Below are 57,671 nucleotides of genomic sequence, written 5' to 3' on the forward strand. Positions count from 1 at the left end.
CTGGAATGTCCTGCCGGAGAAGGTGGAGCTGGAAGGTACAGTACGTACCTATAACGAAGAGATCCGCAGCAGCATCCCGGGCCAAATGACGCGGATCATAGAAGGGATTGCAGCCGCAGCCGGAGCAGAGGCGAAGCTGCACTGGTATCCCGGCCCGCCCGCTACGGTCAATCACGGAGCATGGACAGACTTCACCAAAGAGGTCGCGGCACAATCAGGCTATGAGGTACATGATATTCCGCCGCAGATGGGTGGAGAGGATTTCGCCTATTATTTGCAGCAAATCCCGGGTGCCTTTGTGAACATTGGTACCGGCCCGAACCATGCATTGCATCATCCCCGCTTCGATGTCGATGAGGCGGCCATCCTGCCGGCGGCTAAGTATTTCGCCCTGCTGGCAGAAGAGGCGCTTGCGAAGCTGAAGCAGCAGGCTTGAATCCTGAATCCTAAATTTACCAGATGATTGAGGGGAACAACTATGATTGAACTACGGAATGTGTACAAGACGTTCACCCGCAAAGAGGTGAAGATAGAAGCGCTGAAGGGGATTAGCCTGAAGGTGGAGAAGGGCGATATCTTCGGGGTCATCGGCTACAGCGGAGCCGGAAAAAGCACGTTAATCCGCCTGGTCAATTACCTGGAACGGCCGTCTGAGGGCCAGGTGCTGGTAGACGGGTACGATCTGGGCGCGTACAGCGACAAAGAGCTGCGGGCAGCCAAGAAAAACATCGGCATGATTTTTCAGCATTTTAATCTGCTGGAGTCCAAAAAGGTGTTCGATAATGTGGCCATTCCACTCGTTCTGCTGAAAAAGAGCAAGGCGGAAATCCGCAAGCGGGTGGAGGAGCTGCTCGAATTCGTCGGACTAAGCGACAAGGCCGGAAGCTATCCGAGCGAGCTGTCAGGCGGACAGAAGCAGCGGGTCGGGATTGCCCGGGCGCTTGCCTCGAACCCTTCGATACTATTGTGCGATGAAGCTACTTCCGCTCTGGACCCGCAGACGACACAGTCCATCCTGCAGCTGCTCAAGCGGATCAACGCGGAATACAACATCACAGTGATGATCATCACGCATGAGATGTCGGTGATTCAGGAGATCTGCAACAAGGTAGCGGTGATGGAAGAGGGACGGATTATCGAGCAGGGCAGCGTGCTGGATGTGTTCGGAGAACCGAAGCATCAGACGACGCAGAATTTCGTCAAGACTGTCATTCAGAACAGTATGACCACAAGCGTCCGCAGAACTCTGAAGACAGAGCAGGGGAGCCGGGTGTATAAGCTGAATTTTGCCGGGGAGAGCGCTTCTGAGCCTGTGCTGTATGAGATCATCCGGTCTTATAATGTTAAGGTTAACATTCTGTTTGCGAATACGACAGAGATTCAAGAGACGACGCTCGGTACGATTATCGTTCAACTGCAAGGTGATCCGGCACAGCTGGAAGCGGCCTTGAATTACATGAAGCAGCATGAGGTCCGGGTAGAGGAGGTGAAGTCCTATGTTCTCGACATCGATCACAAGTGAACAATTCCTGAAGGCGATTATTGAAACGATTCAGATGGTGGGCGTGTCGCTATTCATCGGCTCGCTGCTGGGTATTCCGCTGGGCATCCTGCTAGTCATTACCCGCCCAGGCGGGGTACTGGAGAATAAGGCGCTCTATACGGTGCTCAATCCGCTGATCAACATTATCCGTTCGCTTCCGTTCATTATCTTACTTGTCGCTATCATTCCGGTAACACGGGCAATTGTTCATACTTCGATTGGGACCAGTGCCGCGATTGTTCCGCTGATTATCTACATCGCACCTTATATCGCACGGCTGGTGGAGAATTCTCTGCTGGAGGTCAATCCGGGTATTCTAGAGGCAGCGGAAGCAATGGGAGCTACGCCGTTACAAGTCATATGGTACTTCCTGCTGCCGGAAGCGATTGGCTCGCTGATCCTCTCCCTGACCACAGCGACCATCGGGCTTATCGGGGCAACCGCAATGGCCGGAACCGTAGGCGGCGGTGGGGTGGGTGATTTGGCTATCGTGTACGGATATCAGCGTTTTGACAAGGTGGTCATGGTTGCTACCGTTATTATTCTGATCATTCTGGTGCAGGGTATTCAGTCCCTGGGCAACACCTTGGCACGCAAGATTCGCCGTTACTAGAGATTACGAGACAAAGGGGATAGGCAGATGAGTCTATGGAGCAAGCAGGAGCGTTTTCAGGCGATCTTATCCGGGGAACTTGCGGACCGGCCGATTATTAGCGGATGGCGCCACTTTATTGACAAGGAGCAGAACGCTGAGGACTTGGCGTCGTCTACGATTTCTTTTACGGAGAAATATGATTGGGACTGGGTGAAAATCAACCCGAGAGCGACCTATCTGGCGGAAGCCTGGGGAAATGAGTATAACTTCGCAGATTACCGGACGGTATTTCCGAGACAGCTGACTACGGCAGTTCCGGCAGCCGCGAATCTCTGGGATCTTGAGGTGAAAAAAGCCGCACAAACCCCTTCGCTGCTGGAGCATCTGGAGGCGGTAAGGAAGATCCGCCAGGGCTTGCCGGATACACCGCTGATTCAGACGGTATTCTCACCGCTCACGGTATTGCTGTTCATAGTAGGACGTTCTGCTTATGTTACGGAGACCGTATTCGGGATTGAGCAGCCGGTGACGCTGGAATCGCTCTTCAAGGAACACCGTGCCGCTGCGCATCATGCCCTGCATGCGATTGCCTTAACCTTGGCCGATTATGTACAGGAGCTGCGGCAGGCGGGATCAGATGGACTGTTCTATGCGGTGACAGGCACAGCCCACCCCGGCTTATTTGATGAAGCGATGTTCGATGAGCTGTCGAGACCGTATGATTCCATCGTGCTGGAGGCGGCGAGCTATGGCAAGAATATTTTACATACCTGCGGCGCTCATGCCCAGCCTGAGAAATTCAATGATTACCGGATTGACGGGATCAGCTGGGATACGGTAGCCGAAGGCAATCCCGGGCTGGACGCCGATCTCAAGGCTACGAAGGTGGGCGGAGTGGATCATGGGCTATTTGCCGGAAATCATCTGGAGCAGATTGAACAGCAGGCTAAGGAAGCCTTGGCCAAGATGAAGGGGCAGCCGTTTATTCTGTCGCCTAACTGCGCCATTCCGCTGACGGTTACAGACGAGGCATTAGTGCATTTTAAAAACACAGTATTAGGATAGGGGATGAGAGTGATGAGAAAATTACTGGCGGTTCTACTAATTAGTTCGATGGCGGTGCTGGCGGCTTGCGGTAACAATAAGGAAGCGGCAAGCTCCGGGGATAAAAAGGAAATCACAGTCGGATTCGGCGTAGGTACGTATGAGGAGCAGTTCCGGCAATCCATTCTCCCGATCCTGGAAGGAAAAGGGTATACTGTAGATATCAAAACCTTCTCGCAAAATATGCAGGTCAACCCGGCCATGAAGGAAGGCTCGATTGACGCGAGTATCTTCCAGAGTACGGCCTATATGGATGCGATCAATAAGGAAATTGGCGCCGATATGGTAGGCATTGCTTATGTTCCAGGTGCACCGCAGGGGCTGTACTCGGTTAACCACACGACGCTTGACGATGTGAAGGACGGCACTACCGTCGCGATTCCGAACGACCCGGTTAATCAGGAGCGCGCGCTGCGGATTCTAGAGGAGCTGGGTTGGGTCAAGATCAAAGAGGGCGCCGGGGTAGCGGACTTCAATGTGAACAGCGTGGAGCCGGACAAGTTCAAGATTGACCTGAAGGTGCTGGATCCGGCACAGATTCTGGTCTCGCTGCAGGACGTTGATTATGGTGTAGTGAACGGGAATTATATCGCTAACGCTCCCGACCGCAAGATTACAGATGCGCTGAAGATTGAGAATACGCCTATGCAGCACAGAATCATCGTATCGGTGAACAAGAAGGACCAGGATACCCAGTGGGCCAAGGATCTAAAGGCTGCGTATGAATCCAAAGAGTTCGAGGAATATATCCTCGGACAAGAGAAATATGCCGGGTTCATTCTGCCGGAAGCCTGGGCTAACAACTAATCTAATCAGGGAGTGAATGGAAGTGTCAAAAGGCAAGATTCATTTCATTGGCGGCGGGCAGATGGCGGAAGCGATCATCCGGGCCTGCCTGGCAGGCGGCACGCTGGCTGCCGGACAGATCAGTGTGTCAGATATTAATGAGGGCCGGCTTGGGCTTCTAAAAACCAAATATAATGTAGACACGGAGAGCACGCAGCAAGAGGGCCTCTCCGCCGCCGAACTGATCGTCATCGCTGTTCGCCCGCAGGATAATCTGGTTGCACTTGGAACTCTGATCCAGCAATCTGCCTCACCGTCTGCGGTCATTGTATCGATTGTAGCGGGGGTAACGATTGCCCAGCTTGGAGATTATTTCGGAGCAGAACGTCCGATTGTCCGGGTGATCCCGAATACCTTGACCGATACCGGTTATGGATACAGCGGTGTAGCTCTGAATGCTGCCGCTTCTCTGGAGCAGGTAGAAGCATTTCTGCTGGGCTTCGGCAAGGTGCAGGTTCTGGAGGAATCCTATATTGATATCTTCACAGGCTTCGGGGTAGCCGGACCGAACTACATCTATTATTTCATTGAGTCTTTCACAGATGCTGGAGTTCTCGCCGGATTGCCGCGGGAGCAAGCCTGGAAGGTGGCGCTGGAGAATATGCTGGGAGCGGTGGCTATGCTGCAACAGACCGGACTGCATCCAAGACAACTGCTGGATATCAACAACTCGCCTGGCGGCGTCGGTATGCACGGCTTGTATGAGCTGAACAACAGTGATTTCGCTGCCGGATTGCAGCGGAGTGTACTGGCCGCGGTGAAGCGGACCACGGAGCTGGGAGTGAAGAAGTAATGGCCGTACTGAAATGGGATCACCTTGTACATTATGTGAATGATCTGGACCAGCCGGTTCAGCTCTTCGCGGAGCATGGACTAACAGCCTTCCGGGGCGGATCGCATAAGGATTGGGGAACGTATAACGCCCTCAGTTATTTCGGGCTCACCTACCTGGAGTTTCTCGGGATCGAGAACCTAGAGCTGGCACGGGCGACCAAGCATAATGTGGTGGTGCGGGATGCCGTAACGCTTTTGCCGGAGCATGAAGTGCTTAGCCGGGTGGTGCTGCGCACGGATGATATTGAAGCTGTTGAGGCAACACTGAGGCAAGCGGGTATGTTATTGTCGCCGGTCATTGACGGCCGCCGTCTGGATGATCAGGGCCGGTTGATCGAGTGGCGGATGATGACCATTGACGGTGACTTCCAGGGACTGCCCTATCCGTTCATTATTCAGTGGAACGAGAGGGATGAGCAGCGGCTGGCTAGTCTGAACAGTGCGGGAATCAACCGTCCTCACCCTGCAGGCCAGGTGGAGGTCGTCAGTGCAGGCTTCCGGGTCAGCGATCCGGCCGCTGCCGCCAGCCACTGGAGTGAACTGTTTGGTCTTCCGGTGAGCGCACCTGCGGATGGTTCGGATGGCAGCTACAGCCTTAAGGCCGGAGACCAGACATTTGAATTCACGCCAGGGGAGGAGAACCGGCTCAGCCGGATCGTGTTCCGCACGGACTCCCCTCAGCTGAAGGGACAGACGCTGACTGTTGGCGAAGGCAAGTACGTGTTTGAATAAATGCAGGACAAGCTTAGGGGACAGGCTGTTGCCGCAATTAGCGGTAGCGGGCCTGTCCTGTTTTATGTTAAAGTGTGACACAAGAATGGAGTAAGGGAATATATGGAGAATGGAGGCAGCGGATGCAGAAGCTATTTGAGTATAACTGGCAAGTGCGCCAGGATTGGTTCAACTGGTGCAGCGGGGTGGACAGGGACGAATTGATGAAGCCGCGCACCGGGGGCTTAGGCTATATCCTGCCCACGTTGTATCACATTGTAGCGGTTGAATACGGCTGGATCTGCGGCGGCATTCAGGAGAGAGTCATTGAAATTCCAGCATTCGGGGAAATCGCCAGCCTGGAGCTTGTGCAGGATTTCTCCGCCCGCTGCCATGCGGAGCTGGCTCCGTTTGTCTATGGCTGGTCGGATGAGCTGGAAGACCGGATTATGGTTGATATTACGGATGAAGGGGAACGCGAGCCCCATCCCTACGGGGAAGTGATGCGGCATGTGATCGCCCATGAGATCCATCATATCGGCCAGCTCTCGGTATGGGCGCGGGAGATCGGCAAGCCGCCGGTGACAGCTAATTTGATTGGCAGAGGGTTGTTCGACAAATAGAAGCGTAAGGAGGCCACAGAGATATGGAATTTGAGACCAGACGTCTGATCATCAGAGAGTTCACTCCAGAGGATATAGGGCAGGTACATGAGTATGCATCTGATCCGGCAGTAGTAACGCATTCGATCTGGGGGCCCAATTCTCTGGAGGATACCGGCGAATATATCCGCCATACGCTGACATTGCAACAGGAGGAGCCGCGCCAGGGCTTCGAGTATGCGGTAGTTCTGAAGGAGAACGGGCTGCTGATCGGAGGCTGCGGCCTGCATATTACCGGAACAGGCCAGGGAGAGATTGGCTATTGCTACAACAGGCTGTACTGGGGACAGGGCTATGCTACTGAGGCTGCCGCTGCACTGCTGGACTTGGGCTTTCATAAGCTGGAGCTTCACCGGATCTATGCCACCTGCCGTCCCGGGAATATCGGTTCCGCGCGTGTGATGCAGAAGCTTGGCATGACATACGAAGGGCATCTTAGAGGACATATGTATCATAAAGAGAAGTGGATGGACTCCTACCAATATTCGATTCTGGAGGATGAGTATAGGGGGCTGCACCCGCGTGCCGGGCTGTAGGGTTGAAGGGTGCAGCTGCAGGCTTAATTGCAATTCGTACAACTAAATCGTCCGATGTGCCGCCAAATCTCAGTTTAGATGTAGTTCGTGCAATTAAAATGCCCCTATACCTGGATTTTCGCCCATCCGGGCAAATTTAGTTGTACAGACTACAATTAGAAGAGGAAGTTCACTCGTTTCACTGTTTTTAGTTGCGCAGAATACACTTATCCCAGTTTTTTCGCTACGAACACGGCTTCATTCCTTACCACATTTATGGAATGAAATCACTTGTTTAATTCTGATGGACTACTAGCAAAATTAAGGAGGCACATGGGAGCGCAGTTGTCAGTTGCCAATGGGCATAACATAGCGGTTCAGCCCCCGTACACAGCAAAAAGCGCACTGCCGCAGGCAGGCGCTCTTTGCTGTTCTTGAAGTCACAAGTGATACTGTATGGTTACAGCGGCATTCCCGCCACTTCATTAATCCTCGCCGCTTCCTCAGGATCAGCAGCGATCAGCTTCTGATAGACCGCCTGATCCTGGGCGCTTTGCAGTCTCTGTTGAACGGCCATCAGCCACCGGGCAAGCTCACGGTTGACAGGGTTGCTGTAGTCCTCACTGAGACCTTGCTTCAGTGTGGCTTCTGCGGCCTGCATGTCCTGCGACATGTACTGGATCTTCGCGGTATTCAGCAGCAGTTCCGGTGTGACGGTGACATCCTGCTGCTTCGCATCCCGGTCTGCAATGGCGTAAGTATACGCATCCAGTCCGGTTTTGAAATACCGCTGCTTGTTAAGTGTCTCTTGGTCCTTGATCTCCAGCTTGCCCTCGGCCGCCGCTTCCTGCGACCGCTTCAGGGCTGCGGCTCCCAGCTCCTGCGACCGGGCAATCACTCCGCTGTACCAGGCGGTCGTCCACAGGCTTTCGCTGTCGGTCAGATCCTCGTATCCGCCCGTGAAGCCCTGCTTCACAGCTGCGGCAGCCGCGTCCTTGTCCCCGGACAGGAATTGTACTCTCCCTGCGCTTAGGCCAATTGTAGGTGTGACGAAGAATTCACGGCCCTGAAGCTGCTCAGGAGGGAGGCTTTTCAAATGCGCAATGCCGTCCGTTACATGTCTGTACGCGGAGAGCGCGGAAGCGAAATACGTCTGTTGCCCGGCTTCATCCTGTTTGGAGTAAGCTTGCTGTCCAAGGAGTGAAGCCCGGCTGATGAACTGGGCATACCAGTTGATATCCCACATGAACTTGTCCGCGTTGTCCAGATAGACATGATAGGCCGCATCGCTCTCGCCCTTCTGGTCATAGTAGCTGGCGAGCTGGGTCAGCAGCTCTTTGTTGGACGGCTCATCCTTCAGCGCACGGGTCAATACCGCATAGGCCTCGTCCAGGAACTGCTCGTTCTTGGTCTGCTCATACACCTTCTGATCCAGCAAGGACAAGTACATAGCGGATTCGGGGTGGTAGGGGCGGATGTTGAGTGCTTTTACCAAAGGAGCCTTGATCTCCTCATAGGACTGGCTCACTTGGATCAGCTTCTTGGCGGCATAAGCCTCAGAGCTTGACCGGATGTACCCCAGAGACAGGAAGAGCAGGTAGCCTGTGCCGACTCCGAGTACTGTGAAATATCCAGCTCTGATCCACAGCTTGTTCCACGTAAAGCGGAGCGGCTTGCTCTCCATGGCCACAGCCATTCCCCCCAGAGAGAGGAAGACGAGCATCCCCATGAACGCATAACTGAGGTTGAAATCCAGCAGGCTGTGAACGAGAATGGACAAGGCGATAATGAGATAGAAGAATCCGTTGTTATAGTCATCGGTCTCCCGTCTCAGGTACTGTCTGCTGAATTTGTAGAAGATAAACAGGATGAAGCCCATGAACACCAGAAAGCCGACAATGCCGACTTCAATCAGATATTGCAGGAAAAAGTTATGCGCCTGGCGGCTCAGATAAGGGTTGTTCTGATAATGCTCATAGAGTGTAGCCCAGCCGCCGCCGCCCGCGCCCAGTACCGGGTAATCCTTGACGACCTTCATGGCATCCTCGTAAAAGGTAAAACGCTCCAGGACACTGTGCTGCCTGAAGTTGATATTCTCCAGCCGTGTTCCGATATTCGCCGGGAGAATATTACGCGCGCTGGTGCCGATGAACAGGAAGGCGATGATCGCGACGCCAGCCACAGAGACGGCTGGAATCCACAATCCGCTCATGCGGCGTGATTCTAGTCTGTCAAGCTTGCGGCTCAGATAAGGTGCCAGGTAACGCTGAACTACCAGACAGAGCACGCCTGCACAGGCAGATGCTCCCAGCAGATAGCCCCAGCCTTTAAGGGCAGAGGACGAGGTGAACTCCGTATTCAGCTCCAGGCCCAGCCGTGTGACCGGGCTGGTAATCAGCAGAGAGAATAGGCCGGCAATGGCGAGATGGACAATCCACAGAATCTGCTGCACAGGCTTCAAGAAGAGCAGCAGGAGGATGAACACCACTGGCAGCAGCACCAGTCCGCCCCGGGATAAGGTAAGCAGCAGCGAGACGATGATTGGCACCAGCATGAAGCCGTGCAGCAGCTGTCCGGCCCATTTGCGGGAGCGGATCAGCGCGAAGACGGCCACGAACAGAAACGCCATCAGGAAGGCTGCATATGTATTGGCATACTGAAAAATGGAAGTCAGGCGCAGGCCGTTCGAATCGGTCATAACTGCATCGTTATACCTGCCGTTAATTACGGTCTCTGAGAACCAGCCCACCAGGCTGCCAGCCAGCTTCCAGCTTCCGAGCCAGTTGAGCAGTCCGAAGCCTACGATCAGGTAAGCGAGGGTAAGCACGCTATGCTGGACGGCGGAATTGAGCCGCTTGTGCCGGAGCAGAAGGATGCTGATGATGAAGACTGCGGCATAGGTGAACTGGGTGAACAGCATGTTCATCGCCGAGTACCGGGAAGCTGCGCCGAATAGCGACAGGGCATAGGTTACGGGAAGCAGAATGGCCGCTGCAGTGAGCAGGTCACGCTGACTCTCCAGCTTGAAGGTTCTGAGATACAGGATCGTAGAGGCCAGCATCAGAAGCCCGCTCACCAATGCAGCTACATAGATAGGCTTCTCGAACTCCGCCCTCATTCCGTTGAACAATCCGATCTGAAAAGCGGCCCAGCCAAAAAACAGCAGGAACGCAGCGCAAATCATCCAAGCAGCCCCTGAAAGCTTGTCCGTAGCTTTGACAGAAGCCGCCTGGTTTCCGTACACAGGTTTCGACACGATAGAATCTCCTTTTTCAAAATAGTAGGTCTTCCAATTTATTGCACATACATATTACGGATATAAAGTGAAAAAGTTGTTGTCTGAACGGAAATTTCAAAGATTGGAGTGTCTTGCAGGAGAGGAGGGAACGGAAAAGTGGGGAATAGGCCGGAACCTGCTCAGCGAATGAAGCAGTCTGTCCGCACAGGCCAGCCTGACGCAGTTTTCATAGAATAAGGTAACGGAGCGAATCTATGATTCATGTAAGAATGGACGCTTAAGAGTTCCGCCCGAAGGCAGCAATGACGGCAGGTGAACGCGCAATCCGCATCCTGGGCCACTGCTGCCGGGAACAAGCTTCAGGCGGGGATAATAAATTTCAGGTTAATCATGAACACGATCAGGGCGGAGGCCCCCAGGGAAAAGGCGATGCAGCCGGCACCGAGCACTCTGCGCCGGTCCTTGATGAATTTGAAGCCAAGCGCACAGACGAGTATTGTCGTTCCTGCCAGTACAACAGACATGCCGATCATCGCAAACCAATACAGGATTTCAAAAAACTCAGCCATTAGGAAACCCTCCCTTTCAGGCAATAATACAACGAATTTTAATGATTTTCCAGTCAAATGAATCAGGGACATAAGGCCCCGCAGCCATATGCCCTTTTTTGCTGTGGCCTGCTATACCACGGACAATCATACAGGAGGGCACGGCCTTTCGTGAGTAATCTATAGGGTAGGCTGGGAATGCGAAAGGAGAGGGCAAATAATGGCGGGGAGAGAACTGGCAAGCAAGCTGCTGAAGACGGCGGCGCTGCTTAGCGATTCACGGGTTGCCGGTTACATTCCGAGAACGCGGGAATATAGTGCTGCCGGATTGTCCGCGATGCTTGGAAGATACGGCAATGTTGTCATCAAGCCGGTTGTTGGCGGAGGAGGATATGGTGTCATCAAGGTGTTCCGGGATCAGAGGGGGTACGGCTTCACGTATATGAAGAGCACACGTATCTATGGAGACTTCACTTCCATGCGCCAGGCACTGGACAGATTCAAGGTGAAACGGAAATATTTGATCCAGCAGGGGATTTCTCTTGCACGGATCTCCGGCCGTCCGATTGATTACCGGGTCAAGGTGGTGAAGAACGGCGAGCACTGGGAGTTCCGCTCTATGGTAGGGAGAGTCGCCCGGCCGGGATTGTTCGTTACGAATCTCTGCAAAGGAGGTACGATGCTCAGCTGCCGCCAGGGACTGCGAAGATCATTGCCAAGAGTGGGGACCTCATCCAAAAAGGCGGAGATGCGCAGGCTGACCCTAATCTGTACCGAGCTGCTGGAGCGGCATTTTCCGGGGATCGGTGAACTGGGCTTCGACTATGCTGTAGATCATCGGGGGAAGATTTGGATTCTGGAAGTAAATACAAGACCTAAATGATTAATAAAATTTTTATATTTGACGATAAATACAGTAATAGGATAATATTGCGTTTAGTTGTTTAGATTCAGAGGTAATAAAACAAGAAATATCCCAGCCAATTATGAACATTCTAAAAAAGTTTTTGTGTGGAGATGTCAGGTTTCAGCCCTGTGCATAACTGTTATCCCCATAGTCCACTGCGCAATTGCTGACATTATAACCCTTACTCACATATTATACACAGGATTTCCACAGCAGCTTGTGGATAATGAGAACGCTTGTTCGAAAAATGATAGTTTGCTATGATAGATTCAGATCCAAATAAAGGAAAGGTAGGTGAACGTTATGGTTGAATTGTCGGATGAGATGCTGCTTGACTCTTATCACAGAGCGATAGAGCTGCATTTGGAGCATGATTTCATCGCCCTGCTTCTCGCTGAAATTCGCAAACGGAACTTACACTCTCCAGACCATGCGGTTCTGCATTAAAGATCAGAGCACATCCTGCAGCATTGGACTTCTTTAAACCGCAAGCATCAAGGAATAGGGTATCTTTTCAAGTTGAGGTGGAATCAACCTGAAAGGATACCCTTTTATTATGGCTATAAGGTTATAGACAACCTAGAGCTTAAGATTACTGCTGTGTCCCGGAGACAGCTTCGCATCCGGATCAATATACACCTTGGCGTTATTGACTGCTGTTGGCGCTTCTCCGAATCCTACAGCGATCAGCTTCAGCTTACCCGGATAAGTCGTGATATCGCCAGCGGCGAAGATTCCCGGAATGCTGGTCTCCATGCGGGAGTCAACTACAATGGAGTTGCCCTCAATGTCGATTCCCCACTCGGCAATCGGGCCCAGAGAGGAGACAAAGCCGAAATTGACAATAACGCTGTCTACTTCGATTTCTTGAGTTTCCTTGGTCTTGATATGGGACAAGGTGACCTTGGTAATGAATTCTTCACCGTGAAGCTCAGTGATCTCGGACGGCGTAATCACATTTACCTTAGAGGCCATCAGATTCTCTACACTATGCTCATGCGCACGGAATTTATCGCGGCGGTGAATCAGGGTTACCTGTTCAGCGATCGGCTCCAGCATCAGCGCCCAGTCCACAGCGGAATCGCCGCCGCCGCTGATCAGCACCTTTTTATCCTTATAAGCATTCAGATCATTTACGAAATAATGCAGGTTGGCTTTCTCGAAGCGCTGTGCATCCGGTACCTCCAGACGCCGCGGCTCAAATGCGCCTACGCCTGCCGTGATGATAATGGCTTTGCTGTGATATTCAGCCTTGTCGGTGGTGACGGTGAAATGGCGCTCACCCTGCTTCACAACCGATACGACCTTCTCCTCCAGACGGATATCGGACTGGAACAGCTCCATCTGCCGGGACAGGTTGTCCACCAGCTCCTGTGCGGTAATTTTGGGGAAGCCGGCGACATCGTAAATATATTTCTCAGGATACAGAGCAGCAAGCTGCCCTCCGAGTTGGGGCATACTCTCAATAAGGGTTACTGAAGCCTGGCGCATACCGCCGTAAAATGCGGCAAACATACCGGCTGGTCCTCCGCCTATAATCAGCAGATCGCTCATAGGAACGGTTTGCTCTAATGTCACGTAATATTACACCTCCGAGTTGATAGTTTCAATTTGCCATACAAGCGTACCTACTCATTATAAACATAGTCTCACCTGCCTGCAAAGGCCTTGATTTCAAAGAAAAAGTGTGACATTTTGTTGTATGATTATATTTGATTAAAACGATACTAAGGTTTACAATGGATATGGTTATTTTAGAAATCCTTTAAGTTTTATTGGAAATTCTTCTGAATTTAAGTGTATAAATTCACAAAAGAAACCTGATTTTTTTACAAAAAATAACACATAGACAGATTCACCTGTTGGAAGGAGCCGGAACATGAGCAGTATTCCCAAAATCGTTATTCTAGGCGCGGGGTATGGAGGGATTTTGACCGCCCAGCGGCTGCAGAAAGCTTTGAATTATAATGAAGCCGATGTAACCCTGGTTAACCGCCATGAATATCACTATTTCACGACCCATCTGCATATGCCTGCAGCGGGCACGGACAGCATCGAGCATACACGCGTATCTATCTCCAAATTAATCGATGAGTTCAAGATCGATCTTGTCAAATCCTCGGTGCAGGAGATCCGCACCCAGCAGAAGAAGGTTATTCTGGAGGACGGAACGCTCTCGTATGATTACCTAGTGATTGCCCTTGGCGGTGAGCCTGAAACGTTCGGGATTCCGGGACTCGACAAATATGCGCTAACCATCCGCAGCATCAACTCTGTGCGGCTGATCCGGGAGCATATCCAGTACCAGTTCGCCAAATATAAGAATGAGAATAATGCACAGGAGCATATCAACTTCGTCATTGGCGGCGCGGGCTTCAGCGGGATTGAATTTGTTGCGGAGCTGGCTGACCGGATTCCTGCACTATGCAAAGAATTTGATGTCGATCCAAGCATGGTCAACATCTATAATATAGAAGCTGCGCCTACGGCTCTGCCGGGGTTCGCGCCTGAGCTGGTTGAGCATGCCATGACCGTACTCACCAAGAAGGGGGTAACCTTCAAGATGGGCGTAGCGATCAAGGAATGCCTGCCTGGCGGCGTGATTCTGGCCACGGGTGAAGAGATCAAGGCTTCCACCATTGTATGGACCGGCGGTATCCGCGGGAACCGTCTGATCGAGGCTGCCGGCTTCGAAGCGATGCGCGGACGGGTGAAGGTAGACGAATATCTGCGGGCTCCGGGACATGAGAACATCTTCATCATTGGTGACGGCTCCCTCATGATTAATCCTGAAGGGCGTCCTTACCCGCCGACGGCACAGATTGCAATGCAGCAGGGAGAATGCTGTGCGCATAATCTAGTAGCGGCCATCCGCAGCCAGCAGCCGAAGAAATTCGCCTTCAGCAACAAGGGGACCGTAGCTTCACTTGGTAAGGGCCAGGGAATTGCCGTAGTCGGCGAGAAGACCTACAAAGGCTGGAAGGCAGCGCAACTGAAGAAGGTTGTCGATATGCGCTACCTGCTCATCATCGGCGGCATCCCGCTCGTGCTCAAAAAAGGAAGATTCCTCTAAGATGCGCCACTGCAGCGTGCAAGTACGCGGACTGCTGACGCGCGAGGAGCTGGACCGCTATAATGCTCTGATTGAGGTAGGCTCTTATCTGGAGGATCAGACGCGGTATGATCTAGCCTACAATATCCAGAAGGAAATCGACATTCTCATTCTCCCGGCCATCGAACGCCTGAAGGATAAGGGCCGCGCGCGTGACCGGGCGACGGCTGAATATCTGGAGAGTCTGCGTGACGGGGACGAAGACGAAGACGAAGAGGACGATAAGGAACCTTCGGCATAAGTGGAGGTAGAAAAGACGTACAATGCAAAGAGAGCCGTGCTTGCAACGCGGCTCTCGGGTGCAATAGCCGCTTTTAAGGGCGGTAGGCCTCGGACAAACAGGATACGACAAATAGACCGCATACCTTTGCTAGAGGGGGCGGTCTATTTGCGTTTATGCTGTTACAGCTTCAGCATCTCCTCAAACGATTCTTCGTTCAGCAGGTTGCCGACATAGAAGGGGCCGAACTCTCCGTAGCGGGCGCTGACTTCATCGAAGCGCATCTCGTAGACGAGCTTCTTGAACTGCAGGGCATCCTCGGCGAACAGAGTCACGCCCCACTCCCAGTCATCGAAGCCGACGGAGCCGGTGATGATCTGCTTCACCTTGCCGGCATAGCTGCGTCCGATCAGGCCGTGCGAATACATCAGCTCCCGGCGTTTCTCCATATCCAGCATGTACCAGTTGTCGGCAAGCTCACGCTTCTTGTTCATCGGGTAGAAGCAGATATGCTTCATTTGCGGCAGTACAGGCTTCAGCCTGGCAGCGACATGCGGGTTCAACATCGGATCGCTGCCGTCACCGGCACTTCCTCCTGCGGCGTAGTTGCTGAGCTCAACGATGCTTACATAGGAATAAGCCTTCGTAGTATATTGGGCAAAGGCGATTTTGTTAAAAGCGGTCTCCAGCGCATTCAGCGCCTCCAGACTCTCTCTCAGAAACATCATCACGAAATCAGCCTTCTGGCCCACGATGGAATAGACAGCAGTGCTACCCTCCTTCGCTTCCTCGACAGGTCCCCACTCCTGCATGAAGGCATGCAGCTCCTCCAGGGCCACTGCCCGTTCCTCGTCATCGGCTGCCGTCCAGGCTGTCCAGTTCAGTGAGCGGAAGTCATGCAGCGCATACCAGCCTTCCAGTGTTAAAGCGGCTTCGTTCAAGTTGTTCACTCCTTATAGGTTATCGGTGGAATATCCTCGCGTAAAATCTTCTTGGTCCGCATACCTTAAATATGTATGAACATAGGTCGGGTGCTATTTGCATTGTAGCGCAGCGGGCGGCAGAGAGCAAACGCCAAGGCCGCCATTCATGCGAATTCCGGTATTGAGCGCGATAATGTTCATTGCTTCGCTACATTTTTTCTAGTAAACTTACTATTATATAAGCTTGGGTGTGCGGTTCTTTATAGAGAGAGGGGATGGCGGTACGATGGGCTTTATTCCGGTGTTTGTTCTGGCCGTTTTATTCTTTGTGATGATGTTCGGCATTGGCTTCATTCTTAACATGCTGATGAAGACTACCTGGTTCCCTGCCTATCTGTTCGTCATTGTCATTCTTCCGGTGGTGGTCTACTCCATCTGGGACCGGAGCGCGATGTCCTTATGGGAGCACCTCTCTACCTTCCACATTGTGGATTATCTTACCGGGGTAGCCGGTCTTGCCGGAGCGGTGCTGAGCGGCTGGACCATTCAGAAGCTGCGGCTGGGCGGATACAAGATGTTCTAAGCGCTGCCTGAAGGGCGGTACAACAAGAAACGGCTAATCTCCTGTAATGGGGTGAGCCGTTTTTTTCTTTTCCGCCAGAAGAGCCAAGGATTCATCTTTATTTTACATTTTCGGCCGGGTGTTTTGTGATAGAATAGAAATCTATATGAATTCGTATAGAAGAGGGGGAGGTATCCGCAGATGCGTATGAGCAACCTGCATCATTTCACTGAACATCACCGGTACTGCGTGTCCCGCGAATTCGGTCTAAGCCAGCTGGATGGACGTATGCTGGGCTCAGTCTATCAGCCAATGGTAGGCGCGTTCGCCATCAGCCTGTACAGATTGCTGTTCGAGCATATTCCGGCTGAATCTATCGGTTACTCCGGTGTGGAGCAGCAGCGCAGGCTCTTTATGACCCTGGGCGTTGAACCCAACGAGAAGGGCCGTAAATATATGGTAGACCAGGCTTCCCGGCTGGAGGCGGTGGGACTGCTGCAGACCTGCCGGCTGTATGCCGCGGAGAATGATGATTATATGTACGAATACGAGTTAATGCCGCCGCTGTCGCCGGCTGATTTCTTTGCAACCCAGCATCTGACGCTGCTGCTCCGGGATAAGATCGGCAAGTTCGCTGTGCTGTCGCTGCGTGAGCAGTTCTGGCACCGGGAACCGGAGGAATGGAGCGGGCGGTCGCTCGGGAAAGAGAATATTTCACTGCCCTTTTATGATATTTTTGAGCTGAATACCCATGTGATCGACTATGAGCTGGAGCAGGCGCTGGCCGAGGTAGCCTCCGTGCGTCAGCCCGGCACCACTCAGGCGGTTGAGCCGAATATAGCCTACAGCGATATTATCCTGCGCTTCCCGCGTGAATCGGTGAACCGTGCGCATGTTGAGAAGCTGCGTTTTGACCATAACCAGATGGGTGTCATTAATTATGTGGCCCGCAAATACGAGCTTGGCCCGCAGGATGTATGCCGTCTGCTGGATGAGGATGATGTCTTCACGCCGGACGGAGAGGTGATTCTGGATACGCTGCAGTACAAGGCAAGCCAGCATTTCCGTCAGGATAGGAAGCGTCAGGAGAAAAGAGAGATTGCTGCCGCCAAGGTAGTGTCGCTGCGCTCCGCCGCTGAGGAAGAGAGTGATCCCTCCGCAGTGCCGGTGGAGCAGGCTGTCGAAATGGAGTTCTATGTAGAAGTGCCTCCGCAATTTCTGTCCAAATGCGACATTCACCAATATAATATGATGCTGCGCAACGAGCCTTATACACGGCTGTTACAGACGTTCTTCCCGGGGGCAGTTCCGGGCCAGTTGATGGATATCTTCGAGAAGATTGATCTGAACTATAAGCTCAGCGGCGAAGTGATCAATGTCCTGATCCATTATCTGATGACGATGGTGGCTTCCGGCGGCGATCAGCGGATGAACCGCAACTTCGTGGAGGCGATTGCCTCCAATATGCTGGTGAAGCAGGTGAATACTTACGAGAAGGCCGTGCGCTATATCCGTGACCAGTCGAAGGTGAAGGGCAAGGGGGCGGCTTCCGCCTCCTCCGGCACAGGCACTGCGGGAGCCCGCCAGCGTTCGTATACGAAGAGCGGCGGGCGGTCCGGCAAGCAGGAGATTCCGATTGCAGTAAATAACAGAAGTACCGGAACTGTATCTGACGAGGAATTTGAGGCTATGCTAAAAATGGCTGCGGAATTTGAAGCGAATAAAAAAAAGGATACTTCAGATGCTAATTAAAAGAAGGTGAGAATATGGAATCAATGGGTGATGTCCTTCGTTCAATGAATAATTCTGAATTGCGCCAACGTTCTCGTGCTCTGGAAGATAGCTTGTTTAATAATCCTTTGATAAAAAAGCTTCAGGCAGATCATCCAGAGTTAGAAGAATCTCGATGGAAGCTCAATATAAGCAGACTTTATCAATATGTTGAAGATAATAATCACTGTTCCAACTGTCCTGGTCTTGAAAAATGTCCCAATGATTTCCCAGGTCATTTTAGTAAACTTACTGTAGAGGCTGTGAATGGTTCCCCTGATTTATATGAACGTAAAACTCCGTGTTCTTTAAAAATAGCTAAAGATAAAGAAAATAGTATTCGAAAACGTATTCGTAGTTTTTATGTTGACGAACGTGTACTTAATGAGGGGTATAACCTTGTTGATATAATTGGAAAAGACAAAGAGCGTGCTAAAGATGTAAAACTTATTTTTCAATATATCAATGAAACTAAAGCTAGGGGCCTTGTTCCTCAAGGCTTATATCTTTACGGAGGTTTTGGAGTAGGCAAAACATTTTTGATGTGTTACCTTCTTCATGAATTAGCCGTTGCTGGGTATAGCGGTGTCATTGTGTATATGCCTGATTTTATAGAGGATTTGAAATCGATTATGTTAGAGGGTCAGAAGCTTAAGGAAACAGTAGAGACTTTAAAAAATTGCGATGTATTAATCTTTGACGATATTGGTGCTGAGAATCTCAACCCTTGGGCTCGTGATCACGTACTAGGTGCGATTTTAAACTATAGGATGAATCGTAAACCAACTTTTTATACCTCGAATTATCCACTAGAGGGGCTCGAGAAGCATCTTAGCTTCACCAGCAAGGACGGTGAAGAGGTCTACAAGGGCCAGCGGCTGATGGACCGGATTGCCCCGTTCGTAGAGGTGATTCCGCTGCATGGGGAGAACCAGCGTGGCAGGGCCAGAGGGTAATAAATAGAATAAGGGGTCCCAGTCCATGTGATGGCTGGGGCCCCTTTTGTGCAAATATAAGAGTGTAGAGGTTTCACGCTATACATTATCCTTCTATTAGCTATATGGATTGAACTTGAAAATATGCTGAAAGGGAAAAGTGGCGGAGGGGAATTTTGGAACTGTAGGAGCGATAGCGTCCGCCTTTGTCACCGGATTTCTACCGCTAATAGCGGTACTAAGCATGAAATCTGGGGACAACAGCGGCCGGAAGTCCAAACATTCTCTGGAGTCACGGCCATCCCATTACAGAAAAAATAAAAGTACAATCTATATAGTTAGAGTTAGCCGGATTTAGCTGGCGCTGAATTTCCACCAGTTGATATTGAACAAGTATCCGCTGCCGCCTGTGAATTTCAGGTAAAGGTCATGAGTCCCGCTTGCTCCGCTGACTGTGCAGTTCTTAGTCACCCAGCTCTGCCAGCCCCCGGTATTCTGCACTGCACAGGTGCCGACCAGCGTTCCTGTCGGACTGTCCAGCCGCAGCTCAATATTACCGCCGCTGCCTGCTGACGCTACCCGGGCCTCGAAGGCTGCGGCTCCGGCGCCGAAGTTCACATTTTTGATTTTGAGATAATCGCCGTGATCTATGAAGCCGACATTCATTCCCCCGTCCGTATCTGAGGTGGTCTCGGTCTCTACCCCAGCCGCCCATGCACTGGTCTCGGCTTGTGTTCTGACATAGGGGTTAAGGGTGGCGATGGGCTGCGGCCCGGCGGTTGTCATGTTGATGACCGGGAAGCTTCCGTCCGCGTTGTAGGTGAATTGCTCTACCCCCACTGACCGGGTGAAGCCACCCCCTCCAGGCAAGGCACCATTATGGTAAAAGAAATAGGAGCGGCCTTTGAAGTCGATGATGCCCGGGTGATTCGTGAAACTCCCGCCCTGGGTGGGCATAATGACCCCTCTGTACTTCCACGGGCCGGTAGGCGAAGAACTGGTGGAATAAGCGATATTCTCAGGAATGCCGCTTGCGGCGTAGACCATGTAGTATAAGCTGCCGCGCTTGTAGAACCAGGGTCCTTCTTCGTAGAGGGTTGGTCTGTCAGCATTGCCGTTTCGCACACCGAAGCTGTCTGTGGTCATAGGCACCTGGACAATACCCGTACTCTGGTTGTAGGAGATCATATCCGGGTTCAGCTTCACATATTTCAGTGTCGGATTCCCCCAGTAGAGATAGGCCTGGCCGTCACTGTCTACATATACCGTAGGATCGATGTCGCCCCAGCTGCTGGAGACGAGCGGCCCTCCGATAGCGTCCACGAACGGGCCGGTCGGGCTGCTGGAGACGGCGACGCCGATGGCGGGCCGTCCGAGCGAAGTGCTTTTTGCCGTGACATAAAAGTAGAATTTGCCGTTGCGCTCAATGACCTGGCTGGCCCAAGCTTCTCCGCTCGACCAGCTAAACGCCTTATAAGATAGCGGTGACCCGTGATCCGTCCAGTTCGCCATGTCCTTGGAAGAATAGACCCTCCAATCATTCATCGTATAGTAGGTCGAGTTGTCTTCGTCATGTCCGGTGTACAGGTAGACCGTATCATTGTATACAAGCGGGGCCGGGTCTGCCGTGTAGATGGTCTGTACAACAGGGTTGTCAGCGAACGATACCGGGGAATATAGCGCCGATGCCAACAAGCCTGCGACAGCAAGGCTGACAAGCTTTTTCATTCTTCCTTCCTCCTCAAAATAGGGTATAAGAGCGCTTTCGCATACAGAGTAACATGGCTCCTGTGAAACAAAAATGTGTTTTCTTTTTATTAAATTGTAAATTTATGTTATTGTTACTGAATCTCGATGGAGCACAAAATGAACGCAAAAAAAATCCGGCATCCCGCCCTGACCTGGGCAAAGAATACCGGACACTGCAGCTAAGCAGCTATTCGGACAAATACTTGATGATTACCATTCCGAAGAAGACCACGGTCATGAAGCCGGTCATTCCGAAGAAACCGGCCAGCAGATCACCGAGATCGTTGCGGGGCTCCTCATTGATATGCTCCCGCGGGTCACGGACCTGTGCGTTGACATTGACGTCCATTTGCTTCTTCCTCCTTGCTGTTGCATGACTGCATGAAGTGGGTTACAGTTATACATGTGAGAGAAGTCATTGACAATTAATGCGCTTTCTTCAAGTATACGAAGATGCAGGGGAGATGTAAAGATAGAAGGGTGATTTTATGATACATATAAGACCTATGGAACCGCAGGAGTATGATTTTCTACTGGATATGCATTATGAGTCCATTCATATTGAACAAGGTAAGCCGCCCAGAAGTGAGCTGCTGAATTCCCCGGGGATTGCGAAGTACAACGAACATTGGGGGAGACAAGGCGACAGGGCGATAATCGCACTGGTGGACAATCAGCCCGCAGGTGCTGCCTGGTACAGGCTGTTTGACGAGACGAACCAGGGCTACGGATTTGTGGATACCACAACCCCGGAATTAGGCGTTGCTATTCGGTCTGACTACAGGCAGCAGGGATTGGGAATCAGGCTAATGGAGGGCATCATACAGCAAGCCGTATCCGATGGATACCCGTCACTTTCGCTCAGTGTTGATCCGGAGAATCAGGCGGCCGTCCGGTTATATAACAAGCTCGGCTTCGAGTATGTCGGGACAGCCGGTACCTCGTGGACTATGAAGCTGAATTTCAGGGACAAAGTTTAAACCGTTAAAAGACAAATTAATTTTATGCAATATAATTTCTCGAAATATATAACAAATGCATTGTATTTATGTTATACTGTGGATGTGTCGGTAATTGATAATCTGGTTATCATATTACATGAAGCATTTTATCCCGCTATGATCTCGGAGTAAATTCTGCGGACTTGGCTCAGGCTATAGAAGCGGAAGTTATTTCGTACAGCTTAAGCTCAACAAAACTTTTTGAGGAGGAACAATATCATGGCTATCGTGAACGTGTCTGACCAATCCTTCGTGAATGAAGTGGAAGGTCAAGGTACTGTAGTAGTAGATTTCTGGGCACCTTGGTGCGGCCCTTGCAAAATGCTTGCCCCAATTCTCGAGGAATTGTCCACCGAGCTGGGTGACGATGTGAAGATCGCTAAATTGAATGTCGATGAGAATCCTGAGACAGCTTCCCGTTTTGGAGTAATGAGTATTCCTACTCTGATCTTCTTCAAAGACGGCCAGCCTGTCGACAAAGTCGTAGGACTGAACTCCAAGGACTCCCTTAAGAATATCGTAGCCAAGCATCAATAATGGGTTACAATCTGCTGTAACCTGGGCCTTGCGGCCCTTCAGACAAAGCGCCTTCGGATTACCGAAGGCGCTTTGTCTGTCCTATAGAAACGGATGTTCTATATTAAGGCTTGAATGTGTAGTACATTCTATTCTAAACTTACCTTATAACCGTGTAGTAACAGGTGGGGGAGAACTTATGGATTATATGGATAATATCCGCAACAAGCTTGCGCTGCTGCCTGATCTGCCCGGCTGCTATCTGATGAAGAATCAAGAGGGTACGATCATCTATGTCGGCAAGGCCAAGGTACTGAAGAACCGCGTGCGCTCTTATTTTACAGGCAGCCACAACGGGAAGACGCAGCGGCTGGTCGCCAATATTGTTGATTTTGAATATATCGTGACATCGAGCAATATGGAAGCACTCATTCTGGAGTGCAATCTGATCAAGAAACATATGCCGCGCTACAACGTGCTGCTGAAGGATGACAAGACCTTTCCTTATCTAAAAATCACGAACGAAGCCCATCCGCGCCTGGAGGTTACCCGCCGGGTGTTGAAAGATAAAGCTAAATATTTCGGCCCGTATCCGAACAGCTACGCCGCCCAGCAGACCAAGAAGCTGCTCGACCGGATGTATCCGCTGCGCAAGTGCGGGGTGATGCCGAAAGAGGTCTGCCTGTACTATCACATGGGCCAATGCCTGGCTCCGTGCGAGAAGGAAGTGCCGAAGTCCGCTTACGAAGAGATTATCCAGAACATCTCCTCGTTCCTCGGAGGCGGGCATGACGCGGTGAAGAAGGATCTGCAGAAGAAGATGCAGGAGGCGGCGGAGGAGCTGTATTTCGAGCGGGCCAAGGAGCTGCGCGACCAGATTCAACACATCGATGCCGTGATGGAGAAGCAGAAGATCAATACGGCCGACACTAAGGACCGCGACGTCTTCGGCTATGCGGTGGACAAGGGCTGGATGTGTGTGCAGATTCTGTATATGCGGCAAGGGAAAATGATCCAGCGCCATTCGTCGGCTTTCCCGTTCTACGGAGAGGCGTACAGTGACTTCATGTCTTATGTGACGCAGTATTACAGCGACAATCCCGCGCTGCCGCAGGAGATTCTGCTGCCGGATATGGCAAGTGCCGGCATGGTTCCGCCAGAAACAGGCGGCACTGCCGGCCAGGGAAGCAGCGGGCTGGTAGCCGGTGGAATGCCGAGCGGCCAGGCGCTGATGGCGGCCTTGGGCGCAGAGGATGAGTCGGAGGCCAGTGAGGTGTCCCGCGGGGCGGACGCTGGTGAGGTGCTTGCGGGTGCTCCGGCAGCGGCTGATGAAGCTGCGCAGGGGCAGGTGGAGCAGGAGGGGGCAGCAGGGCCGGGCGCAGCGGCGGAAGCGTCGCGGGAGCAGACGGAGCAGGATGCAGCCGCCGAAGGAACCGTGGATGCGGCCGGAGGCGCCGCCGCCCTGCAGGAATGGCTGGGCATCAAAGTGCTGGTGCCGCAGCGCGGGCTGAAGAAGCAGATGATCGGCATGGCCTGCCAGAACAGCCGGGTCGCGCTGAATGAGAAGTTCCGCCTGATCGAGCGGGACGAGGAGCGCACCTCCGGGGCGGCCAGCAGTCTGGGGCAGAGCCTGGGGCTGGACTCGCTGAACCGGATCGAAGCGTTCGATAACTCGAATATCCAGGGGGCCAATCCGGTCTCGGCCATGGTGGTCTTCATCGACGGCAAGCCTGCCCGCAAAGAGTACCGTAAGTATAAGGTCCGCACCGTACAGGGGCCGGATGATTATGAGACGATGCGCGAGGTGATCCGGCGGCGTTATGAACGGGTGCTGAAGGAGAATCTGCCGCAGCCGGATCTGATCGTAGTCGATGGAGGGAAGGGCCAGATCTCTTCGGCGATCGATATTCTGCAGAATGAGCTGGGGTTATTCATTCCCGTCTGCGGTCTGGTTAAGGATGACAAGCACAGAACGGCCCAGCTGCTGGTCGGCGACTCCGCCGAGCCGGTCTCGCTCGCCAGGGACAGCCAGGAGTTCTACCTGCTGCAGCGTATCCAGGATGAGGTTCACCGCTTCGCCATTACGTTCCACCGGGAGCAGCGCGGCAAATCGATGGTCACCTCGAAGCTGGATTCGATTCCGGGCATCGGGGACAAACGCCGGAAGCTGCTGCTGAAGCATTTCGGGTCGCTCAAGAAGATCAAGGAAGCCTCCATCGAGGATTTCAAGGTGCTGTCCATCGGTGAGAAGCTGGCCGGTCAGATTCTGGAGGCGCTGAAGGATGAGGAGCCGTCAATCTAAAATGGATTTGAACGGTAACGGAAAAGAAGCCGGCCCCATGTGGGCCGGCTTCTTTGGGTTTGGTTAGGAATGGATGGTATCTTCAGACATTCCGCTAGTCGTCTGGATGGCAGGCCAACGAGGGCTAAATGTAGTCGAAAAACCGACCACATTGGGCGTGACGGAGGCACGTGGATCAAATGTGATCGAAAAACCGACTACAATTTGCAGGGATGAGGCGTGTGGATCAAATGTAGTCGAAAAACCGACCACAATGGGCGTGACGGAGGCACGTGGATCAAATGTGATCGAAAAACCGACTACAATTTGCAGGGATGAGGCGCATGGATCAAATGTAGTCGAAAAACCGACCACAGTGGGCATGGTGGAGGCATGTGGACCAAATGTGATCGAAAAACCGACTACATTTTGCAGGGATGAGGCGTGTGGATCAAATGTAGTCGAAAAACCGACCACAGTGGGCATGGTGGAGGCGCATGGAACAAATGTAGTCGAAAAACCGACCACGATGGGCGTGACGGAGGCACGTGGATCAAATGTGATCGAAAAACCGACTACAGTGGGCATGGTGGGGGCACATGGAGTAAATGTAGTCGAAAAACCGACTACATTGCGTTGGGTGGCGCTGTACGGGCCAAATGTACATAGTAGACTGAACACTATGAGCTGCTGCATAATTAGGTTAATCTTTACTTTCTGCATAAAATCGTTGATTTGTATAATTGCAACCGGTTTCGGTAAAGGGTACGCTTATCTTGAATCTATGAAAACGCTTATAAGAGGAGGATTAAAGAAATGGGATATTCAAAAACAGTAAGACGCAAAAAGGGGATCAATGGGACCGCTCTTTGTCTGAGCATCATTATGCTGCTGAGTCTCGTGCTGGCGCTTCCGCCAGGACCGGCGCATGCTGCGGACTCTTATCTGCTCTCCAAAGACCGGCCGGCGTATGCCTCGGGCACAGAGGGCAATAATACCCCGGATCTGGCGGTGGACGGCAATACGGGTTCAAGGTGGAGCAGCTCATGGGGGACGGACCCGAACTGGATCTATGTTGACCTCGGGGCAACTGCCGCCGTAGACCGCGTGGTGCTCCGCTGGGAAGGGGCTTACGCCAAGGCCTACAAAATCCAGGTATCCGCAGACGAATTGAACTGGAGTGATATCTATTCCACAACTACAGGAGATGGGGGTGTGGATGAGCTTACGCTAAGCGGCACCGGCCGTTATGTCCGGGTATTTGCCACAGAGCGGAACCTGACGCAATACGGCATCTCTCTCTATGAGTTCGAGGTATACGGCACCGGCGGCGTTAATCCTCCTCCGGTGGTTCTGGGGCCGAATGTGGCCTTGAACAAGCCTGTGACGGCTTCATCCTATCAGGTGGCCGATTATCTCCCGGTCGGCTCCACCCTGCCGGAACTGGGTGGACGGCAACCTGAACACACGCTGGTCCTCCAACGCTACCGATAATGAATGGCTGAGCGTTGATTTTGGCAGCGTACGTACACTGGGCCGGGTGATCCTTAACTGGGAGGCAGCCGCCGGCCGGATTTATGATATTCAGGTCTCGAATAACGGAACCTCATGGACTACGATCTACCGGGAGCTTCACGGCGACGGAGGCACCCTTAATCTTCCCGTCTATGCCAGCGGCCGCTATCTGCGGATGAAAGGGATCAGCAGAGCAACCTCCTTCGGGTACTCGATCTTTGAATTCCAGGCCTATGATTATGTGGCAGGCGATCCTAAGCCGGTCTATAACATTCCGGCCCTGCCGGAGCTGACTACAGTGGCCGTGGGTCAAGGCAGTCATGCTGCGAATGACCTCTCGGTGCCCCAGCCCAAATATCCGCAGTATAAATCGGATGCGCTGACTGCACCGCTGCCTTCCAATGATTGGTGGCAGTCGATCATGATTAATCAGCTCGGCAACGGCATTATTACGCTTCCGCTCAAATCGAAATATACCAAGCAGGGGCTGAGCATTCTGAATCCGGGCGCAGGCTACCTAAGCGCTGACGGAAGAGCACAGGAAGCCGCGGGAAACCCGGACCTGTACCTGATGGCCGGCAACATTAATACCTCGGGGATGTCGAACCGGATTACTGCTTACGGCGACTGGTCAGCGACAGCCGTATTAAGCGATGGTGCAACCGAGAAGCTGAAGACAACATTCGTCAAAGGCTCGCCTTATCTCTATTCGCAATTCAGTGATCCGTCCAGTCCTGAAGTGTATCTGCCAGCCGGGGCACGCTTCTTCGACGGCAGCAATACTACGCTTCTCGCTGCAGACGGCGCCACCGTTACAGCAGACCATATCGGCATTGCGGTCACCAATTCCAACGGGGCGCCAACGCCTGAAATGGTGACCAGACACTATGGGCTGTATGCGCCGGCCGGTACAACCTTCAAGCGGGTCGGTGCCAAGCTCAAAATCCAGCTCGGCGGAGGCCAGAACTACCTGTCCCTGTCGGCTCTTCCGGCACCGTCCAATCTGAATTATTTCTACCAGCACGGCTATGCCTTCGTGACGGACACGAAGGTGGCCTATACCTTCAACGAGACCACCTCCGATGTCACGACCACCTTCAATGCGGTGACAGAACTCAAGCGTTCGGGCTTCCCGAATACAACGCTGATGGCACAGCTTCCCCACCAGTGGAAGGTTACTACAACACCGCTGACTGCTGTCTCCTTCCCGTCCATCCGCGGAAAGATGAAGGTATCAGAGGGCAATTCGTTCGCCACTACGGATAAATTCTACGGCATTGTGCCGCAGTTCACCGAGCCGGGCGATTCCACCTATTCCCGTCAGGATCTGCTGAATTATCTGGCGTTGCTGGATACGGACACCGCGACCAATCTGATGCAGGCCGATGCGTACTGGCAGGGCAAGAAGCTGCATCCGCTGGCCATGGGTGTGCTGATCGCCGATCAGATCGGCAATGAGAGCTACAAGAATCTGTTCCTGTCCCGGATGAAGACGGTGCTTACAGACTGGTATACGTACACCTCGGGGGAAACCGATTATTATTTCGACTACAACTCCGACTGGGGTACATTGATCTATAAAAACAGTGAGTTCGGTGCGAACTCCGGCATCACGGATCATCATTTCACGTATGGCTATTATGTCTTTGCATCTGCCGTGCTTGCCACCTACGATACCGACTTCAGAAATAAATTCAGCGGGATGGTCGATGAGCTGATCCGGGATTATGCTAATCCGTCGAAGACGGATCCGAAGTATCCTTACTTCCGCAACTTCGACCCGTATGAAGGCCATTCCTGGGCCGGCGGTTATGCCGACAATGACAGCGGAAATAACCAAGAAGCGGCCGGAGAGTCACTGTTCGGCTGGGTCGGCCAATATATGTGGAGCACACTGACTGGCAACACCGCCTTCCGCGATGCTTCCATTATGGGCTTCACGACGGAGCTTAGAGCAGTACAGCAGTACTGGTTCAACTACGACCAGGATAACTGGCTGCCGGGCTATACGCATAAAACTGTGGGTCAGATTTACGGAAGCTCGAATTTCTTCGGCACCTTTTTCAACGGGAATCCGGTGTATGTCTATGGCATTCACTGGCTGCCTACAGCAGAATATTTAACCAGCTACGGGTTCGATACGGCTAAGGCGGCTGGATTATACAGCGGCTTCGTGGCCGATAACGGCGGGCCGGAACCGGACTGGTACCATATTGTCTGGCCGATTCAGGCGCTGAGCGATCCGCAGGCTGTGCTGAATAAATGGAATCCGGCACTGCCGCAGCAGAACGAATTGTTCAACACGTACTGGTTCGTGCACAATATGGCCACGCTTGGATCACGCACCAAGGACATTTGGGCGGAGAACGGCTACAGTGCAACGGTGTACAAAAAAGGTTCGGCCTACCGCGCGCTGGTCTGGAATCCGACCAATGCGGCGATTACCGTTACGTTCCGCAATAGCGGAGGTGTTACAGGCTCGGCTATAGTCCCGGCCGGGAAGCTGGTGAAGGTGGACCCGACGAAGGTGACCACGGATACGCTGCTTACTCCGCCTGCCTTGACAGCTGACACCACCCAGAATGCTGCCGGCCAGCCGATTGAGCTGACGTTCACGGAGAACGCAGCCTGGAGAAATGCAATTACTGCGGTAAAAGTGGATGGAACTTCAGCAGCAGCTGCGAATTATACCTTGGAAGCCGGTAAAATCACCCTGAACACCGCGCTGTTCCCCACGGCGAAGACTTACACGGTTACAGTAACAGCAGACGGATATAACGATACTTCGGTGCAGCAGGTCATTACCGGCGGAACACAGCCGTCCGGGAACCTTGCCCTCAATAAGGCGGTTACCGCTTCGGAGAATCCGAAGCAGCCTGCTGCCGGCGCTGTGGATGGAAATGCGGGCACCCGCTGGGAATCGGACTTCAGTGATCCGCAGTGGATTCAGGTGGATCTTGGCTCTGCCCAGACGGTCAGCCGTGTCCTGCTGAACTGGGAGGGGGCATATGCCAAAGCCTACACGATCGAGACATCGGCAGACGGCGCGAACTGGGCAACAGTCTATTCGACAACTACCGGAGACGGGGACATTGACGATGTCAGCTTTACCCCGGTCAACGCGCGGTATGTAAAAGTGAACGGGACTGAACGCGGGACGCCGTACGGGTATTCCTTGTGGGAACTGGAGGTGTACGGGAGCGGCAGCGCCGTGACACCGCTGGCTCCGCCTGTTCTGACAGCCGACACCACCCAGAATGCTGTCGGTCAGCCGATTGAGCTGACGTTCACGGAGAATGCGGCCTGGAGAACTGCAATCACTGCGGTGAGGGTGGATGGAGTGGCAGCAGCGGCAGCGAATTATACCGTGGAAGCCGGTAAAATCAAACTGAATACCGCGCTGTTCCCTACAGGGAAGACGTATACGATTGCAGTAACAGCAGCGGGATATAACGATGCTTCGGTGCAGCAGGTGATTACCGGCGGCACACCGCCGCTTGTGAACCTTGCGCTGAACAAGGCGGTTACCGCTTCGGAGAATCCGAAGCAGCCCGCTGCCGGAGCTGTGGATGGAAACGAGGGCACCCGCTGGGAATCGGATTTCAGTGATCCGCAGTGGATTCAGGTGGATCTCGGCTCTGCCCAGACGCTCAGCCATGTCCTGCTGAACTGGGAGGGGGCTTACGCCAAAGCCTACACGATCGAGACGTCGGCAGACGGTACGAACTGGACCACGGCCTATTCCACAACAACCGGGGACGGCGGACTCGACGATGTCAGCTTCACCCCGGTCAGTGCGCGGTATGTGAAAGTGAACGGGACGGAGCGCGGCACCCAGTACGGCTATTCTTTATGGGAACTGTCAATCTATTAATGACCAGGTCAGCGGCACTCCTGTTCTTGCTGGTTCTAAGCAGTCTTAGTGCCTGCTCGGACAGCGGCCGCTCCGAAATTACGCTGCCTGCGGGCCATCCTTCAGCCGTCCCCCTCTCGGAGCTGGCTGCCAAGGTGAAGCCGGTTCAGTTCACCGTCTTTGTGAACTATGACTGGTATACGGCGCCGGACTGGGAGGCCGGGCCGCATAGCCGGTGGATTACCGATCATCTGAAGGTGAAGCTTCTGCCGGTACCATCGAGCGGTGCTGCCGCCCAGAAGCTGAATGCGATGATAGTCTCGGATCAGCTTCCCGATGTGCTGGTTATGGATCGCGGCAAGGATGTGGAACGGCTGCAAAAGGCGGGCAAGCTGGTGGCGCTGGACTCTTATCTGGAGCAATATCCTGAATTCGCCCGGACGGTCGGTGAGAACACGCTGAACATGCTGCGCAGTGAAGACGGCAGGCTGTACCAGATTCCGAACTGGTATATTAACGGCAGCGGCGGCAGCGGCAACGCCGGTTTCCTGGTGGAGAAGAGAATATACCGCGAGCTCGGCTCCCCTAAGCTTGCGACATGGGATGATCTCGAAGCGTATCTGCAGCAAGTGCAGAGGAAATACCCGGATATTGTGCCGATCGACTTCGGGGAGACCCGGGACGGCGTGGAAATACAGATGATCGGCATGCTGTACAGCGGTGCGGCGGATAACCGGACGCCAAGCTTCATCTCTCCCGGTTCAGGCCAAATCTTCGGTGTGCCCTCCGGCATCCGGCTGACTTCTGTGTACCGGGACCCGGCATTCCTGGAGACGCTGCAGCTGGCGGCCCGGCTGGTCCGTCAGGGACTGACCTCTCCGGATCTGTTGACCGAGACACGGGATCAGGTGCTGGAGAAGCTGAAAAGCGGCCGGATCGCCGTATTCGGCGCTTATGACGCTGTTGTGGAAGGGATCGGCCGGGAAGCGAATAATCAGCTCTCGGCTAAGGACCCGCTGGACGGCTATGAGCTCATCTGGCCGTTGCACCGCGAAGGCGTTGATCCCGGCAAGGTCTACCCCTCCGGGTACAATACGCTGGGCTGGAATGTCAATGTCATTACAACCGCTGCCCGGGACCCGGAGGCCATTTTCTCCTATATGAACTGGGCGACGAGTCCTGAGGGGCAGCGTATTCTTTTCTTCGGGCCGGAGGGATTGTTTTATGATAAAGTAGAGGATGGAGTTCCCATCCCAAATGATTCCTATATTGGACGTGACTTGAAATGGTATGATGATCTGAAGATCGGAGAATTCAACTGGTACGGTAATACTTCATACATTGATGCTGCCAAAGCACAGCGTGAGAAGCTGCTGCCCGCCGGAGCCCGGGACTGGACGACCCTTGGACAAGCCAATATAACGTTCAAGACTTCGATGAACATCACCGAATTCTCTAATCTTGACCCGGCGCCTGCCTCGGAAGAGGGGCTTATTCTGCAAAAGCTGAGGGATCAATATGCGCAGGTGGTGCCCCGGATGATTTTTGCGGCAAGTGATGAAGAGCTCCGGGAGCTGCTTAAGGCAGCAGACAGGGAAGCATCGGACCTGGGCTATGACAGGCTGCTGGCCTGGAAGACCGGAGTGTGGCAGAGCAATCTGAAGAAGATCAAGGATTACACACCAGAACAATAAACGTTTGGAGAAGAAGAGGGATACGTTATGTACCCTCTTTTCCGCATGAAGGAGTGCTGGTTGCGATGTACAGAGCTGTCTTGGTAGATGATGAGAATTATGACCTGGAGGGGCTGCGCTGCCTGATTCCCTGGAGTGAGCTTGGGATTGAAGTGGTCTGCAGCGAGAGCAACCCGCTTGCCGCTCTCCAATATATCGAGAATCATGAGATTGATCTGCTGATTACAGACATCCGGATGCCGGCGGTTTCCGGTATGGAGCTGTCCCGCCTGGCGCTGGAGCTGAACCCGGGGCTCAAAATCGTGTTCATCAGCGGCTACCAGGAATTTCATTATGCGAAGCAGGCACTCGACTTGAAGGCCCATGCCTACGTTCTTAAGCCGGTTGATGATGAGGAGCTGATCGGTGTACTGCGCACGGCTACCGCCGAGCTGGAGCTGGAACGGAGCAGGGGGCCGGAGGACGGCGGGATGATCGCTTCCTTCGATTTCATCAAAAATGATGTGCTGCAGCATCTGCTGGAGGGCAGCATTGACGGGGCTACGTTGGGCGCCTTCCTGGACCGGTATCCGCTCGATTTGGCCTTCTCCAGCGCTTCTGCGGTGCTGATTGAGGCCGATGATGTTCTGATGCGGGTGCAGGAGCAGCCGGAGGATGTCTATGCCGGTCTGGACCGGCTGTTTCAATACATCGGGTCAGAGATTGACGCCGCCGCTGCCGGGAAATGGTGCCGGTTGAACCGTTCACAGCTCGGTTTCGTCTATACCGGGCAGCGCCTGACGCTGGAAGAGCAGCTTCAGCAGCTGGTGCAGAAGGTCCGTGAGCACACGGAGTATACGATCACTGTAAGTTATGGAGCAGAGGTGGGGTCTCCGGAAGGACTGGCCTCCTCCTTTTCCCAGGCGAAGGCTTATATGAACGGCAAAATGTTCATCGGCAAGAACAGGGTGATTCCGCCGGTGATGAGCAAGCCGGGTATGGTTCAGGAGATCAAGGAGCTGAGCGTTGTCCTGGAGGGGATGTTCGGGGCCATGGCGGCCTACAGGCTGGCTGATATTTGCGACTGCCTCGACGAGCTGTTCGAAATGGCGGCGCTGTTCGAGCATCCGGTGAAGGTCTATCATTTCTCTATTCATATCGTTACCCGGCTGGAGGCTTACCTGGGGACACTCAACGAGACCTACGAGAGTCTGCAGCAGATGGACGTTATTCATCATCTGGAGACCGTTGACGATATCAAACGCTGGCTCCGGTGTACCTTGTTTGAGATTTCCGAGCTTCTGTTCATGAAGAAGCAGCACAAGAACCGCCGGCTGATGGAGCGGATTGAAGCCTATATCCGGGAGAGGCTGACAGAGAATCTTACCTTGCGGGCGGTAGCTGCCCATTTTGCCTATTCGCCGAATCATCTCGGGGTCCTGTTCAAAGAGCACACGGGGGAGAGTTTCAATGAGTATCTTGTGCGGCTCCGCATGGAGAAGGCGATTCTCCTGCTCGATCAGCCTCAATACAAAATTTACGAGGTAGCTGATAAGGTTGGCTACAAGAACATTGCTTATTTCAGCAGGCAATTCCGGGAGTTTTTCAATATGACCGCAGCCGATTACAGAAAGCAGAGCTGATCCGGCATGCAGATGAAGCGTGCGAAATCCTTATACATTCCCATAAGCTACAAGCTGCTTATTTCTTATCTGCTGCTGGTGCTGACACCGATCATCGCGATCGGCAGCTATGCCTACCTGTCGTCTGTGCGTTCCACCGAGCAGCATACCAGAAGCAATCTGGAGGTGGCTGTCAAGCAAATGGCCAGCAACGTGGATTTCCGGCTAAAGGATATGGTCCGCAGCACCGATGAGCTGTATGCAGACCAGACCCTGGCGCGTTATCTGGCAGGCTATCATTCCGGCTGGGAGAGATACAGCATTATGTCGCAGTATATCCTCCCCAGGCTGAAGAATGCGGCGAATCTGCCGGACCCGGAGGTCGAGCTCTCCGTCTATGTAAGCAATCCTGATGTCGGGGAATTCTATTACAACGATCGTGCAGCAGAAGATGTCCGGAAGTACTCTTTGTTTCATATGGATCGCATTGAGGATGAAGCGTGGTACAGAAGGCTCGATCTGCATTACGGCTCCAGTGCATGGCGGCAGACGGGCAATGACAAGGCGGATGGCAGCATCTCCTACCTGCGGCCCCTGATCAACTACGATACCCTGCAGCTGAATGGTCTGATCAAAATGACGGCGAATATGAAATACATCTTCTCTGATGCAGTCTCGGGGCAGCTGGGCGAGGACAGCATCCTGTTCATCGTGGATAACGCAGACCGCCTGCTGTTCACAAGCTCCCCGAACGGGGTTATCCCTGAGCCGCTGGCTTCAGCCGCTTCAGGTTATATTAAGCAGCCCGGTTCTTATATGCAGATCAAACAGCCGGTTAGCAATATGCCGGCCAGTGTAGTGGCCTGGATTCCATATGCTTCGCTGCAGAAGAATTCACAGCAGGTCCGCAATGTGACCATCGGCATCTGTCTGGTTACCCTGGTGCTGCTCTTTCTGATCAGTCTGGCGATGTCCCAGTATTTCTCGCGGAGCTTCCAGAAGCTGGTGTCTTCTCTGAAATCTTTTCAGGAAGGGGACTTCCACAAGCGGATGCCGGTCCGGGGCAATGATGAGTTTGCGGAGATCGGCAGTGCTTTTAACGAGATGGCTTCAACCATTCAGCGGTTAATCGATGAGGTCTATGTCGTCAGTCTGGAGAAAAAGGAGACCGAGCTGCAGGTGCTGCATTCCCAGATGAACCCGCATTTCCTGTATAACACCTTCTCTTCCATCAGCCGGATGGCCAAGCTCGGGGAGATTGATAAGCTGCATGAGGTCATCCGTTCACTGGCCCGGTTCTACCGGCTGACGCTGCACCGGGGGGAGATGATTATTCCCGTGGAGCAGGAGCTGCAGATCGCGGAATCGTATCTCGACATTCAGCGGATTAAGAATGCGGACCGGATTCATGTCGCCTATGCTGTAGCGCCGGAGGTGCTGGAGAGCGAGAGCGTGAAATTTATTCTGCAGCCGTTTGTGGAGAATGCGCTGGAGCATGCCTGGTATGACGATGAAATCTTCCTGGTTATCCGTGCTTACATGGAAGAGGGGGATGTGGTCTTTGAAGTGGAGGATAACGGGCTGGGGATGAAGGAGGAGCTGATCGGACAGATTCTTAAGCCTGCGGGCCAGGGTATCGGCTATGGCATCCGTAATGTGGACCAGCGGATCAAGCTGCAGTACGGCAGACCGTATGGCGTAGCTATTCACAGCTCTCTGGGCGAAGGAACGCTGATCCGGCTCCGCTTTCCTTACCGTCCGTATCATTCTGTGTCGGAAGAGTCATGACAGCTATAGCTATACAGCAGCAGCGGCTGCGCTTTCCCTGATCAGGAGGCGCAGCCGCTGCTGGTGTTTATGGAGTAGAGAAAGGTTCTACCGGCTTCGGCTCCCGTGGAGGATTGAAGCGGTATACCAGATAACCGACGATGAACGGCAGGATGATGGTCACGATGCCTGCCCCTACATTCACCTTATCCTGCATGAAGATCAGCGTAGCCCCCATCAGGATGCTGTCGAATACCACATGGCTGAACATCACCGCGATGAACCCGTACCGGATGAAAATATAACTGAACAGGAGGCCGATGACCGTCAGCTCAATCGGCCGTGAGATGACGGGATAGATCGGGTAGAGCGTATGTCCGAGTGCCCAGATCAAGGTCGTGATCAGTGAAGCGATGAGCGTATTCTTAACCAGCTTCTTCAGCATTCGGATCCCGAACAGACGGTAGACCGCCTCTTCCGAGAGCCCGGCCAGCCAGGCTACAATCGGCAGCAGCCAGGCATATTTCATATTGTAAGGCGACTGGCTGGCATCTGTGGTGGACCAGTTATCCAGCGTATAGGACAGAATAATGAACATGACGGTCTGTACGCCAAGCAGAATGAAGGCCCAGATATAACCAGCCTGAATACTCTTCAGTACATAGTGGCCGTAGCCGGGCTCGGAGGCCCGGGGCCAAGGATTCAGCTTCTCCTCAGAGCGCCACAAGCCGTCCCCTCCAACCAGGGAGAAGTAGAGCAGGAGCGACATCAGCAGACTGTACAGAACGTAGATGATGAACATGACTACGGCTGTAACTCTTGCCTCAGCACTGCCGCTGCCGGATTCGGACACCACATTGTAGCTGCTGACCATCATGATCAGGAAATGGACGGAGCTCAGGAAAATTCCGCGCTTCCAGGAAGTATGCTTCCTGCGCAGAATGCCGTAGATCATCGCCAGGATACCGAGCAGCAGGGTAGGCAGGCCGTAGCCGAACAAGGTGAGCTTCTTGGCAAGCGAGGTCTGCCCGTCCACATAAGTATCATGCCAGGCGGGAGCCGAGAATCCGGCACGGAAGTACGAGACCTCGCCGTTCAGATAATTGAATTGGTACTTAAGCGGTAATTCACCTATGGTGACGGAGTTGTCGGAATAGACAAGCCCGTATCCATCAAGGTTAGCCTCAATCTTCAGCTTGGCAGGATTGGTCCCCCATAGCTTCAGCCAGGGAAGGGCGAGCCTCTCTTTTGCCTCCAGGCTCAGGTCCGGTATGCTGCTTACAGGATTGGCAGTATCGTTACGTTTGGTTGCCACCGTGGGCCGCTCCCCGTAATTCAGCCCGGACGCAGCGTCGGCATCGGCGCCAACAGCAAAAGCCACAGGCTCGCCGGTATACATATTGAGATCGACTGCCAGCCGGGCTGCCGCCTCTCCGGACGTATAAAGCACCGCATGGTACACATCGAACGGATAACGCTGGTCCAGCTTATTCTTGGAATAGTCCGGAAGCAGCTTCTCACGGGACATATAGCCGTAGAAGGAAGAGTCCGTCTTGTACAGGATCACCCATTCATCTCCGGCTGCGGCTTCATAGCCGAGCTGCCCAGCAGCGAATGCGGCGGCCTTCTCCCGGATTTCGCTTTTGCTGAGAATGGCTGTATCCCCGTCTGAACTGGAGAGGAGCTGTGGAGCGATCTGGAACATGACAAATAGAATGAGTCCTAGAATTCCGGCTAGGATAAGTTTGGTAGTAAGGGGCCGCTGATGCAGGGGCTGGCCGACGGGATTCATGGAACGCCTCCTTGAAATAAAATGCTCTCATCCATCCATTATAGTATTACATGCCGGGCAGGTACAAAGAAATGCCTTATTATCCTTTTACGTGAAGAAGTCCCGGCTTATGCTTAAAGGCTTGTTATTTTTGTCTTCTTATCAAAATGAGTCTTTGTGAAGTTAGGCAATAACGTATATAATTTTGTATGCTTATCTGATACTGACCGATTCGTAATTTCTAATATGGAACCCTGAAAGGATGAGAAGTTTGGCGTCACCGTCTTCCAAGATCACCGGCTTCCGATTCCTGAAGCTGGCTCCTCCGCAAATCCTGGTGCTGAGCTTTGCTGCGGTCATCCTCATCGGCACGTTGCTGCTTATGCTTCCGGTATCCAGCGTACCCGGTAAGCCGCTCCGCTTCATGGACGCGCTGTTCACAGCCACCTCTGCCGCCTGTGTGACCGGACTGGCTGTAGTGGATACCGGTACCCATCTTACGGGCTTCGGACAAGCGGTCATTCTGGTGCTGATCCAGATTGGCGGGCTCGGGTTCATGACGATGGCCACGCTGTTTGCGCTGGTGTTCAGGCGCAGAATATCACTGCGTGACCGGCTGATTCTTCAGGAAGCCATGAATCAGAGCTCGATGGAAGGGATTGTGCGGCTGATCCGCAAGGTGCTGCTCTATTCCCTGGTTATTGAAGCTGCGGGAGCACTTCTCCTGTCCATCCGCTGGGCGGTGGATATGCCGCTGGGCCGCGCTCTCTACTACGGGGTGTTCCACGCGGTGTCGATGTTCAATAACGCCGGATTCGATCTGTTCGGCGGGCATGATCACAGCTTAATCAGCTATGTCGGAGACCCTGTCATTAACCTGGTCGTTATGTTCCTCATCATCTCCGGGGGAATCGGCTTCATCGTAATCTCTGATCTGGCCGACCTCCGCCGCACCCGGCGGCTGTCGCTGCACAGCAAGGTGGTGCTGTCGATGACGGCTGGACTGATCCTGACCGGAATGGTGGTCATTTTCATCTTCGAGTTCACCAATTCGCGGACGCTGGGACCGCTGAATCTCGGCAGCAAGCTATGGGCCTCCCTGTTCCAATCGGTGGCACCGCGTACGGCAGGGGCCAACACGCTGGATATCACGGGACTGCGTCAAGCCACTCAGTTCTTCATCGTGATTCTGATGTTCATCGGGGCTTCCCCGGGCTCTACCGGCGGCGGCATCAAAACCACGACCTTCACGCTGATGATCGGAGCTGTAATCTCCATGCTGCGCGGCCGTGAAGACATCGTGCTCTTCCGTTACCGGCTGGCTCAGGAGCGCGTGTTCAAGGCACTGACCATTACGCTACTGGCGCTGCTGCTGATCGTTACGGTCTCGATGATGCTCTCAACCACAGAGGGGCTGCCATATCTGATGATTTTGTTCGAGACAATCTCAGCGTTTGCCAATGTCGGACTGAGTCTGGGACTGACCCCGGAGCTGACGCAGGTCGGCAAGATCCTGATCTGCCTGACCATGTTCGCCGGACGGCTGGGACTGCTGACGCTGGCGTATGCGCTCGGTCCGAGACAGGGTAAACCATTATATAAATATCCGGAAGGCAAAATGATAATTGGATAGGGGAATCAAGTCATGAAACCACAGCAGTTTGTTGTAATCGGCCTGGGCCGCTTCGGCTCAAGTCTGGCGCTGGAGCTGATGTCCATGGGCTACGAGGTGCTTGGCATTGACCACCAGGAGGAGCGGGTGGAGGAGATGACCGGACGGCTGACCCATGCAGTCATGGCGGATGCTACGGATGAAGGGATTATGCGCTCCCTCGGGGTGCGTAATTTCGACTGCGGCATTGTGGCGATCGGCGATAATATGGAGCGGAGTATTCTGGCCGCGATTCTGCTGAAGGAGCTGGGCGTCAAGCAGGTGGTCGGCAAAGCCATCTCCATTCTGCATGGCCGCGCTCTGTCGAAGCTGGGGGTAGACCGGGTGATTTTCCCGGAGCGTGATATGGGTATCCGTGTGGCTCATCAGCTGGTGACGCCGAATCTGCTCGATTATATCGAGATCTCCAAGGATTACAAGGTCGTTGAGCTGACGGTACCCGCTTGCATGAACGGCAAAAGCCTCTCTGAGCTGAACACCCGCGCCAAATACGGCTGCAGCATCATTGCCCTGAACCGCGAGGATGGCATCATCGTTGCCCCGACTGCGCATGATCATGTGCATCAGGGAGACATCATGGTGGTGATCGGCTCCAACGACAGCATCGAGGAGTTTGAGGATGAAGCGGTGAATGCGGAGTAAGGATTTCCTGCCAGGCAGCCTATCCCGATAAAAGAAAGCTAAAAACGCCCGGATGGCTATGCATCCAGGCGTTTTTGCTGTTTCGGCGTAAGCCTGCAGCCGCACATTAGAACGCCTGTACACCAGCCTGTAACATGCCGCGCGGGGGTTGAAAAATTTTCCTATACACATATGTAAAATGTATCCTGAAATGATAAAATAAAATATTGTAAGCGGTAACATAGAAATCCTTAGGGGGATACGTGATGAAAAAAACACCGATGATCCTGCAGCTGGCGTTGATTCTATTCTGCATTATGGCTATTCCTACAGCAGTCCTGACCTGGTACAGCGGGTCGCAGATTATACAGAACTCTGAAGCGGCTATCGGGGAATCCACGCTGGCCGGGCTTAATGCCAACCGCAGGCTGAACGAGAACGCGCTGGCTAATCTGGCCCAGGATACGTCGCGTCTGGCGGCGACGAATATTTTTGACCGTATCCGCAGCTTCGAGACCTACGATGAGATTAACGCCAACTATAACAATGTAAGTCTGGCGTTGTCTGTCACCAAGGAATTGCTGAACCTGAACCGCCGGGTGGACGGTGTGTACTCTTCATTCTTTGTCCTGGAGGATTCGGATTATGTCTTCTCCACCGACAGCAGCATCACGACGCTTGCCCGCTATGAGCCTATCGGGTGGATCACAGAAGCGCTTAAGGGGCGCAGGGGGATCAGCGGGGTATGGGTGCCCCGTAAGCTTGCGTCGGGCGAGAACGTGGTGTCTTATGTGTACCCCCTCAACCGCCTGTCCACCACCACCAGGGGAGTGATTGTCGTCAACATGAAGGAGAGCCAGATCGGCAAATATCTGCATGCTACCGAGGTGGGTGACAGCAATTACCTGCTGCTGGACGCTGCGGGTACGGTGATCTCCTTCAATGACCGGTCCATGCTGCTCTCCGACAGCCGTAAGCTGCCCTTCTTACAGGAGATTCTGAATCAGGAAGCCAGTGAAGGCTACACCTTCCGCAAGCTGGAGGGCAAACGGACGGTGTATGCCTGGAGCCGTTCCTCCTTGTCCGGGTGGTGGAATGTCAGCTGGAGCTCCATGGATGAGCTGATGACCAAATCCAGAGAGATGCAGGGGAATATTATTCTGCTGACAGGGGCGATCATTGTACTGGGGACGCTGCTGGCCATCTTCCTTGCCACCTGGTTATCCAGGCCCCTGAGGCAATTGGTGCAGACGATGCGCTCGAAGATGGATTTGGGCGTAGTGAACAAGAATGAGCTGGCCTTCCTGGATCTGGCCTTCAAAAGGATGCAGGAGGAGGAAGAGAGCCTGTTCCAGCTGCTGCAGGAGCGCGAACAGGATACCCGCAGTCTGGCCGTACACCGTCTGCTGCGCGGTGAGATTCCGCCGCGGATCACGGAGGTTTTTCCGCATGCCTGTTACAGAGTGGTGGTGGTCTCCATCGACCAATATAGAAGATACGTGGGCCATACCAATGGGGAGACGCGCAGTTATCATCGGTATTTGCTGAGTGCCAAGTATGAGAATGTTTTCCCTGAGGGGCTGGTGGCCCGCTGTGTCTACCATAATGAGGGCTGTACAGTGATTGTACTGAACTTTGCTCCGGAGGAGGGGGAGGCGCATAGTACTCTGATTCATCAGGCGCTGGAGGAGATCCGCGATCAGTCTCTTGAGCTGCTGGAGCATTCGGTCACGATTGGGGTGAGTGAGCGGACGGATGCTCCCGAGCGGGTGGCACTGCGGCTGTTCGAAGCGATGGAGGTGATTAAGCGCAGGATGATCAAGGGGGCCGGAAGCATCATGTACTGGCATGACGGGGAGGATAACAGCCGCAAGTATGTTGACTCTGAGAGCAGCGAGCGGCGAATTCTGAATTTCCTGGATGCCGGCGACCTGGTGGGAATCTTCAAGGAGCTGCAGAGCATCCGCAGCCAGATCTCCGCAGAGGATAATATCTCCTACGATAATATTATGTTCATCTATCATCAGCTGATGGGCGCGACGATCAAGCATCTCCGGGAGAACCACCTCGGAACCGGAAGGATGATTATGGGCCGGGGCAACGTGTATTCGATTCTCGCCGCGATGGATACGCTGGATGAGCTGGAGGAGTACCTGTATGATTTCTACTGTGAGATTGTACAGAGCCTGGATCGGAGCACCCATGAGACCAATTATGCGCAGCGGATCATGGAGTACCTGAAGCAGCACTACCGCGAAGAGATTGTCTTCGAGGACATGGCCAAGCAGATTGGCATCAGCTACTCCTACATGCGTAAGCTTGTCTATGAGCAGACCGGCAGCAGCATGATTGATTTCGTCAATCAGCTAAGGATCGAGCAGGCGAAGGAGCTGCTGCTGGATTCGGGGCTGACAATCAAGCAGATTGCCGCAGAGGTCGGTTACGCCAATGTGCAGAGCTTCAACCGCTTTTTCCGCAAGTATGAAGGCATGCCGCCAAGCGGCTACAAGTCAGCGAAGAGCAAGAGTTCCTAGAAGCTCACAGATGGTGATAAAAGACCATAAAAGCTCATAGAAACCCGTAGAAACCATTAGAAACCCATCCCCGGCGGACCGGTATCTCGTTTCAAGGATCTTGGTTTTTCGGCTTGTCGGTGGAAAGTGGGCAGGCGGTGAAAATGAGAGGGATAAATCCCTCTGATGGAGCCGAAAGTGGGTGGATGTGAATCCCGGAAAAGTTGGTTAAACGAGTAAATGAAAAGCACAAGTGCCCCTGAATCCCGGGAAAGTTAGCTAAACGAGTAAATGAAGAGCACAAGTGCCCCTGAATTCCAGAAAAGTTGGCTAAACGAGTAATTCAGGAGCACAAGTGCCCCTGAATTCCAGGAAAGTTGGCTGAACGAGTAAATGAAGAGCACAAGTGCCCCTGAATCCCGGAAAAGTTGGCTAAACGAGTAAATGAAGAGCACAAGTGCCCCTGAATCCCGGGAAAGTTGGTTAAACGAGTAATTCAGGAGCACAAGTGCCCCTGAGTTCGTGGAAAGTAGGAGTGTTCAAATCTATATTAGTCAAAAGCGTGCGGGGCGAGCAACAGTAGCTCCCTAATCATTCCTGATAGCTCTCATAGCTCCCGAATCGCTCCCTGTTAGCTATCATTGCTCCTTGATCACTCCCTCATCGCCCCAATCACTCCAATCTCCCCTGGCCCCATCCCTCGCCATGCCTTTCTATCCGACTTGTACCTGCTCCCCTCCCAATTGAAAGCGCTTTATTAATTTTGGGAATGCCTATCAGTTTTGATTATTCTCCTGCGGCTGAGGCCTGGAGTGCCGGGCGGCAATCCATTGACAATCAATTGTGATAGGTGATCATCAATACTCATGATATTCAAGACCCGGCAAAGGCGGTAGCATAGGAGCCAGGCCGGAGAATAATAGCCGGAAGCCGGCAAGAGAATTCAAGGCAGGAGGTGAATATGTTGAAAGCTGCAAGCGCTTCACAAACGAATCACAGTCCTCTATTAAGAAGGAAACAGGGGTTCAGCTATTATTTACAGCGGGATTGGCAGCTCTATCTGCTGGTGATGCTTCCGCTGGCTTTTGTCATCGTATTCAAATATTTGCCCATGACCGGACTTGTAATCGCCTTCAAGGACTATAAGATCGCCAGAGGCTTCTGGGGCAGTGAATGGGCCGGACTGCAGGTCTTCCAGGACCTGTTCGCCAAGCCTGATTTCATCCGGGCCGTCCGCAACACCCTGCTGCTGAACGTGCTCGACCTGTGCTTCAGCTTCACGATGCCGATTGTGCTGGCTCTGCTGCTGAACGAGATCAAGAGTGTACGGTTCAAAAGAATCAATCAGACGGTGCTCTATTTGCCCCACTTCCTGTCCTGGGTCATTATCGGAGCCATCGCCTATCAGCTCCTCAGTGAGGGGGGCGGCGTTGTCAATAACCTCATAGAACTGATGGGAGGCACCCGGATTCCGTTCCTGCAGCAGGATACGAATTGGCTCATTAGCTATCTCGTGATCGGGGTCTGGCAGAGCATGGGCTGGGGCACGATTATCTATCTGGCGGCGATGAGCGGGATCAACCCTGAGATGTATGAAGCGGCTACGGTGGACGGGGCAGGCCGCTGGAGAAAGGTATGGAATATTACCCTTCCATCGATCCGGGCAACGATTGTGACGCTCTTGATTATGGCGCTGGGCAAAGTAATGGACGGCTCCTTCGAGCGTATCTATGCGCTGCAGAATAAGGCCACCACGGAGTTCACCACCACCATACCGGTCCTGGTGTACCGCTGGGGGATTGAGAGCGGTAATTTCAGCCGGGCGACCGCCATCGGATTATTCCAGTCCGTCATCGGGATTATTCTGGTCATTTCCGCGGACCGCGTAGCTAAGAAGCTTGGCGAGGATGGGATTTTGTAGAAAGGAGAGGAACCATGAAAGCCATAGCCGGAGGCACTGCCGCACCCCATAAAGCACGTATCGATATCTGGGAAACGCTGATCCGCCTCGTCATTATTATCATCTCATTGATCTGCCTGCTGCCGTTCATTCATGTCGTATCGAAATCGCTGAGCTCTGACTCCTTCGTCATTGCCAACAAGGTCTTTCTGTGGCCGCAGGGCTTCACCATTGAAGCGTATAACAAAATCTTCGCGGATGCCAGTATCCTCCGTTCCCTGTACATCTCGGTCATCGTGACTGTGCTGTTCACCATTCTGGGCATGATCCTGACCATCTGCGCCGCCTATCCGCTGTCCAGAACCCAGTTCAAGGGGCGCAGGGTGATCACCTTTATCTTCCTATTCACCATGTACTTCAGCGGGGGCATTATCCCCGACTATATGAACATCAATAATCTGGGGCTGATGGATACCATCTGGTCGCTGGTACTGCCCCTCTCCTTCAGTGCCTTCAACCTGCTGATTATGAAAACCTCGCTGACCAGCGGCATTCCCGTCAGTCTGGAGGAATCTGCGCGGATCGACGGTGCCGGGCATTTCCGGATTCTGTTCAGCATTGTGCTGCCGTTATCCAAGCCGATCATGGCGACACTCGCTCTCTTCTATGCAGTGGGACGCTGGAATGCTTATCAGGACGCATTGTTCTATATCAAGCATGAGACCTCGCTCCGGCCGCTTCAGCTCAAGCTGTATTATCTGGTCATTCAGGCAAGTGAAAGCTTCCAGCTGGAGGCCAGCCAGGTGCAGCTCAGCAATCCCGAAGTCCTGAAGGCGTCAGTCGTTGTATTCGCTACCTTGCCTATCCTCTGTGTGTATCCGTTCGTCCAGAAATACTTCGTTCAAGGTGTTATGCTCGGAGCCGTCAAGGAGTAATCCTGCGTCCCTGGTATATAGTCATTCTTTGGAATTACGAAAATTCAAAAAATGGGGGAATTGCGATGAGTAAAAGAAGCGTGTATTCGTTAATGATGGCATCCGTCATGACGGCCGGCCTGCTGGCCGGATGCTCCGGGGGAAATAACACCAAGGATACAGCCGAAGCCAGCAGTAAGCCGGCCGAGACTGCCGCTGCTACGAACCAGACCGAAGGGGCCTATCCTGATTATTCCAAGGGCTTTGAGAAAAAAGTCTCGCTCGACATTCCGGTCTATGAGCGTGCCTATGAAGGCTGGAACGTGTCCGATAACTATTATACCCGCTGGGTGCAGGCGGAGTTCGGCGACAAATATAATATAGAGGTTAACTATGTGCCGATCACCCGCTCCAAAGAAGTAACGGATTTCGAGCAGCTGCTGGCTTCGCACAAGGCTCCGGATATTATTTTCCACTATGATATGCCGCAAGCGCTTACTTATTATGGCGAGGATGTGATGCAGCCGCTCGACTATGCAGAGATCCAGAATTATGCGCCGACCTACTGGAAGAACATGGGTGAGACGATTGAACAGTATGGTACCGTGGACGATCAGAAGACCTTCTTCTTCGCTGCCCGCCCTGAAGCCGACAACTTCGTCAACATTATCCGCAAGGACTGGGTGGAAAAGGTAGGCATGAAGGTTGAGGATCTGACCTCGCTCGAGAAGTACAACGAGATGCTGGCCAAATGGAAGGAAGCCGGACTCGGCGTAAGCGGCGGCAATCTGCTGCAGAACTTCTTCAACTTCAACTATCCGTTCCGCAAATGGCCGGTGGATGCGAAATATCGTGCGCTGTATTCCGATCTCAGTGTGGCCGATCTGACTACGGAGGAGACTGAGGCTTACCTGCGTAACCTCAATTATCAGTATAACAATGGCCTGATTGATAAGGAATTCTATCTGCGCAACGATGAACCGAAGATTAAGGCTGAATTCGTGGCAGGCAAAACCGGCAACTTCGGCTTCTATCTGGCGAACAACACTGATGTCTTTGCGGCTACGCTGCAGAATAACCCGGATGCCGAATTTGCGGTGGTGCCTCCGTATGCGGGAGTTCCAGAAGGCAACAAGCCTCAAGGACGCGCTTACTGGCCGTTCGGCTTCATTATGGGAATTAACTATGAATCCACGCCGGAAGAACGCGCAGCCGTGTGGATGTATCTGGAATGGCTCAGCCAGCCGGAGAACCTGTTCAAGTTCCAGAACGGGATCGAAGGGGAGAACTATACGCTTGATGCAGACGGCATTGCGCTGAAGAACCCGGATTATAAGGGCGAAGCGGTGCTGGCACAGAACAATAACAAGGACTATTGGGGTCTGGTGACAGAAATTGCCCAGTACCCGGATGAAGCCAAGACCCGCAAGGCCAACCTGCGCAACTGGGCTCCGGCCGGTTATGAGCCGCTGGCGGATGATCTGGTGAAGTATTATGACGAGGTTGCCGAATTCCGTACACCGGATGCCCTGTTCAATGTGGTGCTGGAGAAGGTGAACGAATACAAGGCGGATCTGAATACGCTGTTCCAGGAGCTGTACGTGAAGGTGGTGCTCGCTCCGGAGGCTGAATTCGATGCTACGTATGAAGCCGCCAAGAAGACGTATCTGGAGGCAGGCTACCAGGAGATTCTCGATGAGAAGCAGGCGGCAATTGATGCAGGCAAGTTCCGTTAATCTTGTGTAAGCCTGGCTTAGTATAGCAAAAAAATTACCCGGCAGTATCCTCACCCGGCAGGCCGATCCGTAGCATTACGGAGGCTTGCCGGGTGATTGCTGTGTTCCCCGCCGCTACTCGCGGCTGTTCAGGAAGACATCCTCCGTCACCTGCACCAGGCAGCGCGCTGCCGTGCTGAGTCCGCCGCTGCTCTGGTATATGAGGCAAGTGGTCCGCTGCGTCTGCTCCAGCTCCTTGATGTGCAGGGAGACCAGCCCCCCGCCGTTCAGCAGCTCCGGACGCAGATACGAATTCGGCAGCAGGGCCGCAGCTTTGATGGTGGGCAGCAGACGGACAATGGCCTCGAAGGAGTCGATCTCCATCCGTACATCGGGATCAACCCCGCAGCGCTGGAACAGATCATCTGTCGTCCGGCGGTACCAGGTTCCCTTGGAGAAAAGGATCATCGGCAGCCGGGAGAGATGCTCCATGGTGAGCCGCGGCGTCAGGGTCAGCGGATGCTGCTCGGAGACGACCAGCCGGAGCTGGTCCTCGAACAGCGGGATGCAGCGCAGCCCCGGCTCCTGGACCTGGGAGGCAATGATGGCCACATCGCATTTGCCTTCGCTGACGGCGGTGACCATCTCATGGGTCTTCCCGGTGATAAGCTTCAGCTCGGCTGCCGGATATTTCTCTGTGTATGCTTTTACCAGGGGAGGCAGGGTTGTCTGCAGTGTGGTCAGGCTGGCCCCCAGCGTCACGAGCTGCGGCTCGCCCTCCTTGAACTTCGATAACGCTTCCAGGAACTTGGAACGCTGCTGCCGCTGCTCCAGCGCATAGGTGTAGGTAAGGCGGCCTACCTCTGTAAGCTCCAGCCGCTTGCCGAAGCGGTTGAACAGGGCGACGCCGAGCCGCTCCTCCAGCTTGGAGATTTTGCGGGAGAGGGCCGGCTGGGACAGGTTGAGCTGGCGCGAGGCCCGGTTCAGGCTGGAGTGCTCCACCACCGCAGCAAAAGCATCTAAATCATCATACATTTCATAGTGCTCCTCTCTCTCCCAAATTCCCATTCAACTGTGATAAAAAGTATAGCAGATGAGCAGGGTTGCCCCTGATGCGCAGGAAGACAAGTCTGGATTGTATGTTATTAATGAAGCTAAATGAGAATTATTATCATATTAAAAATATTCTTATGCAATTATAGTATAACGATTAATAATTAGATTGCAATTCCCTTATAAGCGAAAAAAGAGTAACATGAAAAGTGACACAGGATATTCACATATTGTGAATTATTCAGCAAAGTCCGGGAAAACAATGGATAGTGGTGCAAACAGACTATTAGCCGGTAAATCAAGCCTGCCGCTGCCCTGTTTCAACTGTACTCCCGGCGGTGTATGCTCTTTAAAAAGACTTGTGAAAACGCTGTTTTATATGGAAAGGGGACACTTTGCATGAGAGGATTTTATTCCAGAAAGATTCATTCCTTGCTCGGCGTTATCCCGCTCGGGGCATTCTTCCTTGAGCACATGCTGACGAACTTCGCAGCAGTAGAGGGTGGCGCTTCTGGCTTCACAGACAGTGTGCTGTGGCTGAACAGCCTGCCGCTTGTCTTCTTCCTGGAATTGTTCGGCATCTGGCTGCCGCTGCTGTACCATGGAGTCTACGGCCTGTACATCGCGTACCAGTCGAAGCCGAACCTGAACCGCTACAATCTTGAGCGCAACTGGCGTTATACGCTGCAGCGGATTACCGGAGTCGTCACCTTCATCTTCATTGTCTGGCATCTGTGGGACACCCGCGTCCAGGTAGCGCTCGGCAAGGTGGAGCATGATCAGCTTGGCGGAGTGATGCATAACATTGTGACCCAGCCGCTGCTGATGACTCTCTATATTGTCGGAATCGTGGCTGCCTGCTTCCACTTCTCCAACGGTCTATGGTCGTTCCTGATCAGCTGGGGAATCACGGTGGGGCCGCGTTCGCAGAGAGTATCATCCGTGCTTTGTCTCGGTATTTTCGTTATTGTTACCTTCATGTTCGTCCTGTCGCTGGTTACCTTCCGTAACGATGAATTCCAAACGGCAGCCGTGGCGATGCAGTCGCTGCGCAGCTTTATTTAGTAATAGAAGAGAGAACTATTAACTTGTAGGAGGGGAACAATCATGGCATCAGCCGATATCATCATCGTGGGCGGCGGTCTGGCCGGCCTGATGGCTACCATTAAGGCCGCTGAATCCGGCGCGCATGTACATCTATTCTCACTGGTCCCTGTCAAAAGATCACATTCCGTCTGCGCTCAAGGCGGCATCAATGGCGCCGTGAATACCAAGGGCGAGGGCGACTCGCCCTGGGAGCATTTCGACGATACCGTCTACGGCGGCGACTTCCTGGCCAACCAGCCTCCGGTGAAGGCCATGTGCGAAGCGGCACCGGGCATTATTCACCTGATGGACCGGATGGGCGTAATGTTCAACCGTACCCCAGAGGGGCTGCTCGACTTCCGCCGGTTCGGCGGAACGAAGCGCCACCGCACAGCCTTTGCCGGGGCGACTACCGGTCAGCAGCTGCTCTATGCACTGGATGAGCAGGTGCGCCGCTGGGAAGCGGAAGGCCTGGTGACCAAGAGCGAGAACTGGGAATTCCTCTCGGTGATTCTGGATGACGAGCGGGTCTGCCGCGGCATCAGTGCCCAGAATCTCAAGACGATGGAGATTGAGACCTTCCCGGCGGACGCGGTCATTCTGGCCAGCGGCGGTCCGGGGATTATTTTCGGCAAAACCACGAATTCGGTCATCAACACAGGAACCGCCGCAAGCGCCGTGTATCAACAGGGTGTGCATTATGCGAACGGGGAATTCATTCAGATTCACCCGACGGCGATTCCCGGCGATGACAAGCTGCGGCTGATGTCGGAATCGGCGCGCGGTGAAGGCGGACGGATCTGGACCTATAAGGACGGTAAACCGTGGTACTTCCTTGAAGAGAAATATCCTTCGTACGGTAACCTGGTGCCGCGCGATATTGCTACCCGTGAGATTTTCAATGTGTGTGTGGATCAGGGACTGGGCATTAACGGCGAGAACATGGTCTACCTGGATCTGTCGCATAAGGACCCGAAGGAGCTTGACGTCAAGCTGGGCGGCATTATTGAGATCTACGAGAAGTTCATGGGGGATGATCCCCGCAAGATTCCGATGAAAATCTTCCCGGCTGTGCATTATTCGATGGGCGGCATGTGGGTCGACTATAATCAAATGACGAATATTCCCGGCTTGTTCGCGGCAGGGGAATGTGAATATCAATACCACGGGGCCAACCGTCTGGGCGCGAATTCCCTGGTCTCTGCCATTTATGGCGGGATGGTCTCTGGTCCGAAGGCTGTGGAATACATCAAGGGCCTTAAGAAATCAGTGCAGGATATCTCCTCGACAGTGTTCGATAGCTTCCACAAGACGCAGACCGATAAATATGAGTCTCTCCTGGGGATGACTGGTACAGAGAATGCTTACGTGATCCATAAGGAGCTTGGCGAATGGATGACGGCGAACATGACCGTGGTGCGTGAGAACAAGAAGCTGGAAGCGACCATCGGCAAAATCAAAGAACTGAAGGAACGCTACAAGAATATCAATATGAGCGACACTTCGCGCTGGAGCAACCAGGGCGTGGCCTTCACCCGCCAGCTGTGGAACATGCTGGAGCTATCGGAGGCGATGACGCTTGGAGCCCTCCTGCGCAATGAGAGCCGGGGCGCACATTACAAGCCGGAATTCCCGACGCGCAATGATGAGGAATTCCTCAAGACCACCAAAGCCGCTTGGACAGCAGACGGTCCGCAGATCTCCTACGAGGAAGTCGATGTATCGCTAATTCCTCCGCGCGTACGGGATTACTCGAAGGACTGACAGGTTAGACTAACCAAACTTTCTAGGAGGTAACTGACATGGCGGAAACAGCAGCAGCTCCCAAAAATGTGAAATTTATTATTACCCGCCAGGATGAACCGGAGACCAGCCCCTATACGGAGGAGTTCGAGCTTGCCTACCGTCCGGGGATGAACGTGATCAGCGCGCTGATGGAGATTCAGCGTAATCCGGTGAACGCGAAAGGCGATAATACAGTTCCTGTATGCTGGGAATCCAACTGTCTGGAGGAGGTCTGCGGCGCCTGCTCCATGGTCATCAACGGCAAACCCCGTCAGGCCTGCGCAGCGCTCATCGACAATCTGGAGCAGCCGGTGCGCATTGAGCCGATGAAGACCTTCCCGGTCGTCCGCGACCTGGTGATTGACCGCAGCCGGATGTTCAATGCCCTGAAGCGGGTCAAGGCCTGGATTCCGATTGACGGCACGTATGATCTCGGTCCGGGACCGCGCATGCCGGAGAAGAAGCGCCAGTGGGCCTATGAGCTGTCCAAATGCATGACCTGCGGCGTCTGCCTGGAAGCCTGCCCGAATGTCAACGAGAAGACCGATTTCATCGGGCCGGCAGCCATCTCGCAGGTGCGGCTGTTCAACGCTCACCCGACAGGTGAGATGAACGCTGAAGAGCGCCTGGATGCGCTCATGGAAGACGGCGGGATCGACGGCTGCGGCAACTCGCAGAACTGTGTGCGGGCCTGCCCGAAGGGCATTCCGCTCACGACCTCCATTGCCGAGATCAACAAGCAGACGACGAAGCATATGTTCAAGCGCTGGCTGGGTGTCTGAGGCAATGTAGCCCATTTCTCTATAATCAGAATTGTAGCAGGCCATTCAGGTATCAATCCTGGGTGGCCTGTTTGGCTGCGCACGGCTGAACAAGAGGTACGAATGTGTTTCTGGGTAGCTGCAAAAAGGGTACATGTGTAGACAGCCTGTAATGAAGAGCCTGAAACTGCATAGAATAGCCATACGTCCGCAGGTTCCGATAAATATAGGTGAATATGTTATAATCTACATAGCTGAAGATAACCGTCTGACAGCGGATAACGGGGAGGAATGACTGTGATTTGCCGTGAACAGGATGGAACGCTTGTAATGACGAAGCAGCATGAGCACGGTCTGCTGGCTGGAGAATTTGCTAAGTGGTTCAAGGAAGAGCATACGCCCGCGGAAGGCCGCCGGGCTGAGGTACTGTGGGCAGTAAGTAACCATGACCGGGGCTGGATTGATCTGGATGAGACACCGTTCTGGAATGATGCGGAGGGGCTGCCTTACAGCTTCCTCGATTTCCCGGTTGTGCCGAAGCTGACCTTTTATAGACGGGGAATCGATGAGGTGGAAGCGGAGACGCCATACGGGGCGCTGCTGTGCAGCTCGCATTTTGAACGGCTGATTGAGGTGTCGGGTGAGGAATGCCCGGAGCTGACGCAATATCTGGAGGATGAAGCGGACCGACGTGCCCGTATCCACCGGGCGCTGGAGCAGAGCAAGCCGCTTGAAGAAGGCGAGCTGTATTATGACGCCAGACTGCTGCAATTCTGCGATGATCTGTCGCTGTTCCTGGCGCTTAGTAGGCCGGGCAGCGCCGAATCCGAGAAGCACCCCTGGTTCGCAGACGGCTTCTCCGGCAGTGAGGAGTTCAGCTTCACCTCCGGCCGTGCCATTGAGGCGGAGTGGCAGGACAGTGCTACGCTGACCCTGACTCCGTTCCCGTTCACACAGGAGGTTGAAGTGAGCTTCAAGCAGCGGCGGGTCAGCCGCAAGGACATTCAGGCCAAGGGTATTGCCCTCGCCTACCGCGAGGCTCCTGAGGAAGAATGCCGGATCAGAGTCATAAGCGGACCGGAGGAAGATTCGCGGGTGAAGTCCGGAGCCGGTCAGCGCACTAAGGGGTAGTGTAAGTCCGGGGCAAGCCGCTGCTCTGCGAGTATCGGCAGGATCGGATAAGGACCTTCCCGGCGGGAAGCCGGGAGCATAGAACAGGAGCGTAAAAGCCATGGCATGGTGGATCTGGGCTTTTAATATCATTGTCATTGTATTCCTGGTAGTGAGGTTTGCCCGGTTGAAGCTGAACTGGATGGGCAGAGGCGTGTTGCTCGCTCCTATTCTGATCTATGCGCTGATCTCGGTGGAGGATCTGCTGAACCTGATCGATCTGGGGACGATTGTGCCCGGCAACCGGGGACTGCGCGGACTGATTCTGTTTTTTGTCCTGGCTTCAGTCCTGTTTTATATTCTGTTTATTTTCCATGAAATCAGGGATTCCAACAGTAAGGAAGTCAGAATGCAGCAGACGCTGGTCCGGATCAGCATTGCTGCCTTCACCTGCATTCTTTTTTTTACAGTCGTATATACATCGATATATAAGCTGTTTGGACAGTCCTCGTTCCAGGGAGAAGGCTTGGGTCAGGATCTGCTTAGCCAGTTGATTACGTTCCTCTATTTCAGCGTGGCTACTTTTACGACCGTCGGTTACGGAGATATAGCTCCCATAGACAATACCTCAAGGCTGGTTGTAGTTATGCAGATCTGCTTCAGCTTCATTACGGTCGCCTATGCGCTGTCCATGCTGGGCTTATTCCGCAAGATTCTTGGGGTAAATACCACGGAGGAAGAGATTGAGGCGGCCATTGAAGTAGATATTGATGACAAAGTGGATGAAGCCGTAGCGGATCGGCAATAACCCGATTAGAATTCAAGACAGAGAGGAGAATCTCCCTATGAAAAAATCGTTCGGAGGCTCTCCCGAGCGTACAGTTCCTGCTGCTGCGGATGGCGCGGGAACAGGCCCCCCGAAGCCGGAAGGCCGAAGCGGCCGCAAAATGACCCGCCGCCAGTTCCTGGCCCGGGGGGCAGGAGCGGTGGTAGGGGCGGGTCTCCTCGCCGGCGGCTATGCCTGGCAGGGGGAGCCGAACTGGTTAGAGGTGACCCGCCGGGAGCTGCCGCTTGCGGAGCTGCCGTCCGCGTTCGCCGGGACCCGGCTGGTCCATTTCAGCGATGTGCATCTGGGCTTCAACAAGGATGCGAAGGATCTGGCCCGGCTGACGAAGCATATCAAGGAAGAGCAGCCGGATCTGATCTGCTTCACCGGAGATATCGTAGACAGCTATGCCGAGGATCTGACCGACTCAGTCCCCCTGCTGGCAGAGCTACAGGCTCCGCTTGGGAAGTATGCTATCCTCGGGAATCATGATTACAAGAATACGGAGCTGCTGACCCGTCTGCTGACGGAGGCCGGATTCCGCGTCCTGCGGAACGAGTCTTATCTGATCAAGCAAGGCGGAGCGACGATTGCCGTAGCAGGACTGGATGACATGCTGCACGGCAAGCCGGACCCGGAGGCAGCCATCCGGGATATTCCGGACGGCATCTTCACGGTGCTGCTGATGCATGAGCCGGATTACGCCGATGTGGCGGAAGAGTACCCGTTTCACCTTCAGCTCTCGGGGCATAGCCACGGCGGTCAGATTCGCCTGCCGCTGGTCGGCGCGCCGTTCACGCCCTACGGATCTCAGAAATACATAGACGGCTTGTATTATACAGAGAATAAGGCCATGCCAGTGTATGTGAACAGGGGTTTCGGCGAGACATTGATGCCGCTGCGCTTCCTGTGCCGCCCGGAGCTTACCGTGCTGACTCTGCGCCGGGGGTAGCCGGACTGCAGCAAGAGAGGGACGCCATAGGCGGGAGAAGAAGAGGGAGAAGTTCATGAGCACTTATGAGATGATCATGGGGATGTCACTGCAAGGTTCTAAGGTAGAACTGAAGAATATGGCGTCCGGCGACGGAGCGCTGCTGAAGTCGCTGCTCTCCCACCCTGAGGTGCAGCCGCATATTCAGCTGCGCCATGGATCGACTTCCCGGCAGGGTGTGCTGGATAAGCTGGTGAACCGGATGCTGCACGGCTATGATCCCGGCGCGCTGCATGCAGGAATCTATATGTTAGGCCAGCTGGAGCTGATCGGTTCAGTCTCCCTGCAGAACTGGAACCGGCAGGAGGGCCAGGCGGTGCTGGGCTATATGCTGAATCCGTTATGGTGGGGTCGCGGGTATGCAACCGAGGCACTGGGATTGCTGCTGGCCTACGGTTTCAGGGAACTCGGCCTGAGGAAGGTCGAGGGGCGCTGCCGGGGGGATAATTACCGGTCCGCTCAGGTCATGCTGAGGAACGGCCTGACCCTGGAGCGGACCCTGCCGATGGCGGACGGCTCGGGCGACGTAATGAAAGTCTTCACATTGTTACACAATTGAAATAATGCCGTTATCAAACTCTAACAGTCAGCGGTTAAACTAAGTACATGACCCCCTTTTGAAAATATAACTGCTGTTGGGACCCGATGATTCGGGTCCATTTTTTTTGGGCGTGTGCGGGGCTGGGCTCCCGATTAGAGGGATAAATCCCTTGGGATCGGCCGGAAGTTGGCTAAATGGCTGAATGAGGGGCATTAGTGCCCCTGAATTCGCAGATAGTTGGCTGGAATGCTGAATGAGGGGCATTAGTGCCCCTGAATTCGCAGATAGTCGGCTGGAATGCTGAATGAGGGGCATTAGTGCCCCTGAATTCGTAGATAGTTGGCTAAATGGCTGAATGGGGAGCATAGTTCTCCTGAATAAGTAACCTCTGCCCTTACGTATAAACATTGTGTGCTGGCAGTCTCCGAGGGGATTGAGCTATGATAGTGTAGAGGGTACATGGACAAGTATAGATGGGGGAGGAAATGAACCTTTGAATGATGTGATTAGATTACTTATGAACCACCGTTCATTCCGTAACTACAGCGGGCAGGCGGTAGAGCCTTGGAAGCTGAAGACGATTATTGAGGCAGCCCAGGCGGCACCGTCGTGGGTGAATGGCCAGCAAGTATCGATGATTGCGGTACGCAGCGAGGAACGCAGGCAGCAGCTGTCGGCGCTGAGCGGTAACCAGAAGCATGTGGCGGAAGCACCGGTATTCCTGGTGTTCTGCATGGACTTTCACCGGGCCAAGCTTGCGGCAGAGCTGGAAGGCCAGCCGTTCGAAACGGCTGCGGATATAGATGCGCTGCTCGTTGGGGCTACGGATGTCGGCATTGCACTATCGAACGCAGTAGCTGCTGCCGAGTCGCTCGGGCTGGGGATTATCCCGATTGGGGGCGTACGCCGTAACACGGCAGGGGTAATTGAACTTTTGCAGCTGCCAGAGTATGTATTCCCGGTGGTCGGACTCTGCATCGGCTATCCGGCGGGAGAACAGCCGAAGGGTTCACGCCTGCCTATAGCAGCTGTGTATCATGAAGAGGTCTATAACCCGGATCAGCAACACTTGATCGAAGAATATAATGAGACTCACCGGGAGCTGCTCAAGTCCCAGGGGCTGACGGAGCGGAGCTGGACCAGCATGATTGCCCGCTTCTACGCTCTGAATCCGCAGTATGGGGACTCGCAGCGTACGCTGAAGCAGCAGGGCTTCACCTGTGAGAATCTGAATAAGGAATAAACACAGTATTAGGTGTACAGCGCAAAAAAGCACCACAGCAGCAGGCAGCGTGACGGGGAGTGTCCCGCTACGCTGCCTGTTTGCGCGGTGCTGGTTGTACGCGGAGAATTCCCGCCCACTTACTGCCTACAACGCGACCTTAACCTTCTCGCGCCGCTTGTAATAGACCCAGTATTCGAATCCAATCTCCTTCAGCCGCGCAGCCACCTGATTACGCTGGTCGGCAACACGGGAGGGGAGATGGGCATCGGAGCCGAAGCTGACCTTCACGCCGAAGTGCAGGGCCCGCTCCAGAATCTCATCGGAAGGGTACCAGCCGCCGCACAGCTTGGTGCCGCCGGAGGTGTTGATCTCGATGGCCGGGCCGCATTCGCCGATTACGCGCAAGGCTTCGTCAATCTCCTTGGGGGCAGCGATCTCGGAGAACGGCGGATAGTTCCCCTTCATGGCATCGATATGGCCGAGAATCTGGAAGATGCCGCTGCGTGCGGATTCGGCAATCAGCCGGTAGTACTCGCTTTTGGAGGCAAGCCTCTGCGCGGGGTCAAGCCCCTTCCAGCGGCCCTGGTTGAAGATACTGACCTCCTCAACATGATGCACGGAGCCGATTATATAATCGAACGGGTATGCGGAGTAGGTCTTGCGGTACAGCTCCGCATGCTCCGGGAAAAAGTCGGATTCCATACCGAGCAGGACATCAATGCGGCCTTCGTATTCTTTTTGCAGCGACAATACTTCCTCTACATAGTGGACCAGCTCGGACTTGGCCATAGCAATGCGCGGAAAGGCCTGCTCGGACGGGCTTCCGAAGTAAGGCGAATGATCGGAAATACCGATGACATCCAGCCCCGCCGCTATTGCGGCTTCAATATAATCCCGGATCGTGCCGTCAGCATGGCCGCAGCGGAAATGATGGGTATGCAGGTCGAACTTCATAATCGGAACATCTCCTTAGGCCAATATGGCGAAATAGGGTGCAGGTTACTCTGAGCCGATGAACTGGGTCTCGGGCATTCCCTTAAGGTCGCTCAGGAACTGTCTCATCGCAGAGTTGACATACTTGCCCGACTTGGTAATGACACCTACAGGATGGGTAACCTCAAGCTCGATGATCGGGACGATCCGCAGGGTTCCGCTTCTGACCTCGGCAGTGACAGACTGCTTGGAGATGACCGCCGCTCCCAGATCAAGCTCGACCATCCGCTTCACTTCCTCACTGCTGGTCAGCTCCATAATCACCAGCGGCTGAATACCGTGCCTCGCCAGTACCTCATCGACAAATTTCCGGCCGACCGTATCCGGTGAGAGCAGGATGAGCGGGATGGTGCCCAGTGCCTCGATCCCGGCTGTTTTGACCTGGGCCAGCGGATGGCGGGGCGAAACCACCAGTTCAAAAGTATCATAATACAGGACCGAGGTCGTCATTCCCGGATTGCGGCCGATCAGATAGCCGATGCCGACATCCACAATCCCGTTCTCGACTTGCTGGTAGATCTGGGAGGAGGACATGGATGAGATCGAGGTTTTGATATGAGGGAACTGATCCTGGAAGTAGGAGAGCACCCGGGGGAGAATCTGGATGGCGATAGAGGTGGTCGTACCGAGAATAATATGCCCTTGGGGATTCTCTTCGAGATCGGCAAGGCGCTGCTTAAGCTCATCTACGATTCCGACAATCTGTTCCGCGTGGGCGAGGAAGACCTTGCCCCTGTCCGTCAGCGTCACCGGCTGGTTCCGGTCAACAAGCTGCGTTTTGAACTCTTCCTCCAGGCTTTTGATCTGGGCCGAGACCGCCGGCTGCGTCAGGTTGAGCAGCTCTCCCGCCTTGCGGAAGCTCATGGTTTTGGAGATGGTGATCAATGTTTCGAGCTGGCTGATATTCATGGACTGTCCCCCTTATGGCTACCGGATGGTGCCGCCGTATATTTGTACAAACAGGGAAAGCCGCAGCTTTCCGGAGGGCGTATGCGCACATGCCGGCTTCCAGAATTAGAGTCTGCAAGCCGCGGATTCTGACAAAGCAGATAGGTACAAGGGTCGCTGTGAGTGCTGCACTCGGAGGGTGTGACGCCGCAGATCTTACGTTTATTGATTAAATTATAGGAGATTCCTCCCGGGAGGGCAATGTTGCGCTCCAAACTATCTTCAGAAATCATTCGACAAGACC

Annotated in this window: 48 protein-coding genes and 1 pseudogene (1 of these 49 only partly in view); 39 read left to right on the top strand and 10 right to left on the bottom strand. The window is 53.6% G+C overall.

Annotation, left to right across the window (positions count from 1 at the left end; translation table 11 throughout):
- The 9 genes and pseudogenes from J2Z70_RS19145 to J2Z70_RS19185 all read left to right on the top strand — a co-directional run.
- Window positions 1–436 (top strand): annotated as a pseudogene (locus J2Z70_RS19145) (amidohydrolase) (it extends 724 nt beyond the left edge of the window).
- 42 nt (window positions 437–478) lie between these two features.
- Complete coding sequence (locus J2Z70_RS19150) at window positions 479–1,522, top strand: methionine ABC transporter ATP-binding protein (protein WP_209875911.1); 1,044 nt, start codon at window positions 479–481, stop codon at window positions 1,520–1,522.
- Entirely contained in the window at window positions 1,497–2,156 is a 660-nt protein-coding gene (locus tag J2Z70_RS19155; protein ID WP_209875913.1) for a methionine ABC transporter permease, read from the top strand. Before J2Z70_RS19150 ends, J2Z70_RS19155 begins: the two co-directional genes overlap by 26 nt.
- A gap of 27 nt (window positions 2,157–2,183) precedes the next feature.
- Window positions 2,184–3,203 (top strand): uroporphyrinogen decarboxylase family protein, encoded by a 1,020-nt coding sequence (locus J2Z70_RS19160; RefSeq protein ID WP_209875915.1) that lies wholly within the window; start codon window positions 2,184–2,186, stop codon window positions 3,201–3,203.
- 12 nt (window positions 3,204–3,215) lie between these two features.
- The gene (locus J2Z70_RS19165; protein ID WP_036721985.1) at window positions 3,216–4,049 is read left to right on the top strand and encodes a MetQ/NlpA family ABC transporter substrate-binding protein; all 834 of its coding nucleotides are present in this window, start codon (window positions 3,216–3,218) and stop codon (window positions 4,047–4,049) included.
- Window positions 4,050–4,065: 16 nt separating this feature from the next.
- Window positions 4,066–4,881 carry a pyrroline-5-carboxylate reductase gene (gene proC / locus J2Z70_RS19170; protein ID WP_209875917.1) on the top strand — a complete coding sequence of 272 codons (816 nt, stop codon included), beginning with the start codon at window positions 4,066–4,068 and terminating at the stop codon, window positions 4,879–4,881.
- On the top strand, window positions 4,881–5,654 hold the full coding sequence (locus J2Z70_RS19175) for a VOC family protein (protein WP_209875919.1): 774 nt from the start codon (window positions 4,881–4,883) through the stop codon (window positions 5,652–5,654). Before proC ends, J2Z70_RS19175 begins: the two co-directional genes overlap by 1 nt.
- Window positions 5,655–5,776: 122 nt before the next feature.
- Window positions 5,777–6,256 (top strand): DinB family protein, encoded by a 480-nt coding sequence (locus J2Z70_RS19180; RefSeq protein ID WP_209875921.1) that lies wholly within the window; start codon window positions 5,777–5,779, stop codon window positions 6,254–6,256.
- 23 nt (window positions 6,257–6,279) lie between these two features.
- A complete protein-coding gene (locus J2Z70_RS19185) occupies window positions 6,280–6,831 on the top strand; it encodes a GNAT family N-acetyltransferase (protein WP_209875922.1) in 552 nt (183 codons plus the stop codon).
- A gap of 439 nt (window positions 6,832–7,270) precedes the next feature.
- On the opposite strand, the gene J2Z70_RS19190 is transcribed toward J2Z70_RS19185, so the two are convergent.
- Together J2Z70_RS19190 and J2Z70_RS19195 are read right to left on the bottom strand one after the other, a co-directional pair.
- The gene (locus J2Z70_RS19190; protein ID WP_209875923.1) at window positions 7,271–10,066 is read right to left on the bottom strand and encodes an O-antigen ligase family protein; all 2,796 of its coding nucleotides are present in this window, start codon (window positions 10,064–10,066) and stop codon (window positions 7,271–7,273) included.
- 341 nt (window positions 10,067–10,407) lie between these two features.
- Window positions 10,408–10,617, bottom strand: coding sequence for a hypothetical protein (locus J2Z70_RS19195; protein ID WP_036701644.1), 210 nt, complete (start codon window positions 10,615–10,617; stop codon window positions 10,408–10,410).
- Between the two features lie 199 nt (window positions 10,618–10,816).
- Here J2Z70_RS19195 and J2Z70_RS19200 point away from each other — a divergent pair, with 199 nt between their 5' ends.
- Window positions 10,817–11,479: a YheC/YheD family protein gene (locus J2Z70_RS19200; RefSeq protein ID WP_209875924.1), complete on the top strand. Its 663-nt coding sequence runs from the start codon at window positions 10,817–10,819 to the stop codon at window positions 11,477–11,479.
- Window positions 11,480–11,806: 327 nt separating this feature from the next.
- The gene (gene sda, locus J2Z70_RS19205) at window positions 11,807–11,950 is read left to right on the top strand and encodes a sporulation histidine kinase inhibitor Sda (protein WP_036721967.1); all 144 of its coding nucleotides are present in this window, start codon (window positions 11,807–11,809) and stop codon (window positions 11,948–11,950) included.
- Between the two features lie 132 nt (window positions 11,951–12,082).
- Here the strand turns inward: sda and J2Z70_RS19210 are convergent, their stop codons facing one another.
- A complete protein-coding gene (locus tag J2Z70_RS19210) occupies window positions 12,083–13,057 on the bottom strand; it encodes an NAD(P)/FAD-dependent oxidoreductase (protein WP_209876100.1) in 975 nt (324 codons plus the stop codon).
- A gap of 325 nt (window positions 13,058–13,382) precedes the next feature.
- Here J2Z70_RS19210 and J2Z70_RS19215 point away from each other — a divergent pair, with 325 nt between their 5' ends.
- Together J2Z70_RS19215 and J2Z70_RS19220 are read left to right on the top strand one after the other, a co-directional pair.
- Window positions 13,383–14,576 (top strand): NAD(P)/FAD-dependent oxidoreductase, encoded by a 1,194-nt coding sequence (locus J2Z70_RS19215; protein ID WP_036701637.1) that lies wholly within the window; start codon window positions 13,383–13,385, stop codon window positions 14,574–14,576.
- Between the two features lies 1 nt (window position 14,577).
- The gene (locus J2Z70_RS19220) at window positions 14,578–14,856 is read left to right on the top strand and encodes a hypothetical protein (RefSeq protein ID WP_209875925.1); all 279 of its coding nucleotides are present in this window, start codon (window positions 14,578–14,580) and stop codon (window positions 14,854–14,856) included.
- Between the two features lie 161 nt (window positions 14,857–15,017).
- Here the strand turns inward: J2Z70_RS19220 and hemQ are convergent, their stop codons facing one another.
- Window positions 15,018–15,776, bottom strand: coding sequence for a hydrogen peroxide-dependent heme synthase (gene hemQ / locus J2Z70_RS19225; RefSeq protein ID WP_036721960.1), 759 nt, complete (start codon window positions 15,774–15,776; stop codon window positions 15,018–15,020).
- A 268-nt stretch (window positions 15,777–16,044) separates the two neighbouring features.
- On the opposite strand from hemQ, the gene J2Z70_RS19230 reads away from it, so the two are divergent.
- The 3 genes from J2Z70_RS19230 (at window position 16,045) to dnaI (ending at window position 19,046) form a co-directional block, all read left to right on the top strand.
- Window positions 16,045–16,341, top strand: coding sequence for a YuiB family protein (locus tag J2Z70_RS19230; protein ID WP_036721959.1), 297 nt, complete (start codon window positions 16,045–16,047; stop codon window positions 16,339–16,341).
- Between the two features lie 180 nt (window positions 16,342–16,521).
- Window positions 16,522–18,072 (top strand): replication initiation and membrane attachment family protein, encoded by a 1,551-nt coding sequence (locus J2Z70_RS19235; RefSeq protein WP_209875926.1) that lies wholly within the window; start codon window positions 16,522–16,524, stop codon window positions 18,070–18,072.
- 14 nt (window positions 18,073–18,086) lie between these two features.
- Complete coding sequence (gene dnaI / locus J2Z70_RS19240; protein ID WP_209875927.1) at window positions 18,087–19,046, top strand: primosomal protein DnaI; 960 nt, start codon at window positions 18,087–18,089, stop codon at window positions 19,044–19,046.
- Window positions 19,047–19,379: 333 nt separating this feature from the next.
- Here dnaI and J2Z70_RS19245 read toward each other — a convergent pair whose 3' ends face one another.
- A complete protein-coding gene (locus J2Z70_RS19245) occupies window positions 19,380–20,753 on the bottom strand; it encodes a glycoside hydrolase family 43 protein (RefSeq protein ID WP_209875929.1) in 1,374 nt (457 codons plus the stop codon).
- A 208-nt stretch (window positions 20,754–20,961) separates the two neighbouring features.
- A complete protein-coding gene (locus J2Z70_RS19250) occupies window positions 20,962–21,123 on the bottom strand; it encodes a YqzM family protein (RefSeq protein WP_155991192.1) in 162 nt (53 codons plus the stop codon).
- A 139-nt stretch (window positions 21,124–21,262) separates the two neighbouring features.
- On the opposite strand from J2Z70_RS19250, the gene J2Z70_RS19255 reads away from it, so the two are divergent.
- The 9 genes from J2Z70_RS19255 to J2Z70_RS19300 all read left to right on the top strand — a co-directional run bounded on the left by J2Z70_RS19255 (window position 21,263) and on the right by J2Z70_RS19300 (window position 35,023).
- On the top strand, window positions 21,263–21,754 hold the full coding sequence (locus J2Z70_RS19255; RefSeq protein ID WP_209875931.1) for a GNAT family N-acetyltransferase: 492 nt from the start codon (window positions 21,263–21,265) through the stop codon (window positions 21,752–21,754).
- A gap of 240 nt (window positions 21,755–21,994) precedes the next feature.
- Window positions 21,995–22,312: a thioredoxin gene (trxA, locus tag J2Z70_RS19260; protein ID WP_036701616.1), complete on the top strand. Its 318-nt coding sequence runs from the start codon at window positions 21,995–21,997 to the stop codon at window positions 22,310–22,312.
- A gap of 178 nt (window positions 22,313–22,490) precedes the next feature.
- Window positions 22,491–24,593 carry an excinuclease ABC subunit UvrC gene (gene uvrC / locus J2Z70_RS19265; protein WP_209875933.1) on the top strand — a complete coding sequence of 701 codons (2,103 nt, stop codon included), beginning with the start codon at window positions 22,491–22,493 and terminating at the stop codon, window positions 24,591–24,593.
- A 157-nt stretch (window positions 24,594–24,750) separates the two neighbouring features.
- Complete coding sequence (locus J2Z70_RS19270) at window positions 24,751–25,410, top strand: hypothetical protein (RefSeq protein WP_209875935.1); 660 nt, start codon at window positions 24,751–24,753, stop codon at window positions 25,408–25,410.
- Window positions 25,389–26,066, top strand: a complete 678-nt coding sequence (locus J2Z70_RS33350; protein WP_245368358.1) for a discoidin domain-containing protein — start codon at window positions 25,389–25,391, stop codon at window positions 26,064–26,066. Before J2Z70_RS19270 ends, J2Z70_RS33350 begins: the two co-directional genes overlap by 22 nt.
- Entirely contained in the window at window positions 26,020–29,961 is a 3,942-nt protein-coding gene (locus J2Z70_RS33355) for a galactose-binding domain-containing protein (RefSeq protein ID WP_342593032.1), read from the top strand. Before J2Z70_RS33350 ends, J2Z70_RS33355 begins: the two co-directional genes overlap by 47 nt.
- A complete protein-coding gene (locus tag J2Z70_RS19290) occupies window positions 29,940–31,634 on the top strand; it encodes an extracellular solute-binding protein (protein WP_209875937.1) in 1,695 nt (564 codons plus the stop codon). Before J2Z70_RS33355 ends, J2Z70_RS19290 begins: the two co-directional genes overlap by 22 nt.
- Window positions 31,635–31,699: 65 nt before the next feature.
- Window positions 31,700–33,256 (top strand): response regulator transcription factor, encoded by a 1,557-nt coding sequence (locus tag J2Z70_RS19295; protein WP_209875939.1) that lies wholly within the window; start codon window positions 31,700–31,702, stop codon window positions 33,254–33,256.
- A 12-nt stretch (window positions 33,257–33,268) separates the two neighbouring features.
- The gene (locus J2Z70_RS19300) at window positions 33,269–35,023 is read left to right on the top strand and encodes a cache domain-containing sensor histidine kinase (protein WP_209875941.1); all 1,755 of its coding nucleotides are present in this window, start codon (window positions 33,269–33,271) and stop codon (window positions 35,021–35,023) included.
- Window positions 35,024–35,090: 67 nt separating this feature from the next.
- Here J2Z70_RS19300 and J2Z70_RS19305 read toward each other — a convergent pair whose 3' ends face one another.
- Window positions 35,091–36,794, bottom strand: a complete 1,704-nt coding sequence (locus J2Z70_RS19305; RefSeq protein ID WP_209875943.1) for a CPBP family intramembrane glutamic endopeptidase — start codon at window positions 36,792–36,794, stop codon at window positions 35,091–35,093.
- 241 nt (window positions 36,795–37,035) lie between these two features.
- Between J2Z70_RS19305 and J2Z70_RS19310 the strand changes: the two genes are divergently transcribed.
- The 6 genes from J2Z70_RS19310 (at window position 37,036) to J2Z70_RS19335 (ending at window position 46,129) form a co-directional block, all read left to right on the top strand.
- Window positions 37,036–38,406 carry a TrkH family potassium uptake protein gene (locus J2Z70_RS19310; protein WP_209875945.1) on the top strand — a complete coding sequence of 457 codons (1,371 nt, stop codon included), beginning with the start codon at window positions 37,036–37,038 and terminating at the stop codon, window positions 38,404–38,406.
- Window positions 38,407–38,418: 12 nt separating this feature from the next.
- Window positions 38,419–39,087: a potassium channel family protein gene (locus tag J2Z70_RS19315; protein WP_036721939.1), complete on the top strand. Its 669-nt coding sequence runs from the start codon at window positions 38,419–38,421 to the stop codon at window positions 39,085–39,087.
- Window positions 39,088–39,332: 245 nt separating this feature from the next.
- Entirely contained in the window at window positions 39,333–41,600 is a 2,268-nt protein-coding gene (locus J2Z70_RS19320; RefSeq protein WP_209875947.1) for an AraC family transcriptional regulator, read from the top strand.
- A 940-nt stretch (window positions 41,601–42,540) separates the two neighbouring features.
- Complete coding sequence (locus J2Z70_RS19325; protein WP_209875949.1) at window positions 42,541–43,500, top strand: ABC transporter permease; 960 nt, start codon at window positions 42,541–42,543, stop codon at window positions 43,498–43,500.
- A 14-nt stretch (window positions 43,501–43,514) separates the two neighbouring features.
- Window positions 43,515–44,414: a carbohydrate ABC transporter permease gene (locus tag J2Z70_RS19330; protein WP_051478153.1), complete on the top strand. Its 900-nt coding sequence runs from the start codon at window positions 43,515–43,517 to the stop codon at window positions 44,412–44,414.
- Window positions 44,415–44,479: 65 nt separating this feature from the next.
- Window positions 44,480–46,129 carry a type 2 periplasmic-binding domain-containing protein gene (locus tag J2Z70_RS19335; protein ID WP_209875951.1) on the top strand — a complete coding sequence of 550 codons (1,650 nt, stop codon included), beginning with the start codon at window positions 44,480–44,482 and terminating at the stop codon, window positions 46,127–46,129.
- Between the two features lie 114 nt (window positions 46,130–46,243).
- Here the strand turns inward: J2Z70_RS19335 and J2Z70_RS19340 are convergent, their stop codons facing one another.
- Complete coding sequence (locus J2Z70_RS19340; protein ID WP_036701597.1) at window positions 46,244–47,143, bottom strand: LysR family transcriptional regulator; 900 nt, start codon at window positions 47,141–47,143, stop codon at window positions 46,244–46,246.
- Between the two features lie 417 nt (window positions 47,144–47,560).
- Between J2Z70_RS19340 and J2Z70_RS19345 the strand changes: the two genes are divergently transcribed.
- From J2Z70_RS19345 to J2Z70_RS19380, 8 genes are all read left to right on the top strand, one after another.
- Window positions 47,561–48,226 (top strand): succinate dehydrogenase cytochrome b558 subunit, encoded by a 666-nt coding sequence (locus tag J2Z70_RS19345; protein ID WP_209875953.1) that lies wholly within the window; start codon window positions 47,561–47,563, stop codon window positions 48,224–48,226.
- A 42-nt stretch (window positions 48,227–48,268) separates the two neighbouring features.
- A complete protein-coding gene (gene sdhA / locus J2Z70_RS19350; protein WP_209875955.1) occupies window positions 48,269–50,011 on the top strand; it encodes a succinate dehydrogenase flavoprotein subunit in 1,743 nt (580 codons plus the stop codon).
- Window positions 50,012–50,049: 38 nt separating this feature from the next.
- A complete protein-coding gene (sdhB, locus tag J2Z70_RS19355) occupies window positions 50,050–50,814 on the top strand; it encodes a succinate dehydrogenase iron-sulfur subunit (protein WP_036701591.1) in 765 nt (254 codons plus the stop codon).
- Between the two features lie 276 nt (window positions 50,815–51,090).
- Entirely contained in the window at window positions 51,091–51,924 is an 834-nt protein-coding gene (locus tag J2Z70_RS19360; RefSeq protein ID WP_051478154.1) for a DUF3891 family protein, read from the top strand.
- 100 nt (window positions 51,925–52,024) lie between these two features.
- Complete coding sequence (locus J2Z70_RS19365; protein ID WP_051478155.1) at window positions 52,025–52,711, top strand: ion channel; 687 nt, start codon at window positions 52,025–52,027, stop codon at window positions 52,709–52,711.
- Window positions 52,712–52,748: 37 nt separating this feature from the next.
- The gene (locus J2Z70_RS19370; protein ID WP_209875957.1) at window positions 52,749–53,681 is read left to right on the top strand and encodes a metallophosphoesterase; all 933 of its coding nucleotides are present in this window, start codon (window positions 52,749–52,751) and stop codon (window positions 53,679–53,681) included.
- Window positions 53,682–53,736: 55 nt separating this feature from the next.
- Complete coding sequence (locus J2Z70_RS19375; RefSeq protein WP_209875959.1) at window positions 53,737–54,279, top strand: GNAT family N-acetyltransferase; 543 nt, start codon at window positions 53,737–53,739, stop codon at window positions 54,277–54,279.
- A gap of 499 nt (window positions 54,280–54,778) precedes the next feature.
- Window positions 54,779–55,504, top strand: coding sequence for an NADPH-dependent oxidoreductase (locus J2Z70_RS19380; RefSeq protein WP_245368359.1), 726 nt, complete (start codon window positions 54,779–54,781; stop codon window positions 55,502–55,504).
- 126 nt (window positions 55,505–55,630) lie between these two features.
- Here J2Z70_RS19380 and J2Z70_RS19385 read toward each other — a convergent pair whose 3' ends face one another.
- Both J2Z70_RS19385 and J2Z70_RS19390 read right to left on the bottom strand, forming a co-directional pair.
- Window positions 55,631–56,440, bottom strand: coding sequence for a histidinol-phosphatase (locus J2Z70_RS19385; RefSeq protein WP_209875963.1), 810 nt, complete (start codon window positions 56,438–56,440; stop codon window positions 55,631–55,633).
- Between the two features lie 45 nt (window positions 56,441–56,485).
- Window positions 56,486–57,388 carry a LysR family transcriptional regulator gene (locus J2Z70_RS19390; RefSeq protein ID WP_036701586.1) on the bottom strand — a complete coding sequence of 301 codons (903 nt, stop codon included), beginning with the start codon at window positions 57,386–57,388 and terminating at the stop codon, window positions 56,486–56,488.
- Window positions 57,389–57,671: the final 283 nt, after the last annotated feature.

This window comes from Paenibacillus silagei (assembly GCF_017874735.1).
GTDB classification, from domain to species: domain Bacteria; phylum Bacillota; class Bacilli; order Paenibacillales; family Paenibacillaceae; genus Paenibacillus_AQ; species Paenibacillus_AQ silagei.

Excerpts from the sequence above, each read along its gene's own strand:
- proC (WP_209875917.1), top strand. The coding sequence starts at position 4,066 with ATGGAAGTGTCAAAAGGCAAGATTCATTTCATTGGCGGCGGGCAGATG.
- J2Z70_RS19370 (WP_209875957.1), top strand. The coding sequence starts at position 52,749 with ATGAAAAAATCGTTCGGAGGCTCTCCCGAGCGTACAGTTCCTGCTGCT.
- J2Z70_RS19155 (WP_209875913.1), top strand. The coding sequence starts at position 1,497 with ATGTTCTCGACATCGATCACAAGTGAACAATTCCTGAAGGCGATTATT.
- J2Z70_RS19380 (WP_245368359.1), top strand. The coding sequence starts at position 54,779 with ATGAACCACCGTTCATTCCGTAACTACAGCGGGCAGGCGGTAGAGCCT.
- sda (WP_036721967.1), top strand. The coding sequence starts at position 11,807 with ATGGTTGAATTGTCGGATGAGATGCTGCTTGACTCTTATCACAGAGCG.
- J2Z70_RS33350 (WP_245368358.1), top strand. The coding sequence starts at position 25,389 with ATGGGATATTCAAAAACAGTAAGACGCAAAAAGGGGATCAATGGGACC.
- J2Z70_RS19295 (WP_209875939.1), top strand. The coding sequence starts at position 31,700 with ATGTACAGAGCTGTCTTGGTAGATGATGAGAATTATGACCTGGAGGGG.
- J2Z70_RS19375 (WP_209875959.1), top strand. The coding sequence starts at position 53,737 with ATGAGCACTTATGAGATGATCATGGGGATGTCACTGCAAGGTTCTAAG.
- trxA (WP_036701616.1), top strand. The coding sequence starts at position 21,995 with ATGGCTATCGTGAACGTGTCTGACCAATCCTTCGTGAATGAAGTGGAA.
- J2Z70_RS19290 (WP_209875937.1), top strand. The coding sequence starts at position 29,940 with ATGGGAACTGTCAATCTATTAATGACCAGGTCAGCGGCACTCCTGTTC.
- J2Z70_RS19250 (WP_155991192.1), bottom strand. The coding sequence starts at position 21,123 with ATGGACGTCAATGTCAACGCACAGGTCCGTGACCCGCGGGAGCATATC.
- J2Z70_RS19300 (WP_209875941.1), top strand. The coding sequence starts at position 33,269 with ATGAAGCGTGCGAAATCCTTATACATTCCCATAAGCTACAAGCTGCTT.
- J2Z70_RS19320 (WP_209875947.1), top strand. The coding sequence starts at position 39,333 with ATGAAAAAAACACCGATGATCCTGCAGCTGGCGTTGATTCTATTCTGC.
- J2Z70_RS19245 (WP_209875929.1), bottom strand. The coding sequence starts at position 20,753 with ATGAAAAAGCTTGTCAGCCTTGCTGTCGCAGGCTTGTTGGCATCGGCG.
- J2Z70_RS19215 (WP_036701637.1), top strand. The coding sequence starts at position 13,383 with ATGAGCAGTATTCCCAAAATCGTTATTCTAGGCGCGGGGTATGGAGGG.
- sdhA (WP_209875955.1), top strand. The coding sequence starts at position 48,269 with ATGGCATCAGCCGATATCATCATCGTGGGCGGCGGTCTGGCCGGCCTG.
- J2Z70_RS19230 (WP_036721959.1), top strand. The coding sequence starts at position 16,045 with ATGGGCTTTATTCCGGTGTTTGTTCTGGCCGTTTTATTCTTTGTGATG.
- J2Z70_RS19330 (WP_051478153.1), top strand. The coding sequence starts at position 43,515 with ATGAAAGCCATAGCCGGAGGCACTGCCGCACCCCATAAAGCACGTATC.
- J2Z70_RS19365 (WP_051478155.1), top strand. The coding sequence starts at position 52,025 with ATGGCATGGTGGATCTGGGCTTTTAATATCATTGTCATTGTATTCCTG.
- J2Z70_RS19390 (WP_036701586.1), bottom strand. The coding sequence starts at position 57,388 with ATGAATATCAGCCAGCTCGAAACATTGATCACCATCTCCAAAACCATG.
- J2Z70_RS19340 (WP_036701597.1), bottom strand. The coding sequence starts at position 47,143 with ATGTATGATGATTTAGATGCTTTTGCTGCGGTGGTGGAGCACTCCAGC.
- J2Z70_RS19315 (WP_036721939.1), top strand. The coding sequence starts at position 38,419 with ATGAAACCACAGCAGTTTGTTGTAATCGGCCTGGGCCGCTTCGGCTCA.
- J2Z70_RS19200 (WP_209875924.1), top strand. The coding sequence starts at position 10,817 with ATGGCGGGGAGAGAACTGGCAAGCAAGCTGCTGAAGACGGCGGCGCTG.
- J2Z70_RS19180 (WP_209875921.1), top strand. The coding sequence starts at position 5,777 with ATGCAGAAGCTATTTGAGTATAACTGGCAAGTGCGCCAGGATTGGTTC.
- J2Z70_RS19305 (WP_209875943.1), bottom strand. The coding sequence starts at position 36,794 with ATGAATCCCGTCGGCCAGCCCCTGCATCAGCGGCCCCTTACTACCAAA.
- uvrC (WP_209875933.1), top strand. The coding sequence starts at position 22,491 with ATGGATTATATGGATAATATCCGCAACAAGCTTGCGCTGCTGCCTGAT.
- dnaI (WP_209875927.1), top strand. The coding sequence starts at position 18,087 with ATGGAATCAATGGGTGATGTCCTTCGTTCAATGAATAATTCTGAATTG.
- J2Z70_RS19150 (WP_209875911.1), top strand. The coding sequence starts at position 479 with ATGATTGAACTACGGAATGTGTACAAGACGTTCACCCGCAAAGAGGTG.
- J2Z70_RS19325 (WP_209875949.1), top strand. The coding sequence starts at position 42,541 with ATGTTGAAAGCTGCAAGCGCTTCACAAACGAATCACAGTCCTCTATTA.
- sdhB (WP_036701591.1), top strand. The coding sequence starts at position 50,050 with ATGGCGGAAACAGCAGCAGCTCCCAAAAATGTGAAATTTATTATTACC.
- J2Z70_RS19195 (WP_036701644.1), bottom strand. The coding sequence starts at position 10,617 with ATGGCTGAGTTTTTTGAAATCCTGTATTGGTTTGCGATGATCGGCATG.
- J2Z70_RS19220 (WP_209875925.1), top strand. The coding sequence starts at position 14,578 with ATGCGCCACTGCAGCGTGCAAGTACGCGGACTGCTGACGCGCGAGGAG.
- J2Z70_RS19335 (WP_209875951.1), top strand. The coding sequence starts at position 44,480 with ATGAGTAAAAGAAGCGTGTATTCGTTAATGATGGCATCCGTCATGACG.
- J2Z70_RS19235 (WP_209875926.1), top strand. The coding sequence starts at position 16,522 with ATGCGTATGAGCAACCTGCATCATTTCACTGAACATCACCGGTACTGC.
- J2Z70_RS19175 (WP_209875919.1), top strand. The coding sequence starts at position 4,881 with ATGGCCGTACTGAAATGGGATCACCTTGTACATTATGTGAATGATCTG.
- J2Z70_RS19185 (WP_209875922.1), top strand. The coding sequence starts at position 6,280 with ATGGAATTTGAGACCAGACGTCTGATCATCAGAGAGTTCACTCCAGAG.
- J2Z70_RS19165 (WP_036721985.1), top strand. The coding sequence starts at position 3,216 with ATGAGAAAATTACTGGCGGTTCTACTAATTAGTTCGATGGCGGTGCTG.
- J2Z70_RS19345 (WP_209875953.1), top strand. The coding sequence starts at position 47,561 with ATGAGAGGATTTTATTCCAGAAAGATTCATTCCTTGCTCGGCGTTATC.
- J2Z70_RS19160 (WP_209875915.1), top strand. The coding sequence starts at position 2,184 with ATGAGTCTATGGAGCAAGCAGGAGCGTTTTCAGGCGATCTTATCCGGG.
- J2Z70_RS19210 (WP_209876100.1), bottom strand. The coding sequence starts at position 13,057 with ATGAGCGATCTGCTGATTATAGGCGGAGGACCAGCCGGTATGTTTGCC.
- J2Z70_RS19310 (WP_209875945.1), top strand. The coding sequence starts at position 37,036 with ATGAGAAGTTTGGCGTCACCGTCTTCCAAGATCACCGGCTTCCGATTC.
- J2Z70_RS19255 (WP_209875931.1), top strand. The coding sequence starts at position 21,263 with ATGATACATATAAGACCTATGGAACCGCAGGAGTATGATTTTCTACTG.
- J2Z70_RS19385 (WP_209875963.1), bottom strand. The coding sequence starts at position 56,440 with ATGAAGTTCGACCTGCATACCCATCATTTCCGCTGCGGCCATGCTGAC.